Genomic DNA, 43370 nt, shown 5'->3' with positions numbered 1-43370 from the left:
CGGCGTGGCGCTCGCGGTCGTCTCGGATGGCTCCGTGGCGCGAGATTACGCCGGTGGCATCAGCTGCGACCGACCCGCTCCACGTAGGCCTGACGCGCCGCGGTGTCCACGCGGTCGAGGAAGACCGTGTCGGTCCCGAGCATCGCCCCGAGCTGGGTCGCGATCCGCTCGGGAACGAACTTCATCGCCGCCACCATCGTCCCGGCGATACGCGTGACTCGCACGAAAGGCCGCGGGCGCTCGATGAGATCCGCCGTGGCGCGCGCGATCTCCTGCGGCTCCGCGTTGCGCATGCCCTTGGCTCCGCTCGTCCCCGAGACCAGCTCGGTGTTGGTGAAGGTCGGACGCACCGTGGACAGGGCGACACCCGACCTGCGGTACTCCTGCCTGGCGGCCTCGGTGAACCCGATGACCGCGAACTTGGTCCCGCAGTACGTCGCCAGCCCCGGGACCGGGAGCTCCCCGGCCAGTGAAGCCGTGTTGATGATGTGTCCCTGTCGCCGGGGCAGCATCCGCTGCAGGGCGATCTTGGTGCCGAAGATGACGCCCAGAACGTTGATCTCCACCTGCCGGCGGGTGACCTCGTCTGTCTCCTCGTGCACGTGCCCCGTCGGCATGACGCCCGCGTTGTTGATGAAGACGTCGATCGGCCCCAGTGCCTCCTCGGTCACGTCGAGAAAGGACGCGATGGAGGCAGGGTCGGTGACGTCCAGGCGCACCGCGACGTCGAGGTCGAGCTCCTCGGCGGCCACCTTGAGCTGGAGCTCGTCAATGTCCCCGATGGCGACCCGATGACCGCGCCTGATGAGTTCCTCCGCGGTGTGATAGCCGATCCCCCGGGCGCCCCCGGTGATGGCGACCACTCGTCGCTTGTTCGTTGTCGTCATGGTTCCTCTTCCTTTCAGAGGCCGAGTCGCTGCCGCAAGCCACGACCGGCCGCCAGGCGCAGCACTCGGCCGGCGATCGCCGTACGCCGGGCGGAATACGGGTACCAGGTGAGCTCTTTGGTGGCCAGCGGAATCCGCGGCTCAGTGATCGCTTGGACGCGGCAGTACTTCCGCAGACCCTGCGCGCCACCCAGGCGTGCACCCAGGCCTGAGGACTTCCAGCCGCTGTGGGGTAGCCCCACGGCGAACAGGTTGCTGAAGACGTCGTTGACGTTGACCGCACCTACCTCGAGCTGGTCGGCGATGCGCCGGCCGCGGGAAACGTCTCGTGTCCACACGGTGGCCGAGAGCCCGTACTCGGAATCGTTGGCCAGGGCCACCGCCTCGGCCTCGTCGGCCACCCGCATGACCGGCAGCGTTGGCCCGAACGTCTCCTCGGTCATACAGACCATGCTGTGGTCGACGTCGACGAGCAGCGTGGGAGCGAAGAAGTTGCCCTCGTCGCCCCGCGCCCCGCCGACCAGCACGCGCGCACCGGACTCCTGGGCCTCCCGCACATGCCGCTCGACCGTGTCCACCTGCGTCCGGGTCACCATGGCGCCGACGTCGTCGCGGGCTCGAGAGCCCTGCTTCAGCGCTCCGAGGGCCGCTTCCACCTTCTCCACGAACCGGTCGTAGACCGCGTCCACCACGTAGACCCGCTCGACCGAAATGCAGACCTGACCGGAGTTGAAGATGCCGCCCCAGACGATCCCGTGCGCCGCCCGATCCAGGTCGGCGTCCTCAAGCACGATGGCAGCGTCCTTGCCTCCCAACTCCAGGCTGACCGGCTTGAGCAGCTGAGCACAGCGAGTGGCCACCCGACGACCCGTCGCCGTCGAGCCCGTGAACTGGACGAAGTCGACAGCCTCGACCACCGCTTCTCCGGTCTCCCCCGCCCCGGCAACGTGCCGCAGGACCGGCGGGGCGCCGATCTCGTGCCACCCCTCGATGACGCGCGCGCAGGTCAGCGGGGTCATCTCCGACGACTTCGTCAGCACCGCACACCCCGCTGCGAGCGCGGGCGCTGCGTCCATCAGGAAGAGGGTGATCGGGAAGTTCCACGGGATGATCAGTCCGACCAAGGGGTACGGCCGATAGCTGCGGGTCAGCCGCTTCGGGAGGCTGAGTAGTCCTCCTGCCCCCACTCGTTCGGGGGCGAGGAACTCCTTCGCATGGTCGGCGTAGAAGGAGATGAACTCGCACGAGCCGGTTGTCTCCACCAGCGCGTCCGGGCGGACCTTGCCGGTCTCTGCGACGAGCAGGTCAGTGAGCTCATCGGTGTGGTCGAGGATCCAGCCCCGCCACTTGCGCAGCCAAGTGGCTCGCGCAGCGGGACCCATGTCGCGCCACGCGACCTGTGCCTCGCGCAGCTCCTCGGCGGCGGCGCGCACGCGGTCGCGGTCGACGATCGGGATCGATCGGAGTGCTTCGCCGTCGGCGGGACGACGGATCTCCAGGGTGGGTGCGGACGGGGCGTTCATGAGACTTCCTCGAGGTCGGTGACGGTGCCCGGCAGGGCCTGGTTTGCTGCGCCGTCAGACGACGGCCGCCGTGGGAAGCGGTCGGCCTTCGGCGGAGTGCGCGGGACAGGAGCGGTCGCGATGTCGCTAGCGAAGGAGTACGGAGGCGGGGTGATCCCGTGCTCGCGACACCAGGCACCGGGCTCGCGCTGGCTGCGCCGAGGGATGCCGTTGGACGGCTCCTGCTGAAGCGGGATCGGGGGCAGCGGGGGCAGCTCCTGGCCCTTCTCCGCCTCGAGCTCGTCGGCGTCCTTCTCCTCGGACATGCCGATCGGGCCGACCCGCTGGGCGTTGAGGAACTGCCGGACCACCGGCTCCTCCGATGACAGCAGCATCTCGCGCGGGCCGAACATCGCCAGGTGCCGGTGGTAGAGCAACCCGATGTTGTCGGGGACCGTGCGCGCGGTGTTGACGTCGTGGGTCACGATCAGGAACGTCGCGTCGATCTGCGCGTTGAGGTCGATGATCAGCTGGTTGAGGAACGACGTACGCACGGGGTCGAGGCCGGAGTCGGGCTCGTCGAAGAGCACGATCTCGGGGTCCAGCACCAGGGCGCGGGCCAGGCCGGCGCGCTTGCGCATGCCTCCTGAGATCTCACCGGGCAGCTTGTCCTCGGCGCCGATCAGGCCGACGAGGTCCATCTTCTCCATGACGATGTCGCGGATCTGGGACTCGGACTTCTTGGTGTGCTCGCGCAGGGGGAAGGCGACGTTGTCGTAGAGGTTCATCGAGCCGAACATCGCGCCGTCCTGGAACAGCACGCCGAAGAGCTTGCGGATCTCGTAGAGCTCCTTCTCGGAGCAGCTCGCGATGTCGGTGCCCTCGATGAGGATCGAGCCCTTGTCCGGCTTGAGCAGCCCGATCAGCGTCTTGAGGAAGACCGACTTCCCGGTGCCCGAGGGGCCGAGCATCACGCAGATCTCACCGGCCGGGATCGTCAGCGTGACGTCGCCCCAGATGAGCTGCTTGCCGAAGGACTTGCTCAGGTGCTCGACCTTGATCTCGACGCCCATGTCAACGCTCTCCGCTCGATGGCTGGTGGTGGGGTGATCACGTGTGGCGCCGGGACGCGTCATCGGGTCTCGAGCCCTGCGATCAACCAGTCCGAGTCCATGCGCTGCATGGTGACCTCGACCCTGCTGCCGCTGACGACGGGATCGGGCGAGCTCCGGCTGGTGGTGGACTGGGTCAGGAAGACGAGCACCACTACCTCGTCGTCGCTCTCGACCGAGACGACTCCGGCGGCATTGACGTTCGCCTCGGTGATGATCCGACGCTCCGTCGCCGCGGTGCGCACGACGTCGTCGATCAGGTCGCCGTACTCGTCGGTGAAGTCGCCGGCCGTCTGGTCCAATGCGGTGTCGAGGTCCTCCTCGAGCGTGGCGTAGCGGTAACTCAACAGGAGCGGGACGCGCTCGCGGACCGCCGCCACGGCGTCAGCGCCGACGGAGTTCCGGTCGTCGAGCTGATCGACCCGCCAGGCCGCGGCCCCGGCCGCGCCGGCAAGCACCACAGTGAGCACCGCCAGCAGCGTCACCAGTCGACGACGCCGCGGGCGCCCGGCGACCGTGGGGACAGAAAGCGAACCGGAGAGCGACCCGGCATCCTTCTCCGTCGCCTGCCTGATCATGCGACGAACCTCAACGCCGAGACCAACCACGAGCCCTCGACCTTTTGCAGCTCCACCTCGAGGCGGTAGCTGCGCGGCTCCGGCTGCCGGGCGCTGCGGTTGTCCACCGTGCCACGAGCCGCCACAATCACCGTGGCGGTCTCGTCTGCCAGGCTCACCACGCCCGTGGAGACGACCTCGCCGGTGGCCTCGACCTCGTTCTCCACGACCTCCTGGCTCAGCCGGTCGGCTTGGTCGCGCAGGTCGTCCCGGAAGGTCGCGGTGGCCCCCTCGATCAATTCCTCGAGGTCCTCGCCCGTCGTCCGCGCACTGATGGTGATCAGGCCCACCACCTCGTTCTCCGCCGCCTCGACCACGTCGGCGCGAGCCTGCTCGCGTCCCTCCGCCTCGCGCCAGGCCAGGCCCCGATCCACGGCGGCGCCGAGTGCAGCTACCAGGAGGACGCCCAGCAGGGCCCACACCAGGACAGCACGCCCCGCACGGGGGGTGACGTCCGAGGGGACGTCCGAGTCGGACACCTCATCGGTCATCGCACACTCACCGGTCCTAGCACGAGCTCCTGCCATCCCTGTCCGGCCGACGGCTCCTGCGACGTGTCACCTGCCAGGCCTCGGCGCAGGTCCGAGCCGCGTGATACACCGGCCCCCTGCGGCCAGACGCCGTTCCCGAACTTCAGCCCGCACGAGGAGGGCAGGGGGCCGCGTCCACCCCCCTGGGGGCAGGGCAGCAGCCGGGCACCTCGCACGGACTTGGGGTCCTCGTCGGGCACCGCGCAGTGGGCCAGGCGGTCGACGTCGCGGAACTGGCTCACCGACGGATCACGACGCTCGGCAGCCGGCAGGTAGCCCTGCGAGCAGGCCGGCGGGTTGTTCACGTTGGCACGTAGGTCGAGGTTCACGTCACCGAACTCGGCGCGCGGGTTAATGGCACTCTGCAACCGTGCGACGGTCACCGGGTAGTAGACCAGACCTTCTTGGATCTGCGGCAGGTAGGTGTTAAGCACCTCCGCATTGGTCGTGAGGTTGGTGACCAGCAAGGGTAGCGTCGGCTGGAGGTCCGTCACCAGCTCGCTGGCAGCCCTCAGCCCCTCCGGGCCCTGGGACAGCAGGGCGCGCAGGTCCCGGTCCCGTCCCGCGAACTCGCCGCTGAAGGACGCAAGGGACTGGGCGTAGCTCAGGGTGGTGGACCGAAGGTCCTGCTGGGTGCCCAGGACCGGCTGAGCGGACCTGATCAGTGACCTCGTGACGGCCAAACGCTCCTGGGCTGTGCGGAGGAGTTCGTCGGCGTCGTCGATCGTGCTCGCCAGGTCAGGACCGCTTCCTGCGAGCCCCTGGTCGACCTGGTTGAGGACACGACGGGTCCGCTCACGCGGGACGGACTTCAGGAGGTCGTTCAGCGACTCCAGCAGGGGAGTGATCTGTGGCATCTCTACGGTGCGGTCCGCGGGGATGACGTCGCCGTCGCCCAAGCTGGTCGACTCTTCCGGGTCGGCCGCGCCTTGTGATGCGGGGACGAGATCGACGTACTGCTCACCGATCGCCGAGGTGCTGTGCAGCTCCGCGACCGCATTGGCCGGGATGTCGTGCTCGTCATCAATCCGTAGGACCGCGACGGCGCCACCGTCCTCGATCTCGAGGTCAGTCACCTCGCCGACCGTGACGCCTTGGTAGGTCACCATCGCCTTGGGGTAGAGACCGCTGGCGTCGGGGTACTCGGCACGAACCTCGTACACGCCCACGCCCATCATGGCCGGCACGCGGGCGTACACGACCACGGCGAAGAATAGCGTGACGACGGTAAGGAGAGCGAAGACGCGGAGCTGACGCTTGATCAGGGACGTGAGGACCATCAGCAGTCTCCTAGGAATCCGAGCAAGCAGCTTCCGCCGTCGTCGGCGTCTTCGTCGTCGTTGACACCTTCGGCGTCGTCGTCCTCGGGTGCTCCAACGCCGCTCTGGCCGCCGTTGCCGCCGTTGCCGCCGTTGCCTGACCCGTCGCCGGCGCCAGGCTCCTGGAGGGGATCCAGCAGGGGGTTCCCGGACTGCAGCGAGGGCAGCTGGCCGCTGCCGAGCAGCAGGTCGGCCAGGCTCCGGGTACTGACGTCGATGGTGGCGAAGAGGTTGGAGTAGTCGCCGCGCAGCGTCTTCTCCGTGGTCATCGCGGGGAAGGGGATCGTGATGGCGATCTTCAGAGCCTCGGGAAGCCGGGTGGCCGCCTTCCCGAGGTTGCTCAGGATGGGTCCCAGTGAGGCCAGGTTGGCCAGGATCGCCTCCTGACTGGCCTTGATGACCCCGACGGCCCGCGTGCTGGCGCGTCCCGAGGTCGTCACGGCGTCGACGAGCCGTGCTCTCTCCTCCTCCAGCGCCTCCAGCCCGGGACCCACCTGGTCGATGGCCCGGGCGATGACGTCGCGGTCGTCTGCCAGACCCCTGCTGAGACGCTCCAGGGATTCCAGGGCGCGGATGATCTCACTCTTAGTGTTGTCGAGGACACCCAGCAGCTCGTTGGAACGGTCGACGAGGTCGCGGGCGTCCAGTTGCCGCTCATCCAGGGCAGTTGTGAGCTCGCCGGTGATCGTGCTGATCTGCGAGAGGCCGCCGTTGTTGAGCAGCAAAGCCACACCCGCCAGCACCTGCTCGGTTCCTGGCGCCTGACCGGTGCGCGCCAGTGGCACCTCGTCCCCCTCGGCGAGCTGGGTCGAGGGTGACGCTTGGCCGTCCGAGGTCGGGGAGTCCACATCGACGTACTGCGCGCCGAGCAGGGTCTTCTGCCCGATGGTGAAGCGGGCATCATCGCTGATCGGCACCGAGTCGAGCAGTCGGATGTCGGCGACTGCGTGCCAGTCCTCGACCCTGATGGCCGTCACGGTCCCGACGACCACGTCGTCGAGGAGCACCTGGGAGTTCGGGACGAGGTTCTCCACGGCCTCGAAGTGCACGGTGACCCCGTAGCCGTCCGACCCCGTGGCGACCTGACCGGGAAGGGTGTTCTCGTTCGGCTGGAGGGCGCATCCTGCCGTCAACGGCACCAGCAGGGCGCCCACGGCGACCCTCCGCAGCGTCCGGGCCCGTCGGGGCATGCCGGTGGATGTCGTCATGGTGTGCCTCCGTTGGCGCCGGTCAGCAGGCCACCGAGGGTCTGCAGGAGGTCGATCTCGATGCCGGCGAGACCGGGAACCGGCAGGTCGTCGTCGCCCGGCTCGCCGGCGTTGACGCCCGGGACCACCTCCTGGTCCAGGCTGTCCAATCCCAACGTCGCGAGGATCGGCTCGAGGACCGCCTGGCACTGGGCCGCGGTACCCCCGGCGCCGAGGATGGCGCCACAAAGCAGCTGCGGGAGGCTGTCCAAGGCGCTGAGCGTGGCACGTCCCTTGAGCGCCGAACCCTCGACGATGTTCGCCAGGTTGATGAGCGCGTTGGTGCCGATGTGCAACGATCCCGCCAGCTCGTCGGAGCGATCGGCAAGCGCGGCTGAGAGCAGGTTGACCTGCCGGACTGCGGTCGAGATCCCCTCGCCATTGATGTCGATGAATTCCCCCGTTGCTCGGAGCGTCCCGGCCAGGTCACGCAGGACCCTGGTGAGGGCGAACCTGTTGCGCTCGAGCACCTCGCCGACGGCGTCGATCTCCTCGGCGAATCCTCGTACGGCTTGGTCGTTCAGGGCCAGCGCCCGGGTGAAGGTGTCGAGGTTCTCGATCGTGGTGAACAGGTCCGACCTGGGGTCGGACAGGGTTGCGGCAGCAGTGCGCAGTCCGGCGATGGCGCGTCGGACCTCGGTGCCGTTGCCGGCCTTCAGACTCTCGTCCAGGGCCACCACCGCACGGGACAGCGCCCCCCGCCCGGAGGCCTGGGTGGGCCCCAGAGCTCCTGTGAGGTCCGTCAGCTGTTGCTTGACGTCGTCGAAGGTGACCGGCACGGCGGTGCGGTCGACACCGATCGTGGCACCATCTTTCATCTGGGGTCCGCCGGTGTAGACGGGCTCGAGCTGGACGAACCGACCGCTGACCAGGCTGGGCGAGACGATGGCCGCTCGCGCGTCGGCGGGAATGGGTTGGTCGTCCTGGATGGTCAGCTCGACCTCGACCCCGGTCTCGAAGGGCGTGATCTCGCTGATCGTGCCTACGGGCACGCCCAGCACTCGCACGTCGTCACCGACGTACAGTCCCTCGGCGCTGCTGAAGGTGACGTCGATCGTCGTGTCACCACCGCGAACCAGGGAGATACCGGCCGCTACCAGCAGGCCAAGGACGAGGGGAACAGCGAGGCGGCGCACCAGGCCGGCATTCAACACAGCGGTCATGGGAGGATTCCAGACAAGATCGGCGCGAGGGTGGCGGGGTCGGTGAGGTTCTGGATGTAGGCGTCGAACCACGGTCCGGTGGACGCGGCGTCGCCGAACGCGGTGGCATAGCCCCGCAGACCAACGAGCGTGTCCTGGATCGCCTTCTTGTTGCGGTTGAGGACGGCGACGATGTCGTTGAGCTGACGCAGGGCAGGCCCGATGACCTGGGCGTTCTCCTCGAGCACGGCACGGAGCTGCGCCGCCAGCGCCTGGGCGCTGCTCAGGAGGTCGTCGACGACTCGCTGCCGCGCATCCAGCTCCGCGAACAGCGATTCGCCTGCGGTCAGCAACGAGGCCACCTGTTGGTCGCGGTCGGCCAATACGCCGGTGACCCGGGTGGCTCGGTCGAGGAGCGTGGCGAGCTGGTCATCGTTGGCGGCGATCGCCCTGGAGATGTCGGTGATGCCGCGTAGGGCAGGGCCCACGGATCCCTGCGAACCCTCGAGCACGCTCGAGGCCTGGTCGATGGCTCGCTGGAGCGCTTCCTTGTCGATCTGCCCGCTCTCAGTCGTGAGCTGGTTCAGGGCGCTGGTGATGCTGTACGGCGAGTCGGTGCGCTCGACTGGGATCGTCTCCCCGGCCTCGAGGTCGCCACCACCGGCAGGCACGAGCTCCACGGCGGCACGGCCCAGCAGCGTTGTGGTGATGATCCGGGCCTCGGTCTGGTCACCCAGCTCGACGTCCGGGTCGGTGAGCGCCAGGTCGGCCTCCACCACGCCGTCCTCCAGCGTCACTTCGCGCACCTTGCCGATCTCGGCGCCCGACACCACCACCGAGTCCCCACCACGAAGTCCCCCGGCCTCAGCGAACCGTGCGTGGATGACCTCGCTGTTGCCCACCAGGGGCAGGCGGTTGAGGTTGAGGCTGGCGAGGACCACGAGCACGATGAGCATGGTGCCCATCAGCCCGCGGCGAGCACGTTCGTGCAGCAAGCCGCTCATCGCTGACACCTCTCTGCGTCGGAGTTGATCCACGGGGTCAACACCGGGACGCCGGCTGCCGCGTCGGTCTGAAGCCGAACGCCGCAGAGGAAGAAGTTGAAGAAGTTGCCGTACGAGCCGGCGTTCTGCAGCTTGCGGTAGTGGCGTGGCAGCTGGCGGAGCACGGCAACCAGCTCCTCCTTCTCCAGGTTCAGACCCCGCGCCGCTTCGGTCAATGCGCGGAGGTCGGGCGTGAGGTCACCGCGCGCCCGACCGACCAGTGCGGACGCCTCGCGAGCGAACTGGTCGATCTTCTCGGCGGCGATGAGGATCTCGGTGTCCTGCTCGTCGAAACGGGTCAGGACGACGTCGAGTGCATCGATCAGCTGGCCCACCTCGTCGCGACGGCCGTCGACGGTCTCCAGGACCTCGTTGAGGTTGCCGATCACCTGGGTGATCAGCTGCTCACGCTGGGCGATCGCAGAGGTGAAGGAGCCGACTCGGGTCGTCAGCGTCTCGACGGCCGACTCCTGACCCTGGAGGACCTGGACGAGTTGCTGGGACAGCTCGTTGACCTGGGTGGGGTTAAGGCCGGCGAAGAGCGGCTTGAACCCGTTGAGCAGCGTGTCGAGATCCAGCGCCGAGGCGGTATTGGCGATCGGAATCATCCCGCCCGCAGCCAGCTTTGTGCCGGTGCCCTCACCCTCGCTCGCCATCTGGACGATCCGGTCGCCGATGAGGTTGCGGTACTCGATCGTGGCGGTCGTGCCGTCGTCGAGGACCAGGGAGTCGTCGACCTCGAAGCTGATGACAACGGTGCTGTCGGGCCGGACGTCGATGTCGGTGACCTGACCGACCCTCACCCCGGCGGCGCGGACCTGGTCGCCCTCCTGCAGGCCTGAGACGTCGTCGAAGGCAGCCTGGTAGGTGGTCGCACCACCGGAGCGGTACTCGCTCGTCACGGCTGCCACCCAGAAGGTGACGAGGGCCGCGACGACGAGGAAGATGACCAGCCGAACGAGGTCGGCCCGTTCCTTGAGACGCACTGGACTCGTCGCCACGTCAGCGACCTCCTATTCCCAGGATGTCGAGGATGTCGGTGGAGCTGCGCGCCCCGGAGTCCGTCTCCTTGAAGGGATTGACCCCCGTGTCAAAGGTCGGCTGATATGTCAGGGAGGCTTCTCCCGGGGTCACGTAGGGCAACCCGAAGCAGTTGGGCCCGCGGTCCTCGCCCAGGACCTTGACATCGCCGGGGAAGGCGTAGGGCTCCCTGCCGCGCACCACGTGCGTGAAGGTGGTGATGCCCGGGTTGGTGCCACCCACCGCGAGCTCGGCCAGCTCGTTACCCTTCGCCAGACCCTCGATGAGGCACGGCAGCTCCGGGGAGTAGCGGGCCAGCGTCCCGGTTACGGGGTCGAGCAGCCGCAACGACGTGCTGAGACCCGGGCCGCTCTCGCGCAGAAGCGAGTCACCCTCGCTGCTGAAAGAGGTGAGGCTGAGCTCCAGCGCGCGGAGGGAGGCCTGCTGCTGGACGACGGTCTGCAGGGTCGTGGCGGCACCGTCGAATGTGGTGATGAGGTCCTCGCGGGCCAGGTCGTAGACCGCTGCGACGTCGTCGATTCGGCGGAGGTCCTCGCTCAGGGCAGGCAGGGAGGGGTTGAAGGAGGTGAGGTAGGTGTCGGTCAGGGTGATGAGCTCGCCGAGGACCTCACCACGCTGGTCCAGCGCCCCCGCGACGGCGTTCAGGGCCTCGCTGAGCTGGGCGGGCCGGGCAGCCTCGAGCACCCCGGTGAGGTTTGTGAATGCCTCGTCTACCTCCACGGTGGTGGCGGTCGCGGCGATGACGTCACCGGCGCGGATCGGTTCGGCGTCCCCCTCCTTGGGCGCGCTCAGCTGGACGTACTTGGCTCCGAACGCCGTCGGCGGGACCAGTCGCGCGGTGACGTCACGAGGGATGGAGTCCACCTCGCTCGGGTCTAGCTCGAGGCTGATCTGCGCACGATCGCCGTCGACGGAGACATCACTGACGGCTCCCACCACGACGCCGTGGAGCTTCACCGGAGCACCGGGGGCCATGGTGATGCCGGCGCGATCGGCCGTCACCAGGACGTCCACGGAGGGGCGGAAGACGCCGTTGTACTGCATGACGGTCCCCACCAGGACCGCGGCCACCAGCAGTACCATGGCCAGACCGGCCAGGAGCTTCTTGTCGATGCCTCGAACGGTAGGCATGTACTTCACCCCGCGATGCGGACCGACGGTCCGCCCCAGACGGCGAGCGCGAAGATCAGGTCGACGAACATGGTGGCGATCAGCGCCGACCGCACGGCCCGACCCACGGCCTGACCCACGCCCGCCGGCCCGCCACTGGCCCTGAAGCCGTGGAAGCAGCAGACCGAGACGATCACCAGGGCCATGAGCAGGACCTTGATACCAGCCAGGAACAGGTCGGTGGGCACCAGGAACGTGTCGAAGTAGTGCTGGTACGTGCCGGCTGCTTGTCCGTAGCCGACCGTGACCACCAGCCGCGTGGCGAGCCAGCAAGACATCAGGGCGATCGTGAACAGCGGCACGACGGCGATCAGGCCGGCGATGATCCGTGTGGTGACGAGGTAGGGGATCGGCGGCACGGCCATCACCTCGATCGCGTCGATCTCCTCACTGACCCGCATGGCCCCGATCTGGGCGGTGAAGCCGGCGCCGACCGTGGCGGTGAGCGCGATGCCGGAGATGATCGGGGCCACCTCCCGGGTGTTGAAGTACGCCGAGAAGAAGCCCGACAGCGCAGAGACGCCGATGTTGTCGAAGGAGGTATAGGCCTGCAGGCCCACCTCGATGCCGGACGCGGCCGTCAGGAAGCCGATGACCAGGACGGTGCCTCCGATGAGGGCCAGGGCGCCCGAGCCCAGGGACACCTCGGCGAGAAGCCGGATGATCTCCTTCGGGTAGCTGCGGATCGTGCGAGGCACTGCTCGATAGGCCGCTGCGTGGAAGCCGAGCTGGTCGCCGAGGTCGCGCAGACCCTGGGCGGGCCGGCGCACGAGCGCGCGCCCGTTCAGGTTTAGCCGCGCGCGCGAGGTCGGGGCGTGGACCGCCATGTCAGGCTCCCAACTTGATCTGTAGGAAGAGGGCGCTGATCACGCTGTTGGCAGCGAACAGCAGCATGAACGCGAAGACGACGGTCTGGTTGACCGCATCCCCCACGCCCTTGGGGCCGCCCTTCGCGTTCAGACCGAGGTAGCACGCGGTCAGACCGGCCAACATGCCGAAGACCGCAGCCTTGATCTCGGAGGTGATGAAGTCCGCGAGACCCACGAGCAGGGTGAGGTCGGAGATGTAGAGGCCGGGCGTGGCTCCCTGGAGGATGACCGAGAAGATGTAGCCGCCCACGAGGCCCACGACGGTCACCATGCCGTTCAGCGCGACGCCGACTAGCATGGAGGCGAGGACGCGCGGCACGACCAGCCGCTGGATGGGATCGATGCCGAGGGTGACCATGGCATCGATCTCGTCTCGGATCTTGCGCGAGCCGAGGTCGGCGCAGATCGCGGTGGCACCGGCGCCGGCCACCACCAGGACGCTCACGATGGGTCCGATCTCGCGGACCACCGCCACGGCCGCGCCCGCTCCCGCGAGGTCGACGGCCCCGATCTGGATGAGGAGCTGGTTGACCTGGAAGATGATGACAACGCAGAAGGGAATCGCGACAAGGAGAGCCGGCGCAAAGGACACGGTCGTGATGAACCAAGCCTGCGACACGAACTCGCGGAACTGGAACCGGCGGGTGAACATCTGCTTGAAGACGTTGCCCGAGAACGTGTAGAAGTCCCCGAACGTACTTAGGGTTCGAACGAAGATGCTCGACCCCATGGCCTCCTTGGCGATCTTCCGCGAGCTCGGCGTCAAGCCGGATGGTACCTGCCGCTGGACAGCGTCCGGGGAGGGAGTCGTCGTCACCACTGGGCGACGCGGCCCATGGTGACCTTGGCCGACCAAGGGGTGGCCCTGCCGTAGCACCGCTGAGGCGGACCCCCTGGATGACGCGCCATCTCGACCTGCATCACTCGAACAGCCCTGGGCAACGCTCTTGTCGCGGCAGTGTCGACCCGCGTGTCCATGCGCTCACCCTTTCGGCTCGTCGAGATGTGACTGCGATTACATAGGCTTGGCGCGGCGCTCGTCTCGTCAAAGGCGCCGAAAACGCGACTCGTTCTTGTAGATTTGCACAATCATGGCGGTCGGTGGACCGTCCATTCGAGTCGAGGAGCCCGATGCCGACACATCCGCTGCCGTGGGTCGAGGAATGGGTGACCCGGTTCGTCCTCGACGAGTCGAACGCCAGCCAGGTCGACGCCTGGGTGGAGCGCACCGCCCAGAAGATCCTCGAGGAGATCCCAGAGCTGGCGTCCCGCCCCGGCCTCCCCGACGAGATCGAAGAGGCGATCCGCGAGCACTGGATCTGCTTCCTCGGTCAACTGACCCAGCCGCGGATGGCCTTCACCCTCGTCCCCGCCGCCGTGCACATCGCTCGCGGATCTGCCCAGACGTCGCTCCCGCTCGACACCCTCAACCGGATGTACCGCATCGCACAGCAGAGCACGTGGAGCTACACCACAGAGCTGATCGCCGAGATCGACGATGCACGATCCGAGCGCACGGATCTGCTCATCTTCCTGTGGGAGCGGGCGTCCGACTGGATCGATCGTTCCATCAACGAAACCAGCCGGGTCTACCACGAGGCACGCCGTCGCATTGAGATCGGGCGGAACGCTCGCTGGATGGAAACGGTCTCCCGGGTGCTGGACGGTGAGGTCCTGGACAGCCGGTGGCTCTCGTCGGAGCTAGGCGGATACCCCGTGAGCGGCTACCACACCGCGTTCGTCCTGGCTGCGGGCGAGGAGCAGGACGCTGTGGAGTCGCTCGAGGAATCGTGCCGACACCTGGCGGCAGACGCCGGGCTGCGGCCGCCGCTCGTGGTGCGTCCGGGCGGACGTCAGGCGTGGATGTGGGCTTCCACAAGTCGGCAGCTACCCCCCGACGCGGAACTCGCGCTTTCCAACAGTCCCGCCGGAGACCTGCGCGTCATTGTCGGGCCGAGCAGACCTGGACTGGCTGGTTTCGCATCCTCGCACCACCAGGCACGGCGCACCCTGGACATCGTGCACCCCGACAAGCGGGGCGTCTTCCTCTACGCCGATCACGAGGCACTCGTGCTCCTCGGGTGCAACCAGGAGGTGGACGACTTCGTGCGGCGCACACTGGGCGGCCTGGGCGGCCCCTCGGAGCACGAGGCCAGCCTCCGGGAGACCGTTGCGACGTATCTGGCCCTGGGCGGCAGCGTCGATCGGACGGCAACAGACCTGTCAGTGCACCGCAACACCATCCGCTACCGTCTCCAGAAGGCGACGAGCCTCCTGGGCCGGGATCTCGCGCCGACGAGCAGCGAGGTGGCGCTCGCCCTGCGTCACCTGGAGCTGAGTCACGACGGGCAGTTGGCACATTGACCTGGGGCAACATCACGAGGCCCGCAGTGTCAGGGCGGGCGGGGGCAGCAGTCGCTCATAGCCCAACGTCAAGCGGCCTCTGGGAGGAGGGCGTTGAGTCGGCCGCGTAGGTCGAGGTTGCCGGGCACTTGGTCGTGCCAGCAGAGCCAGAGGGTACTGGTCCAGCCTTGGGCCAGGATCCTTGCTGCGTGGGGGTGACGGCAGCCGCGGGCTCGGGCCCGGTCGTAGGTGTCGCCTTGCCCAGGTGTTCACGCGTGGTGCGTCTTGTGGCCAGCCGAGGAGGGCGCGGGGCCCTGCCACCGGTGTCGAACTGACCGAACAGCCTGGTCGCAACGGCGAAGTTGTGCTGTAGCACGGCAAGCAGCCGGTTGTGCACCGCAATCCGCTAGCCAATCAGGTCGCGAAGGGCACGGACCAGCACCCGCAGCGTGATCGTCTCGTCACGCCAGTGACCCGATGGGCCCCGGAGCGCAGACAAGCGACCTGCTCCCGTCTGCGCCTCACGTCCATCAATGAGCTCAGACCTCAACGACCGTAAGGACGCCGGCGGCGTGCTGGGCACGGAGCACCTTCTTGTCGAACTTGCCAACCGACGTCTTGGGCACCTCGGACACGAAGCACCAACGCTCGGGCAGCCACCACTTGGCAACCTTGCCCTCCAGGAAGTCCCTCAGCTGCGAAGGGGCCATCTTGGTGCCCTCCCGCACCACGATCACGGCGAGAGGGCGCTCCTGCCACTTCTCGTCCGGCACGCCGATGACCGTCGCCTCCAGCACGTCGGGGTGACCGGCGAGCAGCAACTCGAGCTCCACCGAGGAGATCCACTCGCCGCCCGACTTGATGACGTCCTTCGCGCGGTCGGTCAGGGTGACGAAGCTGCGATCGTCAATGCGACCGACGTCTCCCGTCCGCAACCACCCGTCGTCGAACTTCTCCGTGTCCTCATCGCCGACGTACGCCCCGGTGATCCACGGGCCACGCACCTGGATCTCCCCGACCGACTCACCGTCGTGCGGCACCTCGTTGCCCTCGTCGTCCACCAGCCGCAGCTCGACCCCGGCGACCGGCCGGCCCTGCGAGGCCCGCAGCGCCCAGTGCTCCTCACCGCTCACCGACGCCGGGGGCCGTGCGATGGCAGCCAGCGGCGAGGTTTCCGTCATCCCCCAAGCCTGCACGATCTGCACGCCGTACTTCGCCTGGAAGACCTGCATCAGGTGCAGCGGCACAGCCGACCCTCCGCATGCCACCAGCCCCAACGAGGAGATATCGTGCCCGGGGTTGGCCTCGAGGTAGTTGAGCACGTCGCTCCAGATCGTCGGCACGGCACCGGCGACCGTGGGGCACTCACTGGAGATAAGGCGGACCAACGGCTCTGCCTGGAGGAACCGGTCGGGCATGACCAGGTCGGCTCCAGCCATCAGAGCCGCGTAGACCAGCCCCCAGGCGTTGGCGTGGAACATCGGGACGATGGCCAAGATCGCATCGTCACCGCCGACGCTCAGCCCGTCGGCGGCGCACGCCGCCATCGAGTGGAGGTACGTCGACCGGTGGCTGTAGGCAACGCCCTTCGGGTTGCCCGTCGTGCCCGAGGTGTAGCACATCGCCGCGGCCGAGAACTCGTCGACCTCCGGCCAGTCGAATGTCTCCGGCTGGCCGGCGATGAAGTCCTCGTAGGCCACCACGGTGAGGCCGTCACGCTGCAGCGGCGCGAGGTCGACGCCGCCCGCCACCACCACCGTGCGCACTTGGGCGAGCTGGGGCAGGACCGCCGCCAGGAGGGGGGCCAGGGTGCCGTCTACGAGCACCACCCAGTCGTCGGCATGGTTGGCGATGTAGACCAACTGCTCCGGGGCCAGGCGAGGATTGAGAGTGTGCAGGACCGCGCCCATCGAGGGCACCGCACAGTAGGCCTCGACATGCTCCTGGTTATTCCACATGAGGGTCGCGACCCGCTCGTCGCCCGTGACACCACAGGCGCGCAGGGCGTGAGCCAGCTGCGCCGACCGGCGACCCACGTCCGCGAACGTGCCGACCTTGACCGAGCCGTCCGGCTGGAGCGTACGGACGCGAGCGGTAGCGTGCACGCGCGAACCGTGCCGCAGGATTGCGGCGGTCGTGAGGGGGATGTTCATCATGGTGCTCTGCATCGAGGTTCCTTCGGGGTAGTGGCGCGATTCGGAGCCTGGGACGCGACGGCGGGCCCGCGCGTCGGGTGGGCCAACAGACGGGACCTCAGGATGCGAGGGGGGCCTTGAGCTGGGCCCGGTCGACGTCGAGCCCCTGACTGATCACCTGCCTGGCCTCCATGAAGTCCCGCGGTCGGTTCACGCAGTCCGCGGCCAGCAGCCGGCCCTGCTGGAGGTAGTAGCAGGTGAAGTCGCGATCGCGGGTGGGGTCGCCACTCAGAACGAGCTCGTCGTAACCGGTGTTCAACCCCGCTATCTGCAGCTTGAGGTCGTACTGGTCGGACCAGAACCAGGGCAGCGCTGCGATAGGGCGCTCCTTACCGCACAGCGTCGCGGCTGCCGTCTTGGCCTGCGCCCCGGCACTGGGCACGGACTCCAGCCTCACGAGTCGGTCGTAGCGAGCCATCCGGTGGCTGGCGCAGTCACCGGCGGCGACGATTCGGGGGTCGCTGGTGCGAGCCAGGTCGTCGATCACGATCCCGTCCTCGACCAGCAGGCCCGCCTCGGCGGCCAACTCGGTGTTGGGAACCAGGCCCACACCCACGATGACGAGGTCGGCTGGGATCCGCTCACCGCCATCCAGGACCACCTCACGGACGCGGTCGTCGCCGGCCATGGCCTTGACGAGGGCGGCCGTCCGGATAACAACACCGGCGTCGCGGTGGACGCGCTCGTAGAACGACGAAACCTCGGGTGCCGTGACCCGCTCGAGCACGCGCTCGGCGGCCTCCAGGACCGTCACCTCCAGACCGAGTGCCCGCAGGGACGCGGCTGTCTCCAAGCCGATGTATCCACCGCCGACGATCACGGCGTGGCGACCCGGGGCCGCCCAAGCCCGGATCGACGCGACGTCCGCGAAGGTCCGGAGGTAGAAGATCCCCGGCAGATCGATGCCGGACACGGACAGGCTGCGCGCCCGGCCCCCCGTGCACAGGGCGAGACCGGCGTACGCCATCGTCGTGCCGTCGCTCAGCACCACCTGTTGCGCCGCACGATCGATCTGCGTGACCGTCCCCTGCACGAGGCGGATGTCGTGCTTGTCGTAGAACTCCGCCTTGCGGATGGCGAGCTCTTCCAGGCTGCTCTTGCCAGCGAGGTAGGCCTTGGAGAGAGGAGGACGTTGATAGGGAAGCGCCGGCTCGTCACCGACCACGACGATCTCTCCTGCCCAACCCTCCTGCCGAAGTCCGGCCGCCACCTGGACACCGGCATGGCTGGCACCGACGACCAGCGCCCTCCCCTCGGTCACGCGTCGGTCTTCGGCGTCAGCTGGACCATCAGCCTGCTGATGCCGCGCACGAAGTTGGACTGGACGTACTCCGGCTCGTCGACGACCTCGATCTTCTCGAAGCGCGGCAGCAGCTCCTCCCACAGGATTCGCAGCTGCATCTCCGCCAGTCGGTTGCCCATGCACCGGTGGACACCGAAACCGAAGGAGATGTGGTTGCGAGCGTTGCTGCGGTCGATGATCAGGTCGTCCGGCCGGTCGAACACACGCTCGTCACGGTTGCCCGAGGCATACCACATCACGAGCTTGTCGCCCTTGCGGATGAACTGTCCGTTGAGCATCGTGTCCTTCTTGGCCACGCGGCGCATGTAGGCCAAGGGTGTCTGCCAGCGGATGATCTCCGAGACCATGTTCGGGATGAGGTCCGGGTTGGCCTTGAGCTTCTCGAACTGGTCGGGGAACCGGTTCAGGGCGAGGACACCGCCGCTCATGGAGTTCCGCGTGGTGTCGTTGCCGCCGACGATGAGCAGGACGAGGTTGCCCAGGAACTCCATCGGACGATCGATCAGGTCCTTGGTGTCCTCGTTGCTCTGCAGCATCGTGATCAGGTCGAAGCCAGGCTCCTCACCAGCCGCGAGGCGCGCCTCCTTGTCGCGCCACAGGGCACTCAGCCCTCGCGCTGCGTCGACAAACCCGCGGAACACCTCATCGTTGTCCGAAGGACCGCCGTTGGCCTGCTCCATAGAGCTGGCCAAGTCTGACCACTCGACGAGCTTGCGACGCTGCTCGTAGGGGAAGTCCAGCAACGTTGCCAACATCCGCGCAGTGAGCTCGATCGAGACGCGGTCGACCCAGTTGAAGGGCTCACCGATCGGGAGATCGTCCAGCACCTCCCGGACCCGCGAGCGGATCAGCCCCTCCATCTCCCGCAGATTCTTGGGAGCTACGACGCCCTGAACGGCAGCCCGCTGCCGGTCGTGCTTGGGCGGGTCCATCGCGATGAACATGGCGACATCCATGAATCGCGGGGGCTCGCCGATGATGATGAAGGGCTCCGCCGAGAAGGTCTCATGGTCCTTGTCGACCGCGATGATGTCGGCGTGCCGGGTGACCGACCAGAAGGGACCGAAGGGGCTCTTGGCCTGAAAGTGCACGGGGGCCTCGTTGCGCACCCGCTCGAAGTACTCCTGCCACCTGCCCTGCCGGTACAGGAACGGGTTGCTCAGGTCGATATCGGCGAGGGCGACCTCCTCCACGGGGGGGATGGGCTCCTCGACGAAGATCTTCTGTCCATTGGTCCGTGTCACGAAACGACGGGCCTTGTCGTACAGGTGCGCCCCACGGATCTGCATCTGCATCGGGACAATGGACTGAGCTCGCTCAGTCACGGCGTCGGTCACGGTAGTCAGGGTCGTCATGGTGCGGTCTTCCTCTCGACAGTCACATCTGGAACTCGGGGAGTCGGACGACGAGGCCGTCCAAGTTCTCGCTCAGCCGCATCTGGCACGCCAGACGAGACGCCGGCTCGCGCTCGGGGTTCATGGCGAGCATCTCCTCCTCGACCGGACCCGAATGGCCGACCTCGGCGACCCATTGGTCATCGACAATCACGTGGCACGTGCCACACGCGGCCTCCCCGCCGCAGTCGCCGTCGACCCCGGGCACCATGTTGTCGACCGCGATCTGCATGAGGGACGCACCCTCCTCGAGGGGTGCCTCGTGCTTCTCTCCGTCGTGGGAGATGAAGGTGACAACTGACATGAAACAGCTCCTTGCTCGAACGTGAGTCAAGTGTTTGCGCTCTGGTGATGCTGTGGCTATGGTCACCCGCGTCAATATGTTGTGATTTGGGCTCAGGAGGCAGAGTGAAGGCTCACGAGCCCGGGGTTCCTCCGCTGGCGTTCGTCCAGCTCTTGAACAGCGACGCCCTCGAGCCCGACGCCGTGGCCCACTTTCGTCGGATCATCGACCACCAGGGGACTTCCGAGCTGGATCTGGTCCGGCACGACCGACAGGTGCCGATCCGCTGGTTCCGCGAGGTCTACCCCGACCTCGACCCCGAAGGCGCCACCCACCTTGGGCTCGCATTCGCCGAGAGGGCCCAGCTGACCTCGTTTGGCCCCTTGAGCCTTCCCCTGGTCAGCGCTGGATCCGTCACCGAGGTCTTCGAGCTGCTCGGGTACCTGCCCGTCATCTCCGGGGCCCTTCGCCCCCACTTTCACCAGGGCCAGCGCAGCCTGACGGTAGGCCTCAGCGGCCACACCGGCGACCCCGATCTCGACTGCCTGGTCATCACCTACGGTGGCGCGGCTTTGCTTCGACTGCTCGACATGCTGGCCGGCACGCTGCCAGGCGTCACGCTGCACCTGGCCTGGAAGGCCCCCCAGTTTCCGGAGGGCTACACAGATCTCCTGACCGGACGTCTGGCTTTCGACGCGCACGCATCCTTCATCGACGTGCCCGCCGAGACGCTTCAGGCCCGCTGCCGATTCCCAGACCCGCTTGCTTACCGCCTGGCCATCGCCGAGCTGAGCCGCACGCTTGAGCGGAACACCAGTGCCACCAGCGTTACGGAGAGCGTGAGGCGACTGCTCGAGGAGGATCCCGGGCGTAGCAGCAGCCAGGAGGTCGCAGCACTCCTCGGCGTCTCTACCAGCACCATGAAGAGACGACTTGACGACGAGGGGACGACCTTCCGGGAGGTTCGACAATCCCTGCTACGCGAGAGGGCCATCGTCCGCCTGCTCGACCACTCCCTGACGATCAGTCAGATCGCCGTCGATCTCGGCTACAGCGACCTGGCGAACTTCTCTCACGCCTTCAGGCGCTGGACCGGGCAGTCGCCAAGCGAGTTCCGCAAAGTGGGTCGACGCGGACCGGGGTGAGGTTGCAGTTGAGTCCTCAATAGTGGTGTATCGCGGTCGACGTGATCGTTGCCCCGCATGTCGCCGGGACGTAGACGCGGCCACCGCGTGATTCTTCGAGTGAGCCGTCTACAGCACTCTGGAGAGGACCATCACGATGACCGCTCCGCAAATTCTCAACCCTGCCCAGCTGCTCGACAACGGTCCGTCGGCCGCGTCGCCGGATCTGATGTGGGACCTGCTCACCACGGTGATCAACGCGTTGATGTCAGCCGAGGCCGACGCGGTCTGCGGCGCCGAGTACGGCACCAACTCGCCGGAGCGGGTTACCTCCCGCAACGGCTACCGGCACCCGTGATGCGCGAGTGGAAGATCACCGACGAGGACCACCAGCGCACCAACGTGCACGGCTCCGGCATCTCCCTGGGCCACCCCGTCGGCGCCACCGGTGTCCGCATCCTCGCCACCCTCGCCCGAGAACTGCACCGCCGCGAGGCCCGCTACGGCCTCGAAACAATGTGCATCGGCGGAGGCCAAGGCCTGGCAGCCATCTTCGAACGAGTCGCCTGACGCGTCGGGCAGTAGCACGGCCGGGCATGCCCATGAGGGGCCGATGGAGGTTGGTGGTCCAGTGGGCGGTGTTGAGCGCGCCGCTGCGGACTGCGCCCTCCACGACCACGGTCCCCGCCGAGAGCCCCGCGACGATCCTGCTTCTTGCCAGGAATCGAGTCCGGGTGGGCGCAGTTCCGGGCGGGGTCTCGGAGACGACCACGCCGCGCTGCGCGATGGCCTCGAGCAGCTGCGCGTGCGCGGTCGGATAGGGGCGATCGACTCCGCAGGGCATCACGGCGATGGTGGGGCCGCCGGCGGCCAAAACTCCGCGATGGGCGGCCTGGTCGACGCCGAACGCGAGGCCGCTGACGATGGTCTGACCCATGGAGGTCAGCTCTCGGCTCAGGTCGCTCGCCTGCTCCATGCCGTAGCTGGTCGCAGCTCGTGATCCGACCACCGCCACAGCGTTGGCCGCCACCTGGCGGAGGTCGCCTTCGCCTCTGACCCACAGGCCGACAGGTTCGCCGCCACGGTCGTGCAGCGCGCCGGCGTCGCGCGGCGCTCCGAGTCGGTTGGGCCACTCGGCGTCGGCCGGGGTGAGAAACCGGATGCCGCGGCTCTCTGCCTGCTCGAGCACCCGGCTGGCGTCGACGTGGGCGAGATCGTGGCCGATCGAGAAGGCTCAGTGAGGCTCAACCTCGGCGGCGGCCTCGAGGTGGCCGAGGACCTTGCTTGCCCCGAGCTCGCTGACCAGCCCGGTCACGCGGAGGTCGCCAGGCTCGATGGTGCAACTGAGCTTGACGCGTGCGAGGCGGTCGGCCTCGTCGACGTCGCTGGTTGTGGCGCTCATTCGGTGCATCCCCACAGAAGGTCGAGGTCGGGTTCGTGGATGACGTCGATGCGCCTGCTCGGGTCGTACGCGGCAGGTGCCGGCACGACCAGGCGCCGCAGCTGGCGCTCGGTGACGCTCTGCTGCGGGGTGGTGTCGTCGGGGTCCATCACGGATCTCTCCTCAGCGGCCGGGGGCGTGTCGGTCGGTGGCGGGTTGAGCCCGTGGGGCATCCCGCTGGTTGTGGTGGCCGGGTGGCTTCGGAACGAACGACTCGTCGAACTCGCTGGAGATCTCCCGCATTTGCGCCTGGTGGCGCTCCCATTCCCGGGGATGGAGGCCGTTCTGCAGTGCGGAGGCGACGATGGCGGCCATGGAGTGGGGCCGGTCAGGCGGCACCTGGTCGAGTGCGCACCAGGCACGTGCCCCGTCGCCGCGCAGCCAGCTGGCGAAGCCCAGCATTGAGGCCGGTGCGGCGCGGACCTCGTCGGGTGCTCGTCGGGTGAGGTCGGTCCAGAGTGCGATGTGGGAGGGGGTGTTCTGGGTGCTCATGTCCTCCCAGAGCGCGTCTCGGGTGCTGATGGTCTCCAGGGCGACGAGCAGCCGGACGCCGTCGACGTCGGTGAGGCGGTTGCCGTCTGCGTGGAACTGCTCGAGTCGGTCCAGGGCCCAGTCGCGCTCGGCGCTGGGGCTGCGCGTGACTGCCGCGGCGCGTGCCTCAGGGAGGACCTGGGCGAGCGGCTCACGGTCTCCGACCAGGGATGCTGCCAGGGAGGCCCGGTTGGCGGCGGGCTGGACAGCGCCGGTCAGAACGGTCTTGGTGGCGATCCGCTCGGCGGTCGCCTGGGTCTGCAGGCCTGTGGCGCCGGTGTTGAACTCGCGCCAGCGCTCGCCGTCGGCCCACAACCTGAGGTGGGTGGTGATGCCGACGGTGTCCAGGTGGGTGGACAGGTGCTGGCTGGCGAGCTCGGCGTTGCGGCGGTCCTCGGTGATGCAGACGATGCCGACCCGCGCGCCGGGTTGGGCGTGCCGTCCGTAGACGTCTCCGATCGCATCCCAGACCTCGTCCCGGTCCCGCGCCGTCTTGGGCAGGTCGACGCGGGTGATCGGGAGACCGGGCCCGAAGGGGACCAGGATGATCGACTCCTCGGGCTTGAACCCGAGGACGTGGGGCACTGCGGCGAGCAGTTCGTCTGGGGACTGTACGACGAGGTCCATCGGGCTCGTCCCGCCCCTCAGTCGGCCTGCGACGCGGCGCGCTCGGCACGCTCGATCCGGGCGGAGACGTACCTGAGCGAGATGCCGACCTCGCCGAAGCGGTTGTCGACGACCGCGACGTTCTTGGTGCGCTTCTCGCCGGTCTCCTTGGCCGGCCAGCTCTCGGTGCGCTCGAGGCCGTGCACGAAGATCGGGTCCCCGGAGCCGCAGCTGTCGTGGACGTGCGTGGCGGCGGATCCGTAGACCTTGGCGTTGTGCGGCGTGGGCTCGTCGTTGACCCACTCCCCCGCGGCGTTCTGGATGCGGCGGTTGACCAGGACACGGCAGCTGACGAACGGCTTCTGGTCGTGGGTGTAGAGCAGTCCGGGATCCTCGGCGAGGTTCCCCGCGAAGGTGACGGTGGTTGACATGCGGTTCCTCCTAGGTGACTGCGGAAGCCGCGAATCCGGTCCCGCAGTCACCTAGGTCGGATCGACCCCCGGCAGCGATCACCACGCCGCAAATCGGGGCGCGCGTCGTACCGCAGTCACCTAGGTTCGCCGGCGGGCCTGGGGCGATCAGTGATACGGCGGCCTAGTCGATCCGAGCAGCAGAAGGCCCCGATCCGGCTCTCGGGTACCGGATCGGGGCGCGAGCCCGAGCGTAGCCGCGGACTCCGACACAAAGGACCCCTTTCGGCAGACTCTTGGCGGCGCTGGGGTGCTCGACGAGCCGCGCCGGCCGGGCTCTAGCCCTGGCGCGCCGGCCGGCGCCGCGGTGGTCGGTTGCTGAGCTTCTGCGGAGGCGGTGGCAGCTCACGGCCCAGGCGCCGGCGCGCTTCGTCGGCCGCCGCGATCACCGCCTCCAGGGCGAACGCCGAGCGACCGATGGCGCGCCCGAGCTCCTGGCGGTCGGTCACGATCGCGTCCTCGACCGCCGCGATCGTCGAGGCGGGCAGGTCGTGCTTCTTGCTGAAGCTCTTCCTGGTGCTCACCTGCGCGCGGTGGCGTTCGGCGGCCGCGGCAATGTCGGCCCGCTGCTGTGGCGCACGGCGGGCATGCAGCTCGAGCGCCTGGGCGAGCCAGCCGACGAAGGCACCGGGTGAGTCCGAGTCGGTGTCCAGGTCCGCGATGTACGCCGATCGGGCGAGATCCCACACGCCGGGCTTCCAGTAGATCCCGACCGGGATCGTGGTCTGGCTCGTCACCTGGTCACTCCCCTGGTCTCGTCCGCCGGCGGCCGGCTGGTGCGGCTAACACCAACGCCGCTGCATTCCCGGCCGGGGCACTGCGCAGCTCTTCTCAACGTCCCGCGTTTCCTTCCGCTTTCAAGCTCCGAGGGGCGCAGCCGCGCCGCGATGCCGCAGCCGAGGCCGCGCCTACGCGGGCGGGTTATCCCCACCATCGGAGACGCGCCCACCTCTCCACAGGTCCGGCCCGAGGGCGGGTAGGCGTCGGCTCCCACTGGCAGGCTTAACCCTGTCAGTTCTTTCTATTCTACTCACGGAGGACAGCTGCATGACCGACACCATCCAGACCCCCATCGACACCCCCGCTGGCGAGGCCACCGAGGCCGAGGAGTTCCTGCACCTGGACCCCGCCGCCATCATCATCGGCAGCAACGTCCGCACCGACCTGCGCGCCGACCACAAGGAGTTCCGTAAGTCGGTCAAGGAGCGCGGCGTGCTGGAGGCCGTGACTGTCTACCGCAACGAGGACGGGCAGTACGTCCTGCTGCGCGGCCAGCGCCGCACCGTCACCGCCGCCGAGGTCGGCACCCCGACCGGGCTCATCCCGGCCCGCGTCGTCCCCTTGCCCGACGAGGCCGACCGGATCGGGGACCAGATGGTGGAGAACATCCACCGTGCCGGGATGCGCGAGACCGAGATCGTTGCGGGCGTCGAGCAGTTGGCCCTGATCGGTGTGAGCGCCGCGCAGATCGCCAAGCGGACCTCCATCGACCGCCCGACCGTGAACGCCGCCCTGGCGGTCACCAAGGCCGACCAGACCCGCAACCGGCTGGAGTCAGGCGACCTGACTCTCGAAGAGGCCGCGATCTTCGCCGAGTTCGAGCACGACCCCGACGCCGCCGAGCGCCTGGAGCGTGCACGGACCACGCGCTGGGGCGACTCGGTCGAGCATGTCGCGCAGAAGCTGCGCGACGAAGCCGCCGAGCGCGCGGCGTACGCCGCCGAGGTCGAGCGGCTGCGGGCCGAGGGACTGCCAGTGCTGTCCGCGCAGGAGGCCGACGAGGCGGACGGGTCGCTGGTGCTGGAGGACATGCGCACCCCTGAGGGCGAGCCGGTGCCGGTCGAGGAATGGCCGAACCTGTCTGGCGTCGCGCTGATCGTCACCGAGGACTGGGAGTACCCCGAGCCGGAGGCCACCGAGGGCGAGGACGACGCCGACGACGCCGACGCCTACGAGTACGCCGAGCCGGTGAAGGTCTACCGGCTGTTGTGGGTGGTCACCGACATCGAGGCCAGCGGACTCGTCCACCGGAGCCGGGTCGGTCGCACCGACGACGACCAGGGCGACGACGCCGAGGCTCACGACCCGGGGACCGACGCCGCCGACGAGGCCGAGGCCGAGGCCCGCCGCCAGGAGCGCCGCCGGGTCATCGCGAACAACAAGGCCTGGGCCAGCGCCGAGACCGTGCGCCGGGAGTGGCTGAGTACGTTCGTGGCCCGCAAGACCGCGCCGAAGGGTGCCGAGGCCCTGATCTGCGAGGCCGTCGTCACCGGCCACCACACGCTCAGCAAGGCCATGGAGCACCGGCACCCGAGGCTGTTCGGCCTGCTCGGTATCGACGTGCCCAGCGGCTACTGCGGCGCGGGCTACGAGGAGTGCCACAAGATCGCGACCCGGGCCACCAGCCCCAAGGGCGCGATCATGACCACACTCGCCGCAGTCGTCGCGGCGTGGGAGGACTCCATCGGCAAACACACGTGGCGCAACCCGAGCCAGTGGGACACCCGCATGCTCGCTGCGCTCATGGAGTGGGGCTACAAGCCCAGCGACGTCGAGCGGGTGCTGATCGGCGAGGAGCCGAGCGACGACAGCGTCACCGACGACGAGGCCGAGGCCGTCGAGAACGACGCGAGCACCGACGCGGCCTGACCACCCTCCCCCTTGGGGCCGGTTCTTCCTGTGGAGAACCGCCCTCAGTGGAATAGAAAGAATAGAATGAACGCAGTTCGTTTGATTCCGACACAGGAGGACCACCGACATGGCACACGAGATCGAGACCCACGGCACGCAGGCAGCGGCCGTCTTCGCCCGCAAGGACGCCTGGCACCGGCTCGGCACCACCGTCCGCGACCGCGCGTTCACCGCCGAGGAGGCCATGAGGCTCGGGCACCTGGGCGGCTGGGACGTCCGCAAGTTGCCGCTCACCACCGCCGAGGTCAGCGACGGCGGCGTCACCCCCATCGAGGTCCCCGGCTTCGCCACGGTGCGCACCAACCCGTTCACCGGAGCACCCGAAGCGCTCGGCGTCGTCGGCGGCGGCTACACCCCGCTGCAGAACGAGGACCACGCCAAGTTCCTGAACCTGCTGGCCGACGAGTCCGGCGCGATCTTCGACACCGCCGGGTCGCTGCGCGGCGGGCGGCAGGTGTTCATCACCATGCAGCTGCCGGACTCGCTCACGGTCGGCGGCACCGACCGCATCGACCTGAACATCGCCGCGCTCAACAGCCACGACGGCACCAGCGCGTTCCGCATCCTCGTCACCCCGGTCCGCGTCGTCTGCGCGAACACCCAGAGCGCGGCCCTGAGCAACTACGAGTCGTCGTTCTCGATCCGCCACACCCGCAACGCCAAGGCCGCCGTCCAGGCCGCCCGCGACGCGCTCGGGCTGACCTTCACCTACGTCGACGCGTTCCAGGTCGAGGCCGAGCGGCTGATCCAGCAGGCCATGACCGACGCCACGTTCGACGCGCTGATCGACGCCACGTTCGGCAAGGCCGAGGCCAACGCCACCAAGCGGGTCCGCGAGACCGAGCGCCGCCGCCGCTCCCGGCTGCACTGGCTGTTCGCCGACGCCGACACCCAGGCCGGAATCCGTGACACCGCGTGGGCCGGCTACCAGGCCGTCGCGGAGTACGTCGACCACTACGCCCCGGTTCGCGCCAAGGGCGACGAGGCCGCCGCCCGCGCCACGCGAGTGCTCACCAGTGACGACCCGGACCGCATCAAGCGCCGCGCCTGGACCGCGCTCGCCCCCGCCTGAGCGCCAACCAACGCAGTTCCTCCGGTGGCGGGCTGAGACCCCGAGTCCGGCCCGCCACCGGCCCAACCGAAGGAGGAGCCATGACCAAGCAGACGCCGAACACCGACACGACCTTCCCCGTCGAGGTGACCCGATGAGCGCACACATCGAGTGGCTGGCCGCCGCCGAGACCAGCGTCCAGGTCTTCACCCCCGGAGAGGACTGGGTAGGCGCTGGCGAGCACCGCCGCCCGGTCCTGACTCTCGCCCAGGACGACGTGATCGCGATCGAGGGCACGCCCGCCGAGTTGCGTGCGCTCGCCGCGCGGATCACCGCCGTGACCACCGCCGCGTCCGCTCGGCTCGACCTCGCCGCTGAGGCCGGGTGATCCCGTGGCCACCATCCGGCAGGCGCGCCGCCCGCAATGCCGTGTCCGTTGCGGGCGGCCCCTGCGCCCTATCAACTTCCTCTCCGGCGTCGTCGGCCCCGGCCGACCCCCCCGTTGGTTCGGATCGAGTGCGAGCACTACGCCTGCCTGGACTCGCTGTGCTGGTCGACCAGCGACGGCCGCCACCTGATCGCCACCGACTGCGCCCAGCACGCACCGGCTGGCGCCGGGGCCCACGCGGCTTTGTGGTGACGCGTCGCCGGTCACCACAGCGTCAGTTGCTCGCCCAGCAGCTCTTGGAGTCGCGCGAGGTCGTCGGCCACTAGCTGCGGGTCCTCACGCGCGAGGTCGCGAAGTTCCCGAGCCCGCCGACGCGGCCCGCGCGGGTCAGCCAGCGGGCTGTAGGGCAGCCGACGCTGGACCGCCCACTCGCGCCGGTTCTGCGCCGCGCTCGACACCACCACGTGGTCCGGTGCGATCCGCTGGCACAGCGGGTTGTGACACCGGTGCCCGAGTAGCCGCGCCTGCGCGAGCGCGTCCACCCCGCTCATCACCGCGAACGCGAACCGGTGCGCGATGATCACCCGCCCCGGCGCGTACCAGAACCGGCCATGGCCGCCTCCGTCCGTGCGCTCACGCTCGGACCTTCCCGCAACCGCGCCGGTCCACCACAGGCACTCACTCCCCGGCACCGTCGCGACCTTGGCCCGGTAACGCGCGAGCACCCGCGCGTCCGCGATCGCCGCCGCCACCGCCGCGAGGCCGGCGTCATCCAACCGCCGTACCGCCACCCGCTCCCCCGCTCTCGGCGGGCGCAGCCCTCGCGGCCAGCGCCCTAGCGTCGCCCTCGTCGCCCTTCTCGGCGTCCTGGTCGTTCTCGGCCAGCCGCCGCAGCCGCGTCGCCTCTCGTACGCCGATCTGGTCGCCGCACCACTCGACGGCCTCGCGCAGCGTCACGCCCTCGACCGTCGTCATCTCGCGCAGCGCGGCCCCAGCCCGCTTCTCTGCCTCGGCCACCGCCGCGTCCCGCTCACCGACCGCAGTCATCACCTGCACCGCCAGATCTTCCAGCCGCTTGGCGCGCTCCAAGAGCGCAGCCCTCCGTTTCGACGTGACACTCCGTGCGTCACGTCGCGCCTTCTGGCGCATCGTCTGCTGACTCATCCGGTCATCCCTCACTCGTGTCGAACATGGACTCTGACAGTCACCTAGGACACAACCCGGACCCCGAGCGATCACCACCGCCGAAGAACCTTCCCAACGCCCTCACCAACCTCACCCGACCAGCACCCTCAGACCGACACCTCTGAGCCCTCCCGAGCGCCCCAACGTCCCCCCTCGAACTCAGTCGCACCCCAACCTCCACACACCTAGTGCATTCCCGGTCCGCCGAATAGAAAGAACAGACGAAACTTCGCGGCGAAACTGATCGTTCCGAGGCCCCGATCGGACGTAGGTGCCCGTGACGATGAGCCTCCACAAGCTGACGGCCGGGTCGGGGTACGACTACCTGACCCGCCAGGTCGCAGCGATGGACGCCACCGACAGGGGTCACACCGGGCTCGCGAGCTACTACACCGAGAAGGGCGAGACTCCCGGCGTGTGGGTCGGATCCGGCATGGAGGGCATCGAGGGCCTCGACGCCGGCGACACCGTCACCGCCGACCACATGCAGAACCTGTTCGGAGCCGGGCACCACCCGCTGGCCACCGCACGCACCAAGGAGCTGGACCTGCGGGTCGGTCGCGCCGACGTCGCGAGCCCTACCGCGGCCGACTACAAGGCGGCCGCTCGTCTCGGCACCCCGTACAAGGTCTACGAGAACGACGTCAGCGCCTTCCGGGTCGAGGTCGCCAAACGCCTCGCGGCCGTCAACGAGGCCGCCGGACTGCCGGGCGACTGGCCGGTCCCAGCCCAGGAGCGGGCGCGGATCCGCACCGAGATCGGGCGTGACTTCTTCCGGGCCGAGCACGGCCGCGAGCCTGCCGGCGCGCGCGAGCTCGCCGCCACGATCGCCAAGCACTCCCGGCCCAAGACCAACGCCGTGGCCGGATACGACCTCACCTTCTCGCCGGTGAAGAGCGTCTCCACGCTGTGGGCACTGGCCGACCCCAAGACCGCCGCGGTCATCGAACGTGCCCACCAGGCGGCGATCAAGGACGCGCTGCACTTCATCGAGACCAAGGCGCTGTTCACCCGCCAGGGCACCAACGGGATCCGCCAGGTCAACGTCCGCGGCCTGCTGGCAACGGCGTTCACCCACCGCGACTCCCGCGCCGGCGACCCGGATCTGCACACCCACGTCGCGGTCGCGAACAAGGTCCAGACCCTCGACGGGAAGTGGCTGGCGATCGACGGCCGGCTGCTCTACAAGGCCAAGGTCTCTGCCTCGGAGACCTACAACACCGCGCTCGAGCGGCACCTGGGCGACGCGCTGGGGGTGCGGTTCGCGGAGCGCCCGAATCCCGACGCCCGGAAGCGGCCGGTGCGCGAGATCGTCGGCGTCGACCCCGACCTCAACCACCGCTTCTCCAAACGCCGCGTCAGCGTCGAGGCCCGCCGCAAGGTGCTGGCCGCCCAGTTCCAGGCATCCCACGGCCGCCCGCCGACACCGATCGAGACGCTGCAGCTGGCCCAGCGGGCCACGCTGGAGACCCGCGAGGCCAAGCACGAGCCCCGCTCGTTGGCCGAGCAGCGGGAGGCCTGGAACCGCGAGGCGGTCGAGGTCCTCGGCTCACCGCGAGGCCTCCAGCAGATGCTCCACGGCGCACTCAACCCGACCGCCGCCGCGACCGTCCCGGGCGCCGACGCGGTGTGGTTCGCCAAGACCAGCGACCGGATCGTGACGACGATGGAAGGCGGCCGCGCCACCTGGCAGTACTGGCACGTCTACGCCGAGGCCCAGCGCCAGGTGCGGGCCGCCAACGTGCCCACCGACCAGGTCAACACCGTCGTCGGCCTGCTCGTCAGCGAGGTCCTCGACGGCCGCTCGGTCAGCATCACTCGCCCCTTCGACGAGATCTCCGAGCCGCCCGAGCTGCGCAAGCTGGACGGCGCCTCGGTCTACACCGTCGGCGGCGTCCACCTGTTCACCTCGAGCAAGGTCCTGGCCGCCGAAGAACGCCTGGTGGAGGCCGCCGGCCGCCGCGACGGCTACGCGGTCGACGAGCAGAACGTCGCCCTGGCTCTCCTGGAGTCCGAAGCCAACGGGGTCACCCTCAACGCCGGCCAGGCCACCTTGGTCAAGGAGATGGCCATCTCCGGCGCCCGGCTGCAGCTGGCCATCGCGCCCGCCGGCTCGGGCAAGACCACCGCGATGCGGGCGCTCGCCCAGGCCTGGACCGACGGCGGCGGCAGCGTGATCGGCCTCGCCCCCTCAGCCGCGGCCGCGGACGCTCTACGCCAGTCCATGGGCTCCCAGATCGACACCCAGACCGACACCCTCGCCAAACTCACCCACTCCTTGATCACCGGCGATGCGCCCGACTGGGTCGCCGGCATTGGCCCCCAGACGCTCGTGGTGATCGACGAGGCCGGCATGGCCGACACGCTCTCCCTGGACATCGCCGTGGCCCACGTCCTCGAGCGCGGCGGCAGCGTCCGCCTGGTCGGCGACGACCAGCAGCTCGCCGCGATCGGCGCCGGCGGCGTGCTGCGCGACATCCGCGCCACCCACGGCGCGCTGCAGCTGACCGAGCTCGTGCGGTTCACCGACCCGGCCGAAGGCGCCGCCTCGCTGGCGCTGCGCGAGGGCAAGGGCGAGGCCCTGGGCTTCTACCTCGACCGCGACCGGGTGCACGTGGGCGACCTGGCCACGATGACCGAGGACGTGTTCGCGGCCTGGCAGGCCGACCGTGCAGCAGGGCTGGACGCGATCATGCTCGCCCCGACCCGCGAGCTGGTCAGCGAGCTCAACCAGCAGGCCCGCGCCCACCGACTCGAGGGGGCCGACCCCGCGAGGCCCGGCCCGGCCCGACGCCTGGCCGACGGCAACGAGGCCAGCATCGGCGAGCGGATCATCACCCGCACCAACGACCGCAAGCTGCGCACCTCGGCCACCGACTGGGTCAAGAACGGCGACCGTTGGACCGTCCTCGGCCTCCACGAGGGCGGCGACCTGACCGTGCAGCACACCCAGCACGGCCGCACCGTCCGCCTCCCCCAGGAGTACGTCGAGGCCTCCACCGAGCTCGGCTACGCCTGCACCGTGCACACCGCCCAGGGCGTCACCGCCGACACCATGCACGGGCTGGCCACCGGTCAGGAGTCACGCCAGCAGCTCTACACGATGCTCACCCGCGGCAAGAGCGGCAACCACGTCTATCTCGAGGTCGTCGGGGACGGCGACCCGCACTCGGTGATCCACCCGACCCTGGTCCGCCCGCTCACCCCGACCGACATCCTCGAGTCGATGCTGGCCCGCGACGACGCCCAGCGGTCCGCGACCAGCCTCATGCGCGAGCAGGCCGACCCCGCCACCCGGCTCGGTGAGGCAGCCCAGCGCTACCTCGACAGCCTCTACGTCGCGGCCGAGAACGTCGTCGGTCCCGATGTCGTCGAGGCCCTGGACAGCACCGTCGACCAGCTGCTTCCCGGCCTGGCCGATGAGGCTGCCTGGCCCACGCTGCGCGCCCACCTGCTGCTGCTTGGCGCCGCGGGTCAGAGCCCCGTGGAGGCGATGCGCGCGGCCGCAAGCGACCGAGAACTGGTCTCGGCCGAGGACCGCGCCGCGGTGCTCGACTGGCGGCTGGACGCCTCCGGCATGCGCAACGCCGGCACCGGCCCACTGCCCTGGATGCCCGGCGTACCGGAGCGACTGGCCGACGACCCGCACTGGGGTGCCTACCTCGACCAGCGCGCGCACCTGGTCGACCAGTTCGCCGGCGAGGTCCGCGCCCGGGCCGCGGCACAGACGTCGCTGCCGACCTGGGCGCAGAACGGGATCCGACCCGACACCGACACGGTGGCCGACGTCGAGGTCTGGCGAGCGGCCATGCAGGTCCCTGTCGACGACCGTCGCGCGACCGGCGCGCCGCAGCTGCAGAAGGCCTCCTCCACCTACCAGCGACGGCTCAACCGGCGCATCACCGGCGACCACACCCCAGCGCTCACGGAATGGCGCCAACTGCTTTACTCGCTGGCCCCGCAGGTCCGCGGCGACGAGTTCACCCCGCTCCTTGCCGAACGGCTCGCGGCCATGTCACGCACCGGCGTTGAGGCCCACCAGCTGCTCCGCACCGCCACGTCGGCTGACACTGGGGCCGGACCTCTTCCTGATGAGCACGCCGCGGCGGCGCTGTGGTGGCGCATGGCACGCCACCTCTCGCCCGCCGTGGCCGCCCAGGTTGGGGACGGCTCTCACGGCGAGGGGGTCACCACCAGCTGGGCAGCGCAGTTGCCCGAACTGCTCGGCGAAGAACGGGCCGCCCGCATCCAGGCGAGCGCCTGGTGGCCCGCGCTGGTCTCCAACATCGACCACGGACTGCAGCGCGGCTGGCAGCTCGAAGCCCTGCTGTCGGCCGGGTCCGCCCTGCCCTCCGACGACGTCGACGAGTGCCAGGCGCTGGTGTGGCGAACCTCCATCGCGCTCGAACCGATCCCCGACGAGCACGAGCACGACTACCACTTCGACGAGCCGCCGGTGGACATGTGGGACGGCGTCGAGCCCGACCCGGCCACGTTGGTCGACCACCCCGACGACACCGAATGGCCGCTCCCGCACGACCTCGAGGCCGACGGCGACCACCTGGTCGACCACCCCGAGCCGGACGAGGCGATCGACCAGGTCGACGTCGCCCCGTCGGTGGCCGACAACGTCGACGAGCAGCAGTTCGTCGAGGGCGACCTGACGCTGGCCACGTACATCCGCGACCTCGGCGGCACCCCGCTCGAGCCGACCGACGCCGATATCCGGCTCATGTACCAGCGGGCCGATGGGTGGTACTCCTTCCCCGTCACGCGCGAACGCATGATCGAGATCAACGAGATCACGCAGGCCTTCTTCGAGTCCCGGTTCACCGACTCATGGGGTCGCGACCACCTCACCGGCCGGTTCGGGATCGACATCGCCGGGCACGAGCACTTCCGTCCCGGACAGGCGCCGGCCGGGTGGGCCAACCTGGTCGACCACCTGCGCCACCGTGGCGTCAGCGAGGCCGAGATGTTGGCCACCGGGGTCGCCACCACCGCCAGCACCGGCCGACTGATCGACCGGTTCCGGGACCGAGTGATGTTCCCGGTAGTCCACAACGGTGAGGTGCTCGGGTTCGTCGGCCGACGCCGACCAGACCTCACCGACGCCGACAAGGGAGGCCCGAAGTACCTGAACACCGCCGACACCCCGCTGTTCCACAAGGGCGCTCAACTGTACGGCGTCGTCGACGAGCTCCTCGCCGAGGGCGCCGTCCCGGTCATTGTCGAGGGCCCCATGGATGCGATCGCGGTCACGCTGGCCAGCGCCGGCCGCTACCTCGGCGTGGCCCCGCTCGGCACGTCACTGACCGACGAGCAGGCCTCCCAGCTCGCCACGATCGGCCGCGACCCGATCGTGGCCACCGACGCCGACCTCGCCGGCCAGGTCGCGGCCGAACGCGACTTCTGGATGCTCACCCCGCACGGTCTCGACCCCGGCTACGCCCGCTTCCCCGAGGGCCTGGACCCGGCCGACCTGCTCGCCCACCGCGGCCCCGCGGCCCTCACTGCGGCGCTGGCCAGCGGCCAGACGCTGGGCGACCAACTGCTCTCCGAGCGGCTCGACAACCTTGCGCCCGAGCAGGCCCGCGTGGCCGCGATGCGGGTCCTTGCGGCCCAGCCCAGCCGCGCCTGGGCGCCGGGCACCAACCATGTGAGCGCCCGACTGCAGCTCTCCCAACTGCAGTCGCGGCGGGACCTGCGCGACGCCGTCAAGGCGTGGGACGCCGACCCCCGCAAGGCCGCCCAGGCCGAGCTGAACAGCAGCAGCGAGGTCCGCGCCCGCATCGAGGCCGCGTCCGCCAAGTCGCCGGCGGAACGCTGGGCGCCACTGGCCCGCGAGCTCGACCCGCGACTGGTGGAACAGGGCGACTGGCCGGCCACCGCGGCGATGCTGCAGCAGGCCCACGAGCAAGGCCACGACATCGGCGCCGCTACCCGGGCCCTGGTCGCCGAAGCACCCCTGGGTGACAGCCCGGCCCGCGAACTGCGCTACCGGCTCGTTCGGCAGGTTGGACTCGGCGAACACGACGCCGAATCCACCGACCGTGACGCCCCGGGGCTCCGGCGCGACGCGGGTACTGGACAAGAGCTTGGCTCTTCGAACCCAGTGCGCCGCAGCCTCCGCCGGTAGGCCCCGAGCACAGGCGTGAGATCCACGACAAAGAGCTGTCGGACATGCGAGGCAGCCGCGTGCAGACCTGCGACATAGCCCACTAAGACGCAGGTGTACAGCGCCCGGATTCGCCGCCCTCCCCGCTACATTCACACGATCGTGGACTATGAAGTCGTCTGATGTCGGAGAGCTTGTGCACTACAACCAGTTGTCTTCCAAGCCGCTTCCCGCACTCGTGCGCTAGGTCAGCCCGCCCCAGTCCTTCGGTGGATGCTGATAGCCCGATTCGAGAGTGCCGAACCAGGTAGCAAATTCCTGAATCATCTCGGGAGGGTAGGCCGTATATGTGTGATCGCGACCGGGTTCGCCCAGATCGACGCTCGCATCGCCCCAGGCGCGGAGAGAGTGAGGAATCACCGGGCCCTGCGACCCGAAGTAGCTGAAGCGCTTGGAGATCAGCACCGCGTCTGCGCTTGTGTCTCGACGAACGTGGTCCATGTTCGGGCTTCCGTCTTCCAAGCTGTGTCTGCAGTCAGACTGGACCCACTGGCCGCCTGCATCCCTGTGGTACACGTTGTCGCCATACCTGTACTTCAGGCTCCCGTGACGATCGGCCTTCTTAGACTGAAAGCGTTCATCGGCCCAATACTCGTCGAACGTTAACCTCTCGTCGACCTGCATCCCGAAGACCAATCTGCCTAGCGTTCCCTGACCTACGGACCCCACGCCGATCACCCAGTCACCCACGGAGGCTCCGGCCCGGATGCGCGGCTTGCACGTCGCAAGAGTGCACACGCCGTGGAACGGATTAGGTGCGAAACCAATGTCGTAGCGAACCTTGTAGGAATACAGCCGCACGATCAACATCCGATCCGGTTGATTGGTTGGAGGCCTCGGGGTTCACCGGTCGAGTTAGTCCAGATGCTTTCGCCGTTCAACGCCCGGATGATCGACTCCGAATTCCAGCCGACCAGCGAATCGGCATGCTGCTCCAGCGGCGCAGGCACCTCGCAACCTGCCGACCCCGGTGCCCAAACCCCGATGATCTCTTTGCCCTGCTTCTCGGCGTACGCAATCTCCCAGTCGACCCACGGATGGTTCTTGGTGTCCGGTGTGATGAGAACGATGACCTTGCCGGCCCAGTTGATGTTTGGAGCAAGGATCTGACTTTTGATGTAAGCCTCGTTTGAAGCCTTGTTCGGCTCATCGCTCGTGATCGATGCGTCACGAATTGTGACGTTCTTGCCCGCGAGAAGGTCGCCGAGAGCGCCCACCAGCGCATCATCCTCATGTCTGTGACTGATGAAGACGTTGTGGTGGTCGGCCATGATCCACCTCCTTCCGATGTCGATGGTACGGGCGAGCACCGACAACCTGGGCGCGCCAATCCGCCAGGGCAGCGCGTAGCCGCTTAGGCTCGATGTCATGCCCGCCCCGCCCATCCTGGACGTTTACGTCGTCTGGCATCCCGACGACGAAGCCGGCATAGATGTGTTCGAGCGCATCCACACCCACTTTCACTCCGACGGCTATTCGGGCCTTGCCGGCGGCGCCGTTGAGGTCTACGCCAGGAGCCTCGGCTGGTCAGCGGTTGGAGCGCCCCCACGCCCGTTGTTGCTGCCCGGGGCTGGGCCGGAAACGCCGACGCCGGCGCACTTCAGTGCGATCGTGCCAGTTCTCGGTGCCGGCTTGCGGGATGCGGTTCAGCGCGACCCTGAATGGGCCGACTACCTGAGCCTGATCGCCGACAGCGTCAGCGACGCGATCGCGGTGCTGCCTGTCACGGTCCCAGGGGTCAATCTGACCGACTCAGACGTCCAGTCGTCCATCGGCAGCATTCAACGACTTCCATCGGATGCGTTGGCGACTGCCGGGCTGCTCGAACGCAGCGTAGCTCAGGCCGTCGCCCAGAAGGCTGCTGGTTCCACCGTCCCGGTCCGTGTCTTCATCAGCCACGCCAAACACTTCTCAGACATCGAGACCGACCTTCCCGGGGGCCCGTTGTACGAGCAGGTGCGTTCGGTGATAGCGGGCACGCACCTGGCTGAGTTCTTCGACGCGCATGACCTGCTCCCTGGTACCGATTGGGCGGCTGAACTCGAGGCGAACGCCAGCGCCTCCGCGTTCCTGATGGTGCGCACCGATCGCTACGCATCGCGGGAGTGGACCCAGCGCGAGGTGCTCGCGGCCAAGCAACACGACGTGCCGATCGTTGGCCTCATCGCCCTCACGGAGGGGGAGACACGAGGGTCCTTTCTGATGGATCACGTCCCGACCGTGCCGCTTAGCCACGATGCTGTAAACGCGTCGATCGCCGCGAGCCTGAACCGCCTGGTCGATGAGGTGTTGAAGCGGGCGTTATGGGAGGCGCAGTCCACCTACATCCAAGAGGAAGGCTTCGACTGGACTCCAGTGCATGCGCCGGAGCCGACGACTGCGGTGGGCTGGCTCTCCAAGCACCAGTCAGACCAGCCCGATGACAACCACCTGTGGATCATTCATCCCGACCCACCGCTGGGTCCAGCCGAACGAGCAGTGATCGACGACCTCTGTGAGTTGGCAGGGTTCGACGCGCGTATCGATATCTTGACCCCACGCACGTTCGCCGCCCGGGGAGGTGTGCTCGATGACGGGTGATCCGCAGCTGGTCCCGCGCGACGCTCTGCTCGGCCGCAGCATCGCCATCTCAGTCTCCGAGAGCGCTGACCTGCAACGGCTCGGCCTCAGTGACTTGCACCTGCAGTCGACCATCGCTGAACTCAGCCGAGCGATCGTGATCGCCGGCGGCATTGTCGTCTACGGCGGCGCAATCCAGCAGGGCTTTACCAAGATCGTTCTCGAGGAAACCGAAAGATATGGCAACGCCGCCGGCGCGTTCGAGCACATCGTCCCGTACAACGAGCACTCCACCCGCAGCTCCGAGGACCTACAAAGTTACGCGGCTTCTCTCGGCGTGAAGTCGAGTGTGCAGCTCTTGGATGCCGACGGTATCCCGAGGTCCGCGCGGGACGTCCGCACGGCCGACGACGATCCGGGCGTACTCGACCCGGCGACCGCACTGAGCACGATGCGGACTTACACAACCGAGATCGCCTCGGCTCGGGTCGTCGTTGGCGGGAAGGTCTCTGGCTTCGCCGGCTCGATGCCCGGCGTCGCGGAAGAAGCTGCCGCCACGATACGAGCCGACAAACCCCTGTACGTCGCGGGTGGATTCGGAGGAGCAGCAACGCTGGTGGGGTCGATCGTAAGTCCGAACCTTTATCAATGGCTCCCACCAGGGCTGCCGGACGACGTCACGGGCGAGGTTCGCGTCTTGGTGGAATCGGCGTTGGACCTCCCGAGCGGCGAGGACGGGCTCACCGACGAAGAACGCGCCCTTCTAGCGATCACCCACCGACCCTCCGACATCGCCACCCTTGTAGTACTCGGCCTCTCCAGGCATCTCGGAGGAACAGGCATGAGCCGGCCGTCGCGTGGCAGCTGACGGCAAGATAGGACTCGAATTGAGGAATCAAGCCTGGTCAGGGACCATCGGCGGCCGGAACATCGTCGGCTCCGAGGTGCTCGCGAGCTACTGGAACCTTGCGGCCGAGCGGCAGCGGGTCTACCACGCACGCCTGGCCGGCGAGCCCGGACCATGGACAGAAGACGAAATCGTCTCCCAGTACCGATTCACTAACGCCTACCGAGCCGCCGATCGAGTGTCCCAGGATCTGATCCGGGTGATCTACTCGGGTTCGCAGGACCCAGGGGACGTTCTTCTGCGGATCCTGCTGTACCGATTCTTCAACAAGCCCGAAACCTGGCAAGTCATTGAGGGCAGCCTTGGCGAGGTCATGGCCGCTTCCTTCGACTCGGAAGTTTGCGGCGCGATTCTCGACCAGGCCCTCGCACAAGGGGAAAGGATCTACTCCGCCGCATATATCGTCCCGCCGCCGCCCTTCGGTCACCAACGCAAGCACCGCAATCACTTGGCGCTCATCGAGAGCATGATCAGCGGCGGTCTCGTTCAATCGCTGCAACAGGCGGCAGGTCTGCAGGACGTGTTCCACCTTCTTCTCGCCTACCCGTCCCTCGGGCCCTTCCTAGCCTTCCAGCTGACAATCGACTTGAACTACTCCACGCTGATCGATTTCGACGAGGACGACTTCGTCGTGGCAGGCCCTGGTTCCGTCAGCGGACTGGTCAAGTGCTTCCCTGATGCGCGGGGAATCCCGGCTTCAGAACTCATTCGATGGATGGTCGACACCCAGGAGCAACAGCTGGCGCACTACGAGATCGACTTCCTGGACCTCTTCGGTCGGCGCCTGAAGCTCATCGACTGCCAGAATCTCTTCTGCGAGACCGACAAATACGCGCGGGTTGCCCACCCCGACGTCGTCGGTGTCGGCAACCGCAACAGGATCAAGCAACAGTTCACAGCCAACGGACCCCTGGAGCCGCCGCGCTTCCCGCCCAAGTGGAACCTCGACCCGATGCCATTGCGGGTGCCTGCGAACGCAGGTTGACCCATCAGGGTGGTGCACAAGCACCACACGGCACGCCAGCGCATTCCCAGGAGGACCCGTGGACTTCGATCACTACCAGAGCGAGACGGTCCGGCTCGCTGACAGCAACGACACCGCCCACGAACTCGTTCCCATGCTCGGCCTCGGGGCCCACGTGGGTGAACTGCTGCTGGCGCAGCAGCACTACCTAAGCGAGGCGCTGGTCGCCGCGACCAGCAAGGGCATGGTTGCTCGTGAGTTGGGCATGGTGCTGAGGTGGTCGGCGCTCCTCGCGCACGTCAACGGCCTATCGCTCAACTCCATCGCCAACCGCAACCTGATCAAGGTCGACGAACGCGCGCGATCGCTCAACTTTCCGGGCATCGGCGCCTTGCCAGACCAGGACGCAGTTCTCAGCCTGGCTGAGTACGCCAAGCTCGCGGCGGAAACGGACCAAGAGATCAGCGCAGGGGTTGATCCACTCAGTCTGAGCGTGCCCATGCTTGGCCTCGCCGGCGAAGTCGGCACCCTGCTCGTCGAGGAGAAGAAGCGATACCGCCGCGACAGCACGGTCGATGAGTGGCCGAGCTTCGTCGGCATCGAGCTGGGAGATCTGCTCTGGTATGCCGCGACCGTCGCGCGTCACGCCGGCCTGGCACTTGAGGAGGTTGCCAAACGTGACTTGGAACGGGCTGTGCGTTCATCTTCATTGAGCTCAGATGACACGGAACAGAAGCCTTCATTCGACGAAGGGTTTCCCGCGACCGAACAGGTGCCTCGTCAGCTTCACCTACGGTTTCAAGAACGCACAGCGAACGGGCAAGCGGTGGTGACAATGACCCTGCTCGCAGCGACGCCCAATGCCTTTCCGGGCGGACCCATCCCTCGTGGACCGGACAAGTTTCAAGGCTTCAAGGTCGGAGAAGTCCTTGGCGATGAAGTCACCGACAATTCACGGCGGATCGATGCCTACCGCTACCACGACGCCATCCACTTCGGCTTCTTAGCAGTTCTGGGGTGGTCGCCAAACCTCCGCGGTCTGCTACAGGTAAAGCGGAAGAGCAACTCTGTCATCGACGAGACCGAAGATGGTGCTCGCGCAATCTTCGCCGAGGAAGGCATCGCCGCCATTTTGGCGAAGCAAGCAACCCTCAGCCGGCAGTTCGAGGCGCCGAGCCTGGTCCCGGAAGATCTGCTCGACCTCATTGCTCTGGTAGTCGAGGATCTCGAGGTGAGCAGCCTTCCCTATCGAATGTGGCGTGAGGCAATCAGCCAGGGATTCACGGTGATGCAGCAGTTGAACGAGGCCGGCGGCGGCTACGTTCTTGCAGACCTTGACGCGCGCAGTCTGCAGTACTCGAAGTTCCCCTTCTCGGTCTGAGCCCGCGGCTTCAAGTGGTTTTGCCGATACCCACTCGTTGATGTCGGGTGGTGTCTGCTTTCATCGGTGACGCAAACGAGATTGCACGAGGCCTCTAGGTATGAATCACCACGTCCCATCGACTCCACCCGAGACGGTGCGGCTAATAACAATCGAAGCTCTAGGAAGTTCATATGGCCTACTACACCGCCTCGGAACTACGTCAGAGTGCCGGCGGAATCACAGCATCAGCAGCACGTTCTGAGCTATCGCACACGGCCATGTCGGCCGCCGGCACATACGACGTGTTCCTGAGCCATAGCGTCCGCGATGACGTTCTGGTGCTCGGGCTGAAAAAGGAACTTGAGCGCGTGAGGCTGACGGTCTATGTCGACTGGATTGAGGACCCCGCTCTTGACCGCGAGACGGTCTCGCCGACGACCGCGACCAGGTTGAGGGAGCGAATGAGGTCGTGCCGATCACTGGTCTACGCCACGTCTAGAAGCGCCTCGGCGTCGAAGTGGATGCCTTGGGAGCTGGGGTACTTCGACGGGCACCACGGGCAGTCGAAAGTTGCGATCTGCCCCATCGAGGCGGGAACTGGCTCGATTCAAGGTCAGGAGTACTTGGGTGTTTACAAACGCCTAGAGCCGGTTCACGACGACGGCAGAGTCTTCCCGTACGTGCTCAAGCCGTCTGGGAGGGAGGGCGAGCCCATGCACTCCTTCATCCACGGCCGAGGGTCGTTCGTCGGAATAACGACGGGGAGCTAAGCACCAGAACCGGGTGCCAGCCAATGGGCTCGCCCGAAGGAGGTCACCGCCTCTGGCATTCTTGAGGGTCAACGGATGCGCCGCGCCCCACGTCGAGTGGTTGCGTCTTACCGCCGGGAAGCGGCAGCGTCTAGTAGCCGCGAGTCGGGTTGGTCGGGCCGCAGCCCAGCCGTTCGGGACAGTCCCAGAGCCGGCTCGACGGTAGACCGCATTACGATCGACATCGAGGGTCGGCGGATGAACCGAGGGCAGCGACGGACCGACTAGTCAGCGTTGTTCTCTGCGAAGGCCTTGAAGTTCGCGAACTGTTTTGGGAAGTCCCGCCGGACGAGCGGCGCCACCAGGGGCAGCATCACTCTCATGACACCCTTCGGGCGGAGATCGAACTCGCCGTCCAGCCGGGTGCCGGATCCCACGGGCGAGCAGCTCATCCGGCCGGTGATGTCCATCCGCTTCGCGTCGACCTCGAAGGTCACGACGCGGTCAGGCTCGTGCTCGGAGATGACCGCGATGCACTCCTGCCCCTGATAGATGGCCCGGAAGCGGCTGCCCACGCCGATGGGCTCCGCCGTGAGCAGCTCGGAGTCGCTGAGGTTGCTGTTCCACCGCGGCTCGTTCCGGTTGTCGGCCATGAGGGGGAACACATGGCTGACTGGTCTGTCGATCGTTGTTGTGGCCCTGACCTTCATGCGCGGGCCGTGGACAGGGCGGTGGCGATCACTGCGGCGATCTGGTCCGGCACCTCGTCCGGGAGGAGGAACACCGAGCCAGGAATCGTCACGAGGGCCACGTTCGGAGCCGCATGGAGTGTGGCGCGCTCGGAGTCGGTGAGGCCACCGTCGCCCTTCTCGGCATGAACCACCCACACTGGATGGCCTGACTTGGCCAACTCGGCAGCGAAATCCCGGTCCTCGGCGATGTAGTCGAGGTACTCGCGGCACACCACGACCGAGTCCTTGGCCTTGTTTTGCTTGAAATCCTCGACCAGCTCCTTCTTGAATCGCCCCGGGTTTCGTGGAGGCTCGGTTACTTGGAACCAGCCCCGATCGGGACCGGTGTCTGAGGGTAGTGCTGGGGTCCGACTCTGGGTTGCTGATGGGTCCAGTGGTTGGCCTCGAACTCAGCGGGCGGGACGAGCCCGATCT

Annotated in this window: 40 protein-coding genes and 2 pseudogenes; 13 read left to right on the top strand and 29 right to left on the bottom strand. The window is 68.0% G+C overall.

Features of this window, described 5'->3' with window-relative positions:
* Positions 1–59: 59 nt before the first annotated feature.
* The 13 genes from AAG827_RS11295 to AAG827_RS11235 are packed head-to-tail and all read right to left on the bottom strand — an operon-like array spanning position 60 to position 13245.
* Entirely contained in the window at positions 60–887 is an 828-nt protein-coding gene (locus AAG827_RS11295) for an SDR family oxidoreductase (protein WP_341926073.1), read from the bottom strand.
* A 14-nt stretch (positions 888–901) separates the two neighbouring features.
* Positions 902–2410 (bottom strand): aldehyde dehydrogenase family protein, encoded by a 1509-nt coding sequence (locus AAG827_RS11290; RefSeq protein ID WP_341926071.1) that lies wholly within the window; start codon positions 2408–2410, stop codon positions 902–904.
* The gene (locus tag AAG827_RS11285) at positions 2407–3462 is read right to left on the bottom strand and encodes an ABC transporter ATP-binding protein (protein ID WP_341926069.1); all 1056 of its coding nucleotides are present in this window, start codon (positions 3460–3462) and stop codon (positions 2407–2409) included. The genes AAG827_RS11290 and AAG827_RS11285 overlap by 4 nt, the downstream gene beginning before the upstream one ends.
* 59 nt (positions 3463–3521) lie before the next feature.
* Positions 3522–4109, bottom strand: coding sequence for a hypothetical protein (locus AAG827_RS11280; protein WP_341926068.1), 588 nt, complete (start codon positions 4107–4109; stop codon positions 3522–3524).
* Positions 4076–4609: a hypothetical protein gene (locus tag AAG827_RS11275; RefSeq protein ID WP_341926067.1), complete on the bottom strand. Its 534-nt coding sequence runs from the start codon at positions 4607–4609 to the stop codon at positions 4076–4078. Before AAG827_RS11275 ends, AAG827_RS11280 begins: the two co-directional genes overlap by 34 nt.
* Positions 4606–5928, bottom strand: a complete 1323-nt coding sequence (locus tag AAG827_RS11270) for an MlaD family protein (RefSeq protein ID WP_341926066.1) — start codon at positions 5926–5928, stop codon at positions 4606–4608. Before AAG827_RS11270 ends, AAG827_RS11275 begins: the two co-directional genes overlap by 4 nt.
* Positions 5928–7175: an MCE family protein gene (locus AAG827_RS11265; protein WP_341926065.1), complete on the bottom strand. Its 1248-nt coding sequence runs from the start codon at positions 7173–7175 to the stop codon at positions 5928–5930. The genes AAG827_RS11270 and AAG827_RS11265 overlap by 1 nt, the downstream gene beginning before the upstream one ends.
* Positions 7172–8377 carry an MCE family protein gene (locus AAG827_RS11260; RefSeq protein WP_341926064.1) on the bottom strand — a complete coding sequence of 402 codons (1206 nt, stop codon included), beginning with the start codon at positions 8375–8377 and terminating at the stop codon, positions 7172–7174. Before AAG827_RS11260 ends, AAG827_RS11265 begins: the two co-directional genes overlap by 4 nt.
* Complete coding sequence (locus AAG827_RS11255; protein WP_341926063.1) at positions 8374–9360, bottom strand: MCE family protein; 987 nt, start codon at positions 9358–9360, stop codon at positions 8374–8376. The genes AAG827_RS11260 and AAG827_RS11255 overlap by 4 nt, the downstream gene beginning before the upstream one ends.
* Positions 9357–10400 carry an MCE family protein gene (locus AAG827_RS11250; protein WP_341926062.1) on the bottom strand — a complete coding sequence of 348 codons (1044 nt, stop codon included), beginning with the start codon at positions 10398–10400 and terminating at the stop codon, positions 9357–9359. Before AAG827_RS11250 ends, AAG827_RS11255 begins: the two co-directional genes overlap by 4 nt.
* Position 10401: 1 nt before the next feature.
* Positions 10402–11571, bottom strand: a complete 1170-nt coding sequence (locus tag AAG827_RS11245) for an MCE family protein (RefSeq protein WP_341926061.1) — start codon at positions 11569–11571, stop codon at positions 10402–10404.
* Positions 11572–11576: 5 nt separating this feature from the next.
* Positions 11577–12437, bottom strand: a complete 861-nt coding sequence (locus AAG827_RS11240) for an ABC transporter permease (protein ID WP_341926060.1) — start codon at positions 12435–12437, stop codon at positions 11577–11579.
* A 1-nt stretch (position 12438) separates the two neighbouring features.
* Positions 12439–13245, bottom strand: a complete 807-nt coding sequence (locus tag AAG827_RS11235; protein WP_341926059.1) for an ABC transporter permease — start codon at positions 13243–13245, stop codon at positions 12439–12441.
* A gap of 365 nt (positions 13246–13610) precedes the next feature.
* Between AAG827_RS11235 and AAG827_RS11230 the strand changes: the two genes are divergently transcribed.
* Complete coding sequence (locus AAG827_RS11230; protein WP_341926058.1) at positions 13611–14843, top strand: helix-turn-helix domain-containing protein; 1233 nt, start codon at positions 13611–13613, stop codon at positions 14841–14843.
* Positions 14844–15361: 518 nt separating this feature from the next.
* Here AAG827_RS11230 and AAG827_RS11225 read toward each other — a convergent pair.
* From AAG827_RS11225 to AAG827_RS11210, 4 genes are all read right to left on the bottom strand, one after another.
* Positions 15362–16975 carry a long-chain fatty acid--CoA ligase gene (locus tag AAG827_RS11225; protein WP_341926074.1) on the bottom strand — a complete coding sequence of 538 codons (1614 nt, stop codon included), beginning with the start codon at positions 16973–16975 and terminating at the stop codon, positions 15362–15364.
* A gap of 100 nt (positions 16976–17075) precedes the next feature.
* Entirely contained in the window at positions 17076–18278 is a 1203-nt protein-coding gene (locus tag AAG827_RS11220) for an FAD-dependent oxidoreductase (protein WP_341926057.1), read from the bottom strand.
* Positions 18275–19657, bottom strand: coding sequence for a cytochrome P450 (locus AAG827_RS11215; protein ID WP_341926056.1), 1383 nt, complete (start codon positions 19655–19657; stop codon positions 18275–18277). The genes AAG827_RS11220 and AAG827_RS11215 overlap by 4 nt, the downstream gene beginning before the upstream one ends.
* Before the next feature lie 40 nt (positions 19658–19697).
* Positions 19698–20018: a 2Fe-2S iron-sulfur cluster-binding protein gene (locus tag AAG827_RS11210; RefSeq protein WP_341926054.1), complete on the bottom strand. Its 321-nt coding sequence runs from the start codon at positions 20016–20018 to the stop codon at positions 19698–19700.
* Positions 20019–20122: 104 nt separating this feature from the next.
* On the opposite strand from AAG827_RS11210, the gene AAG827_RS11205 reads away from it, so the two are divergent.
* The 3 genes and pseudogenes from AAG827_RS11205 to AAG827_RS11195 all read left to right on the top strand — a co-directional run bounded on the left by AAG827_RS11205 (position 20123) and on the right by AAG827_RS11195 (position 21691).
* A complete protein-coding gene (locus tag AAG827_RS11205; RefSeq protein WP_341926053.1) occupies positions 20123–21142 on the top strand; it encodes a helix-turn-helix domain-containing protein in 1020 nt (339 codons plus the stop codon).
* 136 nt (positions 21143–21278) lie between these two features.
* Positions 21279–21473, top strand: a pseudogene (locus AAG827_RS11200) (transposase); the annotation flags it as partial.
* 5 nt (positions 21474–21478) lie between these two features.
* Positions 21479–21691, top strand: coding sequence for a hypothetical protein (locus tag AAG827_RS11195; protein WP_341926052.1), 213 nt, complete (start codon positions 21479–21481; stop codon positions 21689–21691).
* 61 nt (positions 21692–21752) lie between these two features.
* Here AAG827_RS11195 and AAG827_RS11190 read toward each other — a convergent pair.
* The 6 genes and pseudogenes from AAG827_RS11190 to AAG827_RS11165 form a co-directional block, all read right to left on the bottom strand.
* A pseudogene (locus AAG827_RS11190) lies at positions 21753–22310 on the bottom strand (DNA-processing protein DprA); the annotation flags it as partial.
* Between the two features lie 45 nt (positions 22311–22355).
* Positions 22356–22523 carry a hypothetical protein gene (locus AAG827_RS11185; protein ID WP_341926050.1) on the bottom strand — a complete coding sequence of 56 codons (168 nt, stop codon included), beginning with the start codon at positions 22521–22523 and terminating at the stop codon, positions 22356–22358.
* Positions 22520–22675, bottom strand: a complete 156-nt coding sequence (locus AAG827_RS11180) for a hypothetical protein (protein ID WP_341926075.1) — start codon at positions 22673–22675, stop codon at positions 22520–22522. Before AAG827_RS11180 ends, AAG827_RS11185 begins: the two co-directional genes overlap by 4 nt.
* 10 nt (positions 22676–22685) lie before the next feature.
* Positions 22686–23720, bottom strand: a complete 1035-nt coding sequence (locus AAG827_RS11175) for a DUF4192 domain-containing protein (protein ID WP_341926049.1) — start codon at positions 23718–23720, stop codon at positions 22686–22688.
* Positions 23721–23737: 17 nt separating this feature from the next.
* Positions 23738–24130 (bottom strand): single-stranded DNA-binding protein, encoded by a 393-nt coding sequence (locus AAG827_RS11170; protein WP_341926048.1) that lies wholly within the window; start codon positions 24128–24130, stop codon positions 23738–23740.
* Between the two features lie 317 nt (positions 24131–24447).
* On the bottom strand, positions 24448–24906 hold the full coding sequence (locus AAG827_RS11165; RefSeq protein ID WP_341926047.1) for a hypothetical protein: 459 nt from the start codon (positions 24904–24906) through the stop codon (positions 24448–24450).
* Positions 24907–25216: 310 nt separating this feature from the next.
* Between AAG827_RS11165 and AAG827_RS11160 the strand changes: the two genes are divergently transcribed.
* From AAG827_RS11160 to AAG827_RS11150, 3 genes are all read left to right on the top strand, one after another.
* Positions 25217–26818 carry a ParB N-terminal domain-containing protein gene (locus AAG827_RS11160; RefSeq protein ID WP_341926045.1) on the top strand — a complete coding sequence of 534 codons (1602 nt, stop codon included), beginning with the start codon at positions 25217–25219 and terminating at the stop codon, positions 26816–26818.
* 109 nt (positions 26819–26927) lie between these two features.
* Entirely contained in the window at positions 26928–27932 is a 1005-nt protein-coding gene (locus AAG827_RS11155) for a DUF932 domain-containing protein (protein ID WP_341926043.1), read from the top strand.
* Between the two features lie 133 nt (positions 27933–28065).
* Positions 28066–28299, top strand: a complete 234-nt coding sequence (locus AAG827_RS11150; protein ID WP_341926042.1) for a hypothetical protein — start codon at positions 28066–28068, stop codon at positions 28297–28299.
* A 263-nt stretch (positions 28300–28562) separates the two neighbouring features.
* On the opposite strand, the gene AAG827_RS11145 is transcribed toward AAG827_RS11150, so the two are convergent.
* Both AAG827_RS11145 and AAG827_RS11140 read right to left on the bottom strand, forming a co-directional pair.
* Positions 28563–29075 (bottom strand): hypothetical protein, encoded by a 513-nt coding sequence (locus tag AAG827_RS11145; RefSeq protein WP_341926040.1) that lies wholly within the window; start codon positions 29073–29075, stop codon positions 28563–28565.
* Positions 29068–29463 (bottom strand): hypothetical protein, encoded by a 396-nt coding sequence (locus AAG827_RS11140; protein WP_341926039.1) that lies wholly within the window; start codon positions 29461–29463, stop codon positions 29068–29070. Before AAG827_RS11140 ends, AAG827_RS11145 begins: the two co-directional genes overlap by 8 nt.
* 304 nt (positions 29464–29767) lie before the next feature.
* Between AAG827_RS11140 and mobF the strand changes: the two genes are divergently transcribed.
* Positions 29768–35623: a MobF family relaxase gene (mobF, locus tag AAG827_RS11135; protein WP_341926038.1), complete on the top strand. Its 5856-nt coding sequence runs from the start codon at positions 29768–29770 to the stop codon at positions 35621–35623.
* Positions 35624–35845: 222 nt separating this feature from the next.
* Here mobF and AAG827_RS11130 read toward each other — a convergent pair whose 3' ends face one another.
* Both AAG827_RS11130 and AAG827_RS11125 read right to left on the bottom strand, forming a co-directional pair.
* The gene (locus AAG827_RS11130; RefSeq protein ID WP_341926037.1) at positions 35846–36472 is read right to left on the bottom strand and encodes a hypothetical protein; all 627 of its coding nucleotides are present in this window, start codon (positions 36470–36472) and stop codon (positions 35846–35848) included.
* Positions 36466–36933, bottom strand: a complete 468-nt coding sequence (locus AAG827_RS11125) for a TIR domain-containing protein (protein ID WP_341926036.1) — start codon at positions 36931–36933, stop codon at positions 36466–36468. The genes AAG827_RS11130 and AAG827_RS11125 overlap by 7 nt, the downstream gene beginning before the upstream one ends.
* A 97-nt stretch (positions 36934–37030) precedes the next feature.
* On the opposite strand from AAG827_RS11125, the gene AAG827_RS11120 reads away from it, so the two are divergent.
* The 5 genes from AAG827_RS11120 (at position 37031) to AAG827_RS11100 (ending at position 42225) form a co-directional block, all read left to right on the top strand.
* On the top strand, positions 37031–38242 hold the full coding sequence (locus tag AAG827_RS11120) for a hypothetical protein (protein WP_341926035.1): 1212 nt from the start codon (positions 37031–37033) through the stop codon (positions 38240–38242).
* Positions 38232–39089: a hypothetical protein gene (locus AAG827_RS11115; protein ID WP_341926034.1), complete on the top strand. Its 858-nt coding sequence runs from the start codon at positions 38232–38234 to the stop codon at positions 39087–39089. The genes AAG827_RS11120 and AAG827_RS11115 overlap by 11 nt, the downstream gene beginning before the upstream one ends.
* Positions 39079–40113 (top strand): nucleotide kinase domain-containing protein, encoded by a 1035-nt coding sequence (locus AAG827_RS11110; protein WP_341926033.1) that lies wholly within the window; start codon positions 39079–39081, stop codon positions 40111–40113. The genes AAG827_RS11115 and AAG827_RS11110 overlap by 11 nt, the downstream gene beginning before the upstream one ends.
* Positions 40114–40171: 58 nt before the next feature.
* Entirely contained in the window at positions 40172–41473 is a 1302-nt protein-coding gene (locus AAG827_RS11105; protein ID WP_341926031.1) for a hypothetical protein, read from the top strand.
* A gap of 173 nt (positions 41474–41646) precedes the next feature.
* A complete protein-coding gene (locus AAG827_RS11100; protein ID WP_341926030.1) occupies positions 41647–42225 on the top strand; it encodes a hypothetical protein in 579 nt (192 codons plus the stop codon).
* A gap of 263 nt (positions 42226–42488) precedes the next feature.
* On the opposite strand, the gene AAG827_RS11095 is transcribed toward AAG827_RS11100, so the two are convergent.
* Both AAG827_RS11095 and AAG827_RS11090 read right to left on the bottom strand, forming a co-directional pair.
* Positions 42489–42914, bottom strand: coding sequence for an SRPBCC family protein (locus AAG827_RS11095; protein WP_341926027.1), 426 nt, complete (start codon positions 42912–42914; stop codon positions 42489–42491).
* Entirely contained in the window at positions 42911–43171 is a 261-nt protein-coding gene (locus tag AAG827_RS11090; RefSeq protein ID WP_341926025.1) for a hypothetical protein, read from the bottom strand. Before AAG827_RS11090 ends, AAG827_RS11095 begins: the two co-directional genes overlap by 4 nt.
* Positions 43172–43370: the final 199 nt, after the last annotated feature.

It is taken from the genome of Nocardioides psychrotolerans, from assembly GCF_943371775.1.
GTDB lineage: Bacteria > Actinomycetota > Actinomycetes > Propionibacteriales > Nocardioidaceae > Nocardioides > Nocardioides psychrotolerans_A.
The sequence above is the reverse complement of the archived record's forward strand: the minus strand, read 5'-3'. Positions and strand labels throughout refer to the sequence as shown.

Excerpts from the sequence above, each read along its gene's own strand:
- AAG827_RS11265 (WP_341926065.1), bottom strand. The coding sequence starts at position 7,175 with ATGACGACATCCACCGGCATGCCCCGACGGGCCCGGACGCTGCGGAGG.
- AAG827_RS11170 (WP_341926048.1), bottom strand. The coding sequence starts at position 24,130 with ATGTCAACCACCGTCACCTTCGCGGGGAACCTCGCCGAGGATCCCGGA.
- AAG827_RS11260 (WP_341926064.1), bottom strand. The coding sequence starts at position 8,377 with ATGACCGCTGTGTTGAATGCCGGCCTGGTGCGCCGCCTCGCTGTTCCC.
- mobF (WP_341926038.1), top strand. The coding sequence starts at position 29,768 with ATGAGCCTCCACAAGCTGACGGCCGGGTCGGGGTACGACTACCTGACC.
- AAG827_RS11125 (WP_341926036.1), bottom strand. The coding sequence starts at position 36,933 with ATGGCCGACCACCACAACGTCTTCATCAGTCACAGACATGAGGATGAT.
- AAG827_RS11290 (WP_341926071.1), bottom strand. The coding sequence starts at position 2,410 with ATGAACGCCCCGTCCGCACCCACCCTGGAGATCCGTCGTCCCGCCGAC.
- AAG827_RS11115 (WP_341926034.1), top strand. The coding sequence starts at position 38,232 with ATGACGGGTGATCCGCAGCTGGTCCCGCGCGACGCTCTGCTCGGCCGC.
- AAG827_RS11155 (WP_341926043.1), top strand. The coding sequence starts at position 26,928 with ATGGCACACGAGATCGAGACCCACGGCACGCAGGCAGCGGCCGTCTTC.
- AAG827_RS11225 (WP_341926074.1), bottom strand. The coding sequence starts at position 16,975 with ATGAACATCCCCCTCACGACCGCCGCAATCCTGCGGCACGGTTCGCGC.
- AAG827_RS11245 (WP_341926061.1), bottom strand. The coding sequence starts at position 11,571 with ATGCCTACCGTTCGAGGCATCGACAAGAAGCTCCTGGCCGGTCTGGCC.
- AAG827_RS11175 (WP_341926049.1), bottom strand. The coding sequence starts at position 23,720 with ATGGACCTCGTCGTACAGTCCCCAGACGAACTGCTCGCCGCAGTGCCC.
- AAG827_RS11140 (WP_341926039.1), bottom strand. The coding sequence starts at position 29,463 with ATGAGTCAGCAGACGATGCGCCAGAAGGCGCGACGTGACGCACGGAGT.
- AAG827_RS11240 (WP_341926060.1), bottom strand. The coding sequence starts at position 12,437 with ATGGCGGTCCACGCCCCGACCTCGCGCGCGCGGCTAAACCTGAACGGG.
- AAG827_RS11255 (WP_341926063.1), bottom strand. The coding sequence starts at position 9,360 with ATGAGCGGCTTGCTGCACGAACGTGCTCGCCGCGGGCTGATGGGCACC.
- AAG827_RS11295 (WP_341926073.1), bottom strand. The coding sequence starts at position 887 with ATGACGACAACGAACAAGCGACGAGTGGTCGCCATCACCGGGGGCGCC.
- AAG827_RS11160 (WP_341926045.1), top strand. The coding sequence starts at position 25,217 with ATGACCGACACCATCCAGACCCCCATCGACACCCCCGCTGGCGAGGCC.
- AAG827_RS11185 (WP_341926050.1), bottom strand. The coding sequence starts at position 22,523 with ATGAGCGCCACAACCAGCGACGTCGACGAGGCCGACCGCCTCGCACGC.
- AAG827_RS11270 (WP_341926066.1), bottom strand. The coding sequence starts at position 5,928 with ATGGTCCTCACGTCCCTGATCAAGCGTCAGCTCCGCGTCTTCGCTCTC.
- AAG827_RS11210 (WP_341926054.1), bottom strand. The coding sequence starts at position 20,018 with ATGTCAGTTGTCACCTTCATCTCCCACGACGGAGAGAAGCACGAGGCA.
- AAG827_RS11095 (WP_341926027.1), bottom strand. The coding sequence starts at position 42,914 with ATGAAGGTCAGGGCCACAACAACGATCGACAGACCAGTCAGCCATGTG.
- AAG827_RS11120 (WP_341926035.1), top strand. The coding sequence starts at position 37,031 with ATGCCCGCCCCGCCCATCCTGGACGTTTACGTCGTCTGGCATCCCGAC.
- AAG827_RS11100 (WP_341926030.1), top strand. The coding sequence starts at position 41,647 with ATGGCCTACTACACCGCCTCGGAACTACGTCAGAGTGCCGGCGGAATC.
- AAG827_RS11230 (WP_341926058.1), top strand. The coding sequence starts at position 13,611 with ATGCCGACACATCCGCTGCCGTGGGTCGAGGAATGGGTGACCCGGTTC.
- AAG827_RS11285 (WP_341926069.1), bottom strand. The coding sequence starts at position 3,462 with ATGGGCGTCGAGATCAAGGTCGAGCACCTGAGCAAGTCCTTCGGCAAG.
- AAG827_RS11130 (WP_341926037.1), bottom strand. The coding sequence starts at position 36,472 with ATGTTGATCGTGCGGCTGTATTCCTACAAGGTTCGCTACGACATTGGT.
- AAG827_RS11150 (WP_341926042.1), top strand. The coding sequence starts at position 28,066 with ATGAGCGCACACATCGAGTGGCTGGCCGCCGCCGAGACCAGCGTCCAG.
- AAG827_RS11275 (WP_341926067.1), bottom strand. The coding sequence starts at position 4,609 with ATGACCGATGAGGTGTCCGACTCGGACGTCCCCTCGGACGTCACCCCC.
- AAG827_RS11195 (WP_341926052.1), top strand. The coding sequence starts at position 21,479 with ATGCGCGAGTGGAAGATCACCGACGAGGACCACCAGCGCACCAACGTG.